Origin of the sequence: Dyella terrae (assembly GCF_004322705.1) — a bacterium.
Taxonomy (GTDB): domain Bacteria; phylum Pseudomonadota; class Gammaproteobacteria; order Xanthomonadales; family Rhodanobacteraceae; genus Dyella_D; species Dyella_D terrae.
Genome location: NZ_SIZZ01000004.1, coordinates 114,273 through 171,943, shown reverse-complemented (window position 1 = coordinate 171,943; position 57,671 = coordinate 114,273). Strand labels below are relative to the sequence as shown.

At 64.6% G+C, this 57,671-nt stretch carries 46 protein-coding genes (2 of these 46 cut by a window edge); 26 read left to right on the top strand and 20 right to left on the bottom strand.

Features of this window, described 5'->3' with window-relative positions:
* Positions 1-20, bottom strand: the beginning of a protein-coding gene (gene rsmG / locus EYV96_RS18155) for a 16S rRNA (guanine(527)-N(7))-methyltransferase RsmG (protein WP_131153009.1). It extends 610 nt beyond the left edge of the window; only the first 20 of its 630 coding nucleotides appear in the window; the start codon lies at positions 18-20; the stop codon falls past the left edge of the window.
* Between the two features lie 293 nt (positions 21-313).
* Complete coding sequence (locus EYV96_RS18150; protein WP_131153008.1) at positions 314-769, bottom strand: SPFH domain-containing protein; 456 nt, start codon at positions 767-769, stop codon at positions 314-316.
* 380 nt (positions 770-1,149) lie between these two features.
* On the opposite strand from EYV96_RS18150, the gene EYV96_RS18145 reads away from it, so the two are divergent.
* From EYV96_RS18145 to EYV96_RS18115, 7 genes are all read left to right on the top strand, one after another.
* Entirely contained in the window at positions 1,150-2,151 is a 1,002-nt protein-coding gene (locus tag EYV96_RS18145) for a LacI family DNA-binding transcriptional regulator (protein ID WP_131153007.1), read from the top strand.
* Between the two features lie 144 nt (positions 2,152-2,295).
* Positions 2,296-5,127: a TonB-dependent receptor gene (locus EYV96_RS18140; RefSeq protein ID WP_131153006.1), complete on the top strand. Its 2,832-nt coding sequence runs from the start codon at positions 2,296-2,298 to the stop codon at positions 5,125-5,127.
* 168 nt (positions 5,128-5,295) lie between these two features.
* On the top strand, positions 5,296-6,774 hold the full coding sequence (locus EYV96_RS18135; protein ID WP_131153005.1) for a glucoamylase family protein: 1,479 nt from the start codon (positions 5,296-5,298) through the stop codon (positions 6,772-6,774).
* Positions 6,775-6,848: 74 nt separating this feature from the next.
* Positions 6,849-8,084, top strand: coding sequence for a sugar ABC transporter substrate-binding protein (locus EYV96_RS18130; RefSeq protein WP_240732650.1), 1,236 nt, complete (start codon positions 6,849-6,851; stop codon positions 8,082-8,084).
* Positions 8,081-8,959 carry a carbohydrate ABC transporter permease gene (locus EYV96_RS18125; RefSeq protein ID WP_131153003.1) on the top strand — a complete coding sequence of 293 codons (879 nt, stop codon included), beginning with the start codon at positions 8,081-8,083 and terminating at the stop codon, positions 8,957-8,959. The genes EYV96_RS18130 and EYV96_RS18125 overlap by 4 nt, the downstream gene beginning before the upstream one ends.
* A gap of 8 nt (positions 8,960-8,967) precedes the next feature.
* On the top strand, positions 8,968-9,777 hold the full coding sequence (locus EYV96_RS18120; RefSeq protein ID WP_425478760.1) for a carbohydrate ABC transporter permease: 810 nt from the start codon (positions 8,968-8,970) through the stop codon (positions 9,775-9,777).
* Complete coding sequence (locus tag EYV96_RS18115; RefSeq protein ID WP_131153001.1) at positions 9,774-12,917, top strand: discoidin domain-containing protein; 3,144 nt, start codon at positions 9,774-9,776, stop codon at positions 12,915-12,917. The genes EYV96_RS18120 and EYV96_RS18115 overlap by 4 nt, the downstream gene beginning before the upstream one ends.
* Positions 12,918-12,965: 48 nt before the next feature.
* Here the strand turns inward: EYV96_RS18115 and EYV96_RS18110 are convergent, their stop codons facing one another.
* From EYV96_RS18110 to EYV96_RS18095, 4 genes are all read right to left on the bottom strand, one after another.
* Positions 12,966-13,799, bottom strand: coding sequence for a pirin family protein (locus EYV96_RS18110; protein ID WP_131153000.1), 834 nt, complete (start codon positions 13,797-13,799; stop codon positions 12,966-12,968).
* A gap of 244 nt (positions 13,800-14,043) precedes the next feature.
* Positions 14,044-14,727 carry a YecA/YgfB family protein gene (locus tag EYV96_RS18105; RefSeq protein ID WP_131152999.1) on the bottom strand — a complete coding sequence of 228 codons (684 nt, stop codon included), beginning with the start codon at positions 14,725-14,727 and terminating at the stop codon, positions 14,044-14,046.
* A complete protein-coding gene (gene xth / locus EYV96_RS18100) occupies positions 14,727-15,494 on the bottom strand; it encodes an exodeoxyribonuclease III (protein ID WP_131152998.1) in 768 nt (255 codons plus the stop codon). Before xth ends, EYV96_RS18105 begins: the two co-directional genes overlap by 1 nt.
* A 75-nt stretch (positions 15,495-15,569) precedes the next feature.
* Entirely contained in the window at positions 15,570-17,630 is a 2,061-nt protein-coding gene (locus EYV96_RS18095; RefSeq protein ID WP_131152997.1) for a M3 family metallopeptidase, read from the bottom strand.
* Between the two features lie 92 nt (positions 17,631-17,722).
* Between EYV96_RS18095 and EYV96_RS18090 the strand changes: the two genes are divergently transcribed.
* Positions 17,723-19,429 (top strand): patatin-like phospholipase family protein, encoded by a 1,707-nt coding sequence (locus EYV96_RS18090; protein ID WP_131152996.1) that lies wholly within the window; start codon positions 17,723-17,725, stop codon positions 19,427-19,429.
* A gap of 239 nt (positions 19,430-19,668) precedes the next feature.
* Here EYV96_RS18090 and EYV96_RS18085 read toward each other — a convergent pair whose 3' ends face one another.
* Positions 19,669-19,926: a hypothetical protein gene (locus EYV96_RS18085; RefSeq protein ID WP_131152995.1), complete on the bottom strand. Its 258-nt coding sequence runs from the start codon at positions 19,924-19,926 to the stop codon at positions 19,669-19,671.
* A gap of 206 nt (positions 19,927-20,132) precedes the next feature.
* On the opposite strand from EYV96_RS18085, the gene aroE reads away from it, so the two are divergent.
* The 4 genes from aroE (at position 20,133) to EYV96_RS18065 (ending at position 23,302) form a co-directional block, all read left to right on the top strand.
* Positions 20,133-20,963: a shikimate dehydrogenase gene (gene aroE, locus EYV96_RS18080; protein WP_131152994.1), complete on the top strand. Its 831-nt coding sequence runs from the start codon at positions 20,133-20,135 to the stop codon at positions 20,961-20,963.
* Positions 20,964-21,035: 72 nt separating this feature from the next.
* The gene (locus EYV96_RS18075; RefSeq protein ID WP_131152993.1) at positions 21,036-22,019 is read left to right on the top strand and encodes an energy transducer TonB; all 984 of its coding nucleotides are present in this window, start codon (positions 21,036-21,038) and stop codon (positions 22,017-22,019) included.
* Between the two features lie 296 nt (positions 22,020-22,315).
* Positions 22,316-22,609, top strand: a complete 294-nt coding sequence (locus EYV96_RS18070) for a hypothetical protein (protein ID WP_131152992.1) — start codon at positions 22,316-22,318, stop codon at positions 22,607-22,609.
* 138 nt (positions 22,610-22,747) lie between these two features.
* Entirely contained in the window at positions 22,748-23,302 is a 555-nt protein-coding gene (locus tag EYV96_RS18065; RefSeq protein WP_131152991.1) for a hypothetical protein, read from the top strand.
* A gap of 20 nt (positions 23,303-23,322) precedes the next feature.
* Here the strand turns inward: EYV96_RS18065 and EYV96_RS18060 are convergent, their stop codons facing one another.
* Complete coding sequence (locus EYV96_RS18060; protein ID WP_131152990.1) at positions 23,323-23,853, bottom strand: gamma carbonic anhydrase family protein; 531 nt, start codon at positions 23,851-23,853, stop codon at positions 23,323-23,325.
* A gap of 169 nt (positions 23,854-24,022) precedes the next feature.
* Entirely contained in the window at positions 24,023-25,507 is a 1,485-nt protein-coding gene (locus EYV96_RS18055) for a RimK family protein (protein ID WP_131152989.1), read from the bottom strand.
* Positions 25,508-25,759: 252 nt separating this feature from the next.
* Here EYV96_RS18055 and EYV96_RS18050 point away from each other — a divergent pair, with 252 nt between their 5' ends.
* On the top strand, positions 25,760-26,251 hold the full coding sequence (locus EYV96_RS18050; protein WP_131152988.1) for a GNAT family N-acetyltransferase: 492 nt from the start codon (positions 25,760-25,762) through the stop codon (positions 26,249-26,251).
* Between the two features lie 4 nt (positions 26,252-26,255).
* Here EYV96_RS18050 and EYV96_RS18045 read toward each other — a convergent pair whose 3' ends face one another.
* Entirely contained in the window at positions 26,256-26,945 is a 690-nt protein-coding gene (locus EYV96_RS18045; protein WP_131152987.1) for a hypothetical protein, read from the bottom strand.
* Positions 26,946-27,175: 230 nt separating this feature from the next.
* Here EYV96_RS18045 and lptM point away from each other — a divergent pair, with 230 nt between their 5' ends.
* From lptM to xerC, 4 genes are all read left to right on the top strand, one after another.
* Positions 27,176-27,337 (top strand): LPS translocon maturation chaperone LptM, encoded by a 162-nt coding sequence (gene lptM / locus EYV96_RS18040; protein ID WP_131152986.1) that lies wholly within the window; start codon positions 27,176-27,178, stop codon positions 27,335-27,337.
* A gap of 13 nt (positions 27,338-27,350) precedes the next feature.
* The gene (gene dapF / locus EYV96_RS18035; protein WP_131152985.1) at positions 27,351-28,196 is read left to right on the top strand and encodes a diaminopimelate epimerase; all 846 of its coding nucleotides are present in this window, start codon (positions 27,351-27,353) and stop codon (positions 28,194-28,196) included.
* A 228-nt stretch (positions 28,197-28,424) separates the two neighbouring features.
* Positions 28,425-29,108: a DUF484 family protein gene (locus EYV96_RS18030; RefSeq protein ID WP_131152984.1), complete on the top strand. Its 684-nt coding sequence runs from the start codon at positions 28,425-28,427 to the stop codon at positions 29,106-29,108.
* A gap of 1 nt (position 29,109) precedes the next feature.
* Positions 29,110-29,994: a tyrosine recombinase XerC gene (gene xerC, locus EYV96_RS18025; protein WP_131152983.1), complete on the top strand. Its 885-nt coding sequence runs from the start codon at positions 29,110-29,112 to the stop codon at positions 29,992-29,994.
* A gap of 220 nt (positions 29,995-30,214) precedes the next feature.
* Here xerC and EYV96_RS18020 read toward each other — a convergent pair whose 3' ends face one another.
* Positions 30,215-33,205 carry a TonB-dependent receptor gene (locus tag EYV96_RS18020; RefSeq protein ID WP_165488732.1) on the bottom strand — a complete coding sequence of 997 codons (2,991 nt, stop codon included), beginning with the start codon at positions 33,203-33,205 and terminating at the stop codon, positions 30,215-30,217.
* A gap of 602 nt (positions 33,206-33,807) precedes the next feature.
* Here EYV96_RS18020 and hslV point away from each other — a divergent pair.
* Genes hslV through EYV96_RS18005 form a run of 3 tightly spaced genes read left to right on the top strand, consistent with a single transcriptional unit; the run spans position 33,808 to position 36,385 of the window.
* A complete protein-coding gene (hslV, locus tag EYV96_RS18015; protein ID WP_131152981.1) occupies positions 33,808-34,341 on the top strand; it encodes an ATP-dependent protease subunit HslV in 534 nt (177 codons plus the stop codon).
* A 58-nt stretch (positions 34,342-34,399) separates the two neighbouring features.
* Positions 34,400-35,734, top strand: coding sequence for an ATP-dependent protease ATPase subunit HslU (gene hslU / locus EYV96_RS18010; protein ID WP_131152980.1), 1,335 nt, complete (start codon positions 34,400-34,402; stop codon positions 35,732-35,734).
* A 36-nt stretch (positions 35,735-35,770) separates the two neighbouring features.
* Complete coding sequence (locus tag EYV96_RS18005) at positions 35,771-36,385, top strand: hypothetical protein (RefSeq protein WP_131152979.1); 615 nt, start codon at positions 35,771-35,773, stop codon at positions 36,383-36,385.
* Positions 36,386-36,606: 221 nt separating this feature from the next.
* On the opposite strand, the gene EYV96_RS18000 is transcribed toward EYV96_RS18005, so the two are convergent.
* Together EYV96_RS18000 and EYV96_RS17995 are read right to left on the bottom strand one after the other, a co-directional pair.
* Entirely contained in the window at positions 36,607-38,883 is a 2,277-nt protein-coding gene (locus tag EYV96_RS18000) for a S9 family peptidase (protein WP_131152978.1), read from the bottom strand.
* 236 nt (positions 38,884-39,119) lie between these two features.
* Positions 39,120-39,809 carry a glutathione binding-like protein gene (locus EYV96_RS17995; RefSeq protein WP_131152977.1) on the bottom strand — a complete coding sequence of 230 codons (690 nt, stop codon included), beginning with the start codon at positions 39,807-39,809 and terminating at the stop codon, positions 39,120-39,122.
* Between the two features lie 118 nt (positions 39,810-39,927).
* Between EYV96_RS17995 and rbsK the strand changes: the two genes are divergently transcribed.
* Positions 39,928-40,821, top strand: coding sequence for a ribokinase (rbsK, locus tag EYV96_RS17990; protein WP_131152976.1), 894 nt, complete (start codon positions 39,928-39,930; stop codon positions 40,819-40,821).
* Between the two features lie 15 nt (positions 40,822-40,836).
* Here rbsK and rtcA read toward each other — a convergent pair whose 3' ends face one another.
* Complete coding sequence (gene rtcA, locus EYV96_RS17985; RefSeq protein ID WP_131152975.1) at positions 40,837-41,850, bottom strand: RNA 3'-terminal phosphate cyclase; 1,014 nt, start codon at positions 41,848-41,850, stop codon at positions 40,837-40,839.
* Between the two features lie 19 nt (positions 41,851-41,869).
* Entirely contained in the window at positions 41,870-43,090 is a 1,221-nt protein-coding gene (locus EYV96_RS17980) for an RtcB family protein (RefSeq protein ID WP_131152974.1), read from the bottom strand.
* A gap of 413 nt (positions 43,091-43,503) precedes the next feature.
* Between EYV96_RS17980 and rtcR the strand changes: the two genes are divergently transcribed.
* Positions 43,504-45,099, top strand: coding sequence for an RNA repair transcriptional activator RtcR (gene rtcR / locus EYV96_RS17975; protein ID WP_131152973.1), 1,596 nt, complete (start codon positions 43,504-43,506; stop codon positions 45,097-45,099).
* 268 nt (positions 45,100-45,367) lie between these two features.
* Here the strand turns inward: rtcR and EYV96_RS17970 are convergent, their stop codons facing one another.
* From EYV96_RS17970 to rpmH, 5 genes are all read right to left on the bottom strand, one after another.
* Positions 45,368-48,001: a DNA translocase FtsK gene (locus EYV96_RS17970; RefSeq protein ID WP_131152972.1), complete on the bottom strand. Its 2,634-nt coding sequence runs from the start codon at positions 47,999-48,001 to the stop codon at positions 45,368-45,370.
* A 150-nt stretch (positions 48,002-48,151) separates the two neighbouring features.
* Positions 48,152-49,498 (bottom strand): tRNA uridine-5-carboxymethylaminomethyl(34) synthesis GTPase MnmE, encoded by a 1,347-nt coding sequence (gene mnmE, locus EYV96_RS17965; RefSeq protein ID WP_131152971.1) that lies wholly within the window; start codon positions 49,496-49,498, stop codon positions 48,152-48,154.
* Between the two features lie 134 nt (positions 49,499-49,632).
* A complete protein-coding gene (gene yidC / locus EYV96_RS17960) occupies positions 49,633-51,351 on the bottom strand; it encodes a membrane protein insertase YidC (RefSeq protein WP_131152970.1) in 1,719 nt (572 codons plus the stop codon).
* A gap of 55 nt (positions 51,352-51,406) precedes the next feature.
* Complete coding sequence (gene rnpA, locus EYV96_RS17955; RefSeq protein WP_131152969.1) at positions 51,407-51,802, bottom strand: ribonuclease P protein component; 396 nt, start codon at positions 51,800-51,802, stop codon at positions 51,407-51,409.
* An 11-nt stretch (positions 51,803-51,813) separates the two neighbouring features.
* Complete coding sequence (gene rpmH, locus EYV96_RS17950) at positions 51,814-51,951, bottom strand: 50S ribosomal protein L34 (protein ID WP_019464789.1); 138 nt, start codon at positions 51,949-51,951, stop codon at positions 51,814-51,816.
* A gap of 215 nt (positions 51,952-52,166) precedes the next feature.
* Here rpmH and dnaA point away from each other — a divergent pair, with 215 nt between their 5' ends.
* The 4 genes from dnaA to gyrB all read left to right on the top strand — a co-directional run.
* A complete protein-coding gene (gene dnaA / locus EYV96_RS17945; RefSeq protein ID WP_131152968.1) occupies positions 52,167-53,525 on the top strand; it encodes a chromosomal replication initiator protein DnaA in 1,359 nt (452 codons plus the stop codon).
* Between the two features lie 258 nt (positions 53,526-53,783).
* On the top strand, positions 53,784-54,884 hold the full coding sequence (dnaN, locus tag EYV96_RS17940; RefSeq protein ID WP_131152967.1) for a DNA polymerase III subunit beta: 1,101 nt from the start codon (positions 53,784-53,786) through the stop codon (positions 54,882-54,884).
* A 95-nt stretch (positions 54,885-54,979) separates the two neighbouring features.
* Positions 54,980-56,059, top strand: coding sequence for a DNA replication/repair protein RecF (gene recF / locus EYV96_RS17935; RefSeq protein ID WP_131152966.1), 1,080 nt, complete (start codon positions 54,980-54,982; stop codon positions 56,057-56,059).
* A 77-nt stretch (positions 56,060-56,136) separates the two neighbouring features.
* Positions 56,137-57,671, top strand: the 5' portion of a protein-coding gene (gene gyrB, locus EYV96_RS17930) for a DNA topoisomerase (ATP-hydrolyzing) subunit B (protein ID WP_131152965.1). 880 nt of this gene lie beyond the right edge of the window; only the first 1,535 of its 2,415 coding nucleotides appear in the window; its start codon is at positions 56,137-56,139; its stop codon lies off the right edge, out of view.

Here is a 57,671-nt window from a genome sequence, read left to right as displayed (position 1 = left end):
AGAGGGGCGCGATCGGTCATGGGAGGCTGAGGATATCGATGGGCGCGGAATTATAGGGGTGAAGCCGGCGGCTGGCGCCGCCTGTGAACGGGGAACGGGGAACGGGGAACGGGGAACGGGGAACGGGGAACAGTAAAAGCAGCAGCACTACGGTTGGCCGCTTTGATCCGTTCACCGTTCACAGCCCGCACAGCGGGCGAATTCACCGCCTCGCGCAGCGAGGCGTCCCCCCACAAAAAACAAAGCCCGCCGAAGCGGGCCGAATACCCCTTGTTTCGCGGGCGCTCTGGGGCGGCCTCGCGCATACGAAGACTCAGGCGACTTCCAGCTCCACGCGCGTCACCATCATGCCGCGCTCGCGCAGCGCCTGGTTCATCGCCGCCTTCAAACGCACGCCAAGATCGCGACGATCGCTGTCGCTCACTTCAGGCTGTTCGCGCAGGGCGGCGACGGCGCCACCGCGGATCAGCTGGTCAGCCTGTTCGATCACCGGATCGGCGCGTTCGGGCTCCAGCACCTGCCAGTACACCGTGCCACGGACGTCGTGGCTGCCGGCCGGCTCCTGGAAGCGCAGCACGCGACCACCCAGGTCGATGCGATGACCGACGCGGTCGATCACCGGCAAGAGGAAATGGGTGCCGGGCTGAAGCAGGCCGCGGGGACGGCCGTGGCGGTAGACGCTGAACACCTGGCCGGCGGGCACGCGCTTGACTGCGGTCGCGACAAAGGCGAACAGACCAAAGGCTATGACGAGTATCAGGGCGTTCATATAAGTAAAAACAACGAATTATGTGATGTTTCTTGACTACGTCGGAGGATAAGGCTACATCCGCCGGGCACCGCTTGTATTAACCGACATTTAACGCCGAACTTATGCATTTTTCCAGTCCTTCGAACGGCCTATTTGCTTAAAAATTAACCAGCATTTCCCGTGCCATTGGTGCATCGCGTCATGCGATCCACGTCGCAAGCCCTGGCTGTCGCGCCCGTCAAGGGCTGTCGCACGGCCCGTCGAGCCTGATTCCTCCCTCGCGGCAAGTTTTTGCATCGCAGCAAACCCTTTGATTTCCAAAAGCTTTACAAACGCCAATGAAAACGTTTACGTTGAATTGAGGGCGGATCTCTCCGCACGCATCCGGAGCGGCAGGCGTGGGCGTAACGATCAAAGACGTGGCGCGCGAGGCAAAGGTGTCGGTGGCGTCGGTCTCCCGCGCCCTCAACGGCCATGGCGGTGTCACCGCCGAGACCCTCGAGCGCATCCGCGAAGTCGCCGCCCGTCTGCGCTACATCCCCCATGGCGCGGCCCGCAGCCTGATCACCCGCCGTACCCATACGATCGGCGCGCTGCTGCCCGACCTTTATGGCGAGTTCTTCTCCGAGCTGATTCGCGGCATCGACCTGGCAGCGCGCACGCATGGCCTGCAGCTGCTGGTGTCCAGTTCGCATGACGGTGCCGCCGAAGCGGCGACGGCGCTGCGCGCGATGCAGGGCCGTGTCGACGGCCTGCTGGTGATGTCGCCCCACGCCGACGCGGCCTTCCTGCGCCAGAACCTGCCAGCGGGCTTGCCCACCGTGCTGATGAACACCCTGATCGATGGCAACGATTACGCCGCGCTCTCGGTCGACAACTCCGGCGGCGCACGCCTGATGGTGGAGCACCTGGCGGACGCGGGTTATCAGCGCATCGCATTCATCCAGGGGCCGGCCAGTAATCGCGACGTCGCCGAACGCGAGCGTGCGTACCACGCCGTGCTCACCGAACGGGCCATGGTGCCCATCGTCTTGCCGGGCGATTTCAACGAAGAATCCGGCTATCGCTCAGGACAGGCGCTGGTCGCCATGTCGCCACGGCCCGACGCGGTGTTCGCCGCCAACGACATGATGGCGATCGGTTGCATGGCCGCCATTCGCGATGCGGGGCTGCGCATTCCCGAAGACATCGCCGTGGCAGGTTTCGATGACGTGCCGATGGCGCGCTACGTGAGTCCTGCGCTGACGACGGTGCGCGTGCGCATTGCCGACCTGGGCCGTGAAGCGCTCGAACAACTGACCGCCCAGATTGACGATCACGAAGACAACCCCGCGCCACGCACGCATGTGCGCGTGAGCGCTGAACTCATGGTGCGCGCCTCGACGGCGCCGCCGCGCTGAGCAAAAGCGGCCAAGGGACTGAGCCGGATACGGAGCGCGTCCAAGGGGGATGCGGCTCTCGATGGAACGCATGCAACCGATGCGCTCCGGGCAATAAGAACAGACCAAACCACCACTTTTGTTCGACCCTTGAGGGAGGGTGCCATGGCAAGCAAACACGCTTTGTCCCGTCATATCTCGCTGGCCCTGGCCGGCCTGCTCACTACCGCCGTCTTGTTGCCGACCGCCGGCTTCGCGCAGAACAGCACGGCGACGATACGCGGCCATGTCGGCGCACCTTCCGGCCAGACGGCCAGCGAAGTCGTCGCGACCAACCTGAAAAACGGCTTCACCATTCGCGCGCAGGTTGGCGCCAATGGCAACTACACGCTGCCCAGCCTGCCGCCCGGCAACTACCGCATCGAAGCCAAAGGCACGGGCCTGAGCCGCGATGTGACCGTCCAGGTTGGCCAGGCGCTCACGCTCAACCTCGAACCCACTGCCGCACCGTCGGCTGCCGAGGCGAATGCAGCGAACCTGCAGGGTGTCACGGTAAGCGCTGCGCTGATCGAGACGCGCACGTCCGAGGTGGGCACCAACATCAGCCAGACGCAGATCAATACGCTGCCGCAGAACGAGCGCAACTTCCTTGATTTCGCCAAGCTCGTGCCGGGCGTCACCGTGTCGCGCGACCCCAACTCGAAGACCTTCTCCGCAGGCGGTCAATCAGCTGAGAATGTAAACGTTTTCATTGATGGCGCCAGCCTGAAGAACAACGTGCTCAAGGGCGGCGTGGCCGGCCAGGATTCCACGCGCGGCAATCCGTTTTCACAGGAAGCCGTGCAGGAATTCCGCGTACTTACGCAGAACTACAAGGCCGAGTACGAACAAGCCGGCACGGCGATCATCACTGCCGTGACCAAGTCCGGTACCAACGAATTCCATGGTTCGGTGTACGACTACTTCCAGAACAAGTCGATGATCTCCCAGGACTCGTTCGACAAGAAGAACAACGTCGAGAAACCCGATTACCGTCGTGAGCAGCGCGGCTTCTCGCTCGGCGGCCCGGTGCTGAAAGATGCGCTGACCTTCTTCGTGAACTACGACGAGCGCAAGGACGTGGGCAACAACACCGTCCAGACCGGCGACCCGCGTTTCGCGCAATACAACGGTACCTTCCCGGCGCCGTTCCACGAGAAGACGTTCTTCGGCAAGTTGAGCTGGCAGGTGAACCAGGACAACAACGTCGACATGAGCCTGACCACCCGTCGCGACAACGAGGTGCTGGGCTTTGGCGGCGCAACGACCTACAGCGCGCGCACCGATCGAAAGAACCGCGTCGACGACCTGCTGGTGAAATGGCAGTCGCGCGGCGACGGCTGGACCAACGACCTGATGCTCGATGCGGGCCAGGCCAAGTGGAATCCCTCCGCCGCCGAACCGGACGTGCCGCAGCAGACCTACGAGAACAACATCGCCGTGATCGGCGGTGCCGTGAACATGCAGAACAAGGGCCAGAACCAGCGCACGCTGCGCGATGACCTCACCTTCACCGACCTCAACTGGCATGGCCAGCACACGGTGAAAATGGGCATCAAGTACGCCGCCTATGGCATCACGGTGGAGCAGAACAACAACGCCGTGCCGTCGTTCTACTACCAGGAAGGCGCGAACTATCCGGGCGGCTTCGACAGTCCGTATCGCGCGGTGTATTCACCGCTGGGCGCCAACGCCAACCTGCACACCAACCAGTTCGGTGCCTACGTGCAGGATGACTGGGATGTCACCCAGCGCCTGCAATTGAACCTGGGCCTGCGCTGGGATTACGAGACCAACGCACTCAACAAGGATTACGTGACGCCTGCGGCGCAGATCCCGACGCTGGAATACCTGGGACTGCAGAACAACATCTCCAACGGCAACAACCGGTCCGGGTACAAGGGCGCCATCCAGCCGCGCCTCGGTTTCTCGTTGGACGTCAGCGGCGACGGTGACCAGAGCACGACGATCTTCGGCGGTGCCGGTCGCTACTACGACCGCACGCCGTTCGACTGGATCGCACAGGAAGCCATCCACGCAGCGGTGCCCAACTACACGTTCTATTTCAGCCCGCCCGATGCCAACGGCAATCCGACCAAGGCCGGGACGATCGCGTGGAACCCGGCTTATCTGTCCAAGGCCGGCCTCGATGGCCTGATCGCGCAGGGCGTGGCCGGCTTTGGCACGGAAATCGATGCGGTCAACAACAAGACGCGTCCGCCGCACACCGATCAGTTCAGCCTGGGCGTGCGCCAGGTGTGGGGCGACTGGACCGGCTCGCTGACGCTGGCGCGCGTGCTGGGCTATGACCAGTTCACGTGGGCGTGGAACCGCGTTGTGGCGCCGGGTTTCGTCCTGAACAACCTGCCCGGCAGCCCGTATGGCGTGGTGCTGCACAACGTCTACAAGAAGACGCAGTCGAGCAGCGTGCTGATCGGCATCGACAAGCCCTACACCAAGGCCTCCGGCTGGGGTGTCGGCCTGGCTTACACCTATCAGGACGCGCGTCAGCAAGGTAACGACAACTACTCGCTCGACTACGTGTCGCCTGCTGGCTATCCGGGTGGCCACGTCGGCGAAAAGCACCACCTCGTGGCCAACGGTATCGTAACCGGCCCTTGGGATACGCGCCTGACCGGCATCTTCACCTATGGCTCGGGCCTGCCCTTCGACGTGTTCAAGAGCAGCGCGAATTGCGACTACAACTGCTCGTTCTATCACTGGGACAAGTACGGCAAGAAGTACGTGAACCTGGATCTGTCGATCGCCAAGGAATTCCGCTGGGGCGAGAACCAGGCGCTGGAGCTTCGCCTGGACGTGATGAATGTCTTCAACCGCGACGTACCCAACGACAACGGTTACGACCTGAACTACTACAGCCCGACGTTCGGCAAGCTGACGTCGGCCGATCCAAACCTCTCCCGCCGCTTCCAGATCGGCGCCCGCTACAGCTTCTGATGGCTCTCCCCAGGCCCTTCCGCCAGGACATCGGCGGAAGGGTCCCCTTTTCCTCGAGCCCGTCTCTGGCGGGCTTTTTCTGGCTCTGGTATGTAAACGTTTACGTTCACGCAGCGCTTGTTTCCTGTGCTCACCGGAGCACCATCCGCATCACGCAAAGGCCTCGCCATGACCGCACTCACGAGATCCGCACGCATCCTTCCCAAGACGGCCCTGATGGTGACCGCGCTGCTGGTCGGACTGGCCGGTGCCGCCGTGCAGGCCGCGCCGGCAAAAGCCGCCAGGCAGGCCGCGCCGATGACGCAGGGCAAGGTGCCGCCGATGATCGACGACCTGGAGAAGCGCACCTTCGACTGGTTTTGGGACAGCGCCAATACGCAGAACGGCCTGATTCCCGATCACTATCCGACGAAGTCGTTCGCCAGCATTGCCGCAGTGGGTTTCGGTCTGACCGCCTACGGCGTAGGCGTGGAGCGCGGCTACGTCACGCGCGACCAGGCCGTTGAACGCACGCTTGCGACGCTGCGCTTTTTCCACGATGCGCCGCAAAACGACAGCGAAGACGACGCCACCGGCTTCCACGGTTTCTTCTATCACTTCCTCAACATGGAAACGGGCAAGCGCGAAGCGCGCTGGGTGGAACTGTCGACCGTCGACACGACGCTGCTGCTTGGCGGCGTGCTGTTCGCGCAGTCGTACTACGACCGCGACACCGCGCAGGAGAAGGAAATCCGCCAGCTGGCCGACGACATCTACCGCCGCGTCGAATGGACCTGGGCGCAAGTGCGCAAGCCGCTGATCAGCATGGGCTGGACACCGGGCGGCAAGTTCATCGGTTACGACTGGCAGGGCTATGACGAAGCCATGCTGGTGTACATCCTGGCGCTCGGCTCGCCCACGCATCCGATCGGCGATGACGCGTGGAAGGCCTGGTCGGCCAAGTACGACAAGAAGTGGGGCGAGTTCTACGGCCAGACCTTCCTCAACTTCGCGCCGATGTTCGGCCACCAGTACAGCCATGTGTGGGTGGATTTCCGCGGCATCCGCGATGCGTGGAGTCGCGACAAGGATCTGGACTACTTCGAAAACAGTCGCCGCGCGACGCTGGCGCAGCGCGCCTACGCGATCGCCAATCCGGCTAAGTGGACCGGTTATGGCGAAAACGTCTGGGGCCTCACGGCCAGCAACGGCCCCGGCGGCCTCGTCGTGAAGGGCGCCGATGGCGAGCGCACCTTCCATGGCTACACCGCGCGCGGCGCGGGCCTGGATTACATCAGCGACGACGGCACCATCGTGCCGACCGCCGCCGCCGGTTCCATTGCCTTCGCGCCGGAAGTGGTCGTGCCGGCATTGGAGAACATGAAACAACGCTACGGCCAGTGGATCTACACGAAGTACGGCTTCGTCGATGCCTTCAACCTGAGCTTCCACACGCAGACCGACCTGCGCACCGGCAAGCTGGTGCCCAACGTGGGCTGGGTCGACACGGTGCACCTGGGCATCGACCAGGGTCCGATCGTGCTGATGATCGAGAACTGGCGCAGCGACTTCGTGTGGAACGTGATGAAGAAGAATCCCTACATCCGCAAGGGCCTCGAACGCGCCGGCTTCACCGGCGGCTGGCTGGAGGCGAAGCCCTCGCCATGACGTCGGCTTCCCGCGCACCACACTTGTTCCGTCGCGCCGGGCACGCCGCGGCCTGGCTGTGCGCGGGGATCTTGATGACGTTGGGGGCGGCGTGCAGCAGCAGGACGGACGATGCCCGCACCCTCACCTTCTGGACCATCGGTCGCGAAGGCGAAGCCGTGGCGAAGCTGATTCCCGACTTCGAGAAGGAGCACCCCGGCCTCCACGTCAAAGTGCAGCAACTGCCTTTGACGGCGGCGCACCAGAAGCTGCTTACCGCGATCGCCGGGAGCTCGACACCGGACCTGTCGCAGTTGGGTAACACCTGGATTCCCGAACTGGCGGCGCTGGACGCGCTGGAGCCCCTGCAGTCGCGCGTGGATGCCTCGAAAACCATCGACGCCAGCGACTACTTCGCCAACATCTGGACGACCAACCGCATCGGGGGCCAGTTGTATGGCGTGCCCTGGTACGTGGATACGCGCCTGCTGTTCTACCGCCGCGACCTGCTGGCGAAAGCCGGCTTTGACGCTCCCCCGCGAGACTGGGCGCAATGGCGCGCGATGCTGGCCGCGCTCAGCCAGCCCGAGCGTGGCGCCTGGGGCATCCTGCTGCCGACCAACGAGTTCGAGCAGCTGCTGGTGCTGGCGCTGCAACAGGACGAACCGCTGCTGCGCGATGACAACCGCTACGGCAACTTCCGCAGCGAGGGCTTCAGGCGAGCGCTGACTTTCTACGTCGACACCTTCAGGCAGCGGCAGGCCCCCGCCATCACCAACGTGGAAGCCGGCAATCCCTGGACCGAGTTCGGGCGCGGTGTGTACGCCTTTTATCTTTCCGGGCCGTGGAACATCGGCGAGTTCCGCAAGCGCCTGCCGGCTTCGCAGCAGGATGACTGGGACACGGCGCCACTGCCGGGCCCCCATGGTCCGGGTGCCTCCAATGCCGGCGGCTCCAGCCTGGTGATCTTCCGTACCTCGCCCCACAAGGACGAGGCCTGGCAGCTGATCGAGTTCCTTTCACGTCCGCAAGTGCAGCAACGGCTTTACGATCTGCTGGGCGACATGCCGCCGCGCCGGTCTTCCTGGGAGGGCGAGGCGCTGCGCAACGACCCCAAGGCCCGCGCTTTCCGCGAACAGCTCGAGCGCGTCAAACCGACTCCGCCGATTCCCGAATGGGAGCGTATCGTGACCGAAATGCAGCTGGTGGCCGCGCAGGCGGCGCACGGCGATCTCTCGATCGATGAGGCGGCGGCGGAAATCGACCGGCGCGCGGACCGGATCCTCGAGAAGCGTCGCTGGCTGATGGAGCACGGGAGGGTGGCGCCCTGAACACGCAACGCACCGCCTGGCTGTTTCTCACGCCCGCACTCCTCGTGCTGGCGCTGTTCTTCCTCATCCCGGTGCTGGCCGCCTTCGCGCTGAGCCTCACGGACTTCGACCTCTACGCGCTCGCCGACCTCCGCAATCTGCGTTTCGTTGCGCTGGGCAACTACTGGGAGCTGCTGCATCGTCCGCTGTTCTGGTCGGCACTCGGCCACACCTTGTACTTCGTGGTGATCGGCGTGCCCCTGTCGATGGTGGTGTCGCTGGGCGCCGCCATGCTGCTCAACTCGCCGCTGGCGCGAATGAAGCCGCTGTTCCGCACCGCGCTCTTCGCACCGGTGGTCACCACCGTGGTCGCCGTCGCGGTGATCTGGCGCTACCTGTTCAACACCAAGTACGGCCTCGCCAACTATTCGCTGGGCCTCATCGGCATCAGCCCCGTCGACTGGCTGGGCGATCCGCGCTGGGCGATGCCGACGATCATTCTGTTCGCCGTGTGGAAGAACTTCGGCTACAACATGATCATCTTCCTCGCGGGCTTGCAGGCCATCCCTGCCGACCTTTACGAGGCGGCACGCATCGACGGTGCGTCGCCGTGGCGGCAGTTCCGGCACATCACCTTGCCGATGCTCGCGCCCACCATGCTGATGGTCAGCATCCTCACCGTGTCGGGCTACTTCCAGCTGTTCGCCGAGCCTTTCGTCATGACCGAAGGTGGCCCGCTGCAAAGTACCGTGAGCGTGCTCTACCTGATGTACGAGGAAGGCTTCAAGTGGTGGAACCTCGGATCCGCATCCGCGGTGGCGTTCCTGTTGTTCCTCATCATGTTCGCGGTGACGGCGGTGATGTTGCGCGCGTCGCGCCAGCGGGGCGAGGCATGAGCGAGCGAATGTCAAAAGCGGTCATCAACGGTCTGCTGATTGGCGGCACCGCCGTCGCCGTGTTTCCGCTGCTGTGGATGTTGTCCGTGTCGTTCATGGTGCCGGGCGAAGCCAGTTCACTGCCGCCGCCGCTGTGGCCGTCCCGGCCGACGCTCGGCAATTACCACGAGCTGTTCGCGCGGGCGGGCATGGGTCGTTATCTTCTCAATAGCCTGCTGGTGTCCTCGGTGATCACCGTGCTCTCGCTCGCCTTCAATCTCATGGCCGGCTACGCCTTCGCCAAGCTGCGCTTTGCCGGTCGTGAGCGCGTGTTCCAGGCGCTGCTCGGCGGCCTGGTGATTCCGGCGCAGGTGGCGATGCTTCCGTTGTTCCTGTTGCTGAAGTACCTGGGGCTGGTCAACAGCTACGCCGGCGTGGTCGCGCCTGCGATGGCGACGATCTTTGGCATTTTCCTGGTGCGCCAGTACGCGCGCGGTATTCCCGACGACCTGATCGAGGCTGCACGCATCGATGGCGCGGGCGAATGGCGCATCTTCGTGCAGATCATCATGCCGCTGCTCACGCCCATCATGGTCACGCTGGCGATCTTCACCTTTCTCACCGCATGGAACGACTTCATGTGGCCGCTGATCGTGCTGACCGGGCAGGAGCACTACACCTTGCCGATCGCGCTGGCATCGCTCTCGCGTGAGCATGTGCAGGATTCGGAACTGATGATGGCCGGCTCCGTGGTGACGGTACTGCCGGTGCTGGTGTTGTTCCTGGCCCTGCAGAGGTACTACCTGCAAGGGTTACTGCTGGGGAGCGTGAAGGGATGACGGGATGGCGCGCCGCCGCGTATGCCTTGTTGCTGGTGGCGGGCAACGCATCCGCGTCGGGGCGCGTGCTGGATGATTTCAGCCAGGCGTCGGCCTGGCGCGCCGAGGGCACGGACGATATCGAAACGCACCTGCGTGCCGTCGATGGTCCCCAGGGCAAAGGCATCTGCCTGGACTTCGATTTCCACGGTGTCTCCGGCGCGGCGATGCTCAAGCGCGAGCTGCCAATCAGCTGGCCGTCGAATTTCACGATGTCTTTTGACGTACGCGGCACGATGTCGCCGAACGATCTGCAGGTGAAGTTTGCCGACGACAGCGGCGACAACGTCTGGTGGTATCGCCATGACGCCCTGGCGCCCACGGACGCATGGACCGGGCTCAGTTTTCGTCGAAGCCAGGTCGATTTTGCCTGGGGCCCCACGCAAGACCGCTCGCTTCGTCGCACGCAGAACCTGGAGTTCACCATCTACGCCGGCCAGGGTGGCAAGGGCGAGGTCTGCTTCGCCAACCTGCGCATGGAATCCCTGCCCGCCGAGCCCGCCAGCTGGCCGGTACCCCGCGCGAAAGCCACGTCCGAACTGAAAGGCCACACGGCGCAACGCCTGCTCGACGGCAAAGGCGACTGGCGCAGCGTACCGAGCGCCGACACCACGCAGGACCTCACCCTGGACCTGCGCAACGAACGTGATTTCGGCGGCTTGCAGCTGCGGTGGCTTGCCGGCCAGCAAGCCTCGCACTACCAGGTGGCCCTGTCCGACGATGGCGAGCAGTGGCGCGACATCAGCGAGACCCGCGCCGGCAACGGCGGCGATGACGCGGTGTTTCTCCCGGAGGCCCGCGCGCGCTATCTGCGGCTGCGCATGCTGGCAGGGCCATCGCGATCCTACGGCCTGACGCAGTTGCAGGTGATGGATCGGGCCTGGGGCGCCTCGCCCAATGTGTTCTTCCAGGCCCAGGCCAAACGCGCGCCGCGCGGCATGTATCCACGGGGGTTCTCCGGCGAGCAGAGCTACTGGACGCTGGTCGGCGTCGACGGTGGCGCGGCGCAGTCGGCGCTGCTGTCCGAAGACGGTGCGGTTGAAGTCGGCAAGGGTGGCTGGTCGATCGAGCCGATGATCCTTGCCGATCGCAACCTGCTCACCTGGGCCAGCGTGCGCAGCGCGCAATCGCTGATGGACGGCTATCTGCCCATCCCGTCGGTGCAATGGCAGGCCAACGGCCTGAGCCTCGACACCACGGTGGCGGCAACGGGCGAGCCCGGGCGCACCGAGTTGTTGCTTCGCTACACCATCAACAACACGTCGGGACACTCGCGCCGACTGACCCTGGCCTTGCTGGCGCGGCCCTTCCAGGTCAACCCGCCGACGCAGTTCCTCAATACGCCCGGCGGCATCCATCGCATCCACGACCTGGCGTGGCGCAACGGCAGCCTGATCGTCAACGGCAAGGATCGCGTGGTGCCACTGCAGGCTACCGACGATTTCGTTGCCAGCGATTTCAGCGAGGGCGACCTGCCGGAGCGACTGGCCCATGGCCAACGCCCGAGCGTCGATGCCCTGCACAGCGACGAGGGCTTTGCACAGGGCGCGTTGCTCTATCGCATGGATGTCCCGGCGCACGGCAGCCGCACGATCGGGATGGTGGTGCCCATGCACGATGGCGATATCGCCTTGCCGCGTGACCCGATGGCCTGGCTGGAACAGCAGATCGACGAGGTGGCACAGTCGTGGCGCGGCAAACTCAATCGCGTCGAACTGCAGGTGCCGGCGAACCAGCAGTCGATCGTCGACACGGCGCGCAGCGCGCTCGCGCAGATGCTGATGTCACGCGACGGACCCGCGCTTCAGCCGGGTACGCGCTCATATGCGCGTACCTGGATTCGCGACGGCGCGATGATGACCGAAGGCCTGGTGCGCAGCGGTCACGCCGACGTCGCGTCGCAGTTTGTCGAATGGTACGCACCACATCAGTTCACCAACGGCAAGGTGCCCTGCTGCGTGGATGCCCGTGGTTCGGATCCGGTGCCGGAGAACGACAGCCATGGCGAGCTGATCTTCGCCATCGCCGAGCTCTGGCGTTACACGCATGATCGCGCTCAGCTTGAACGGCTGTGGCCCCATGTGCAGCGCGCCATCGTCTACATGGACCAGCTTCGCGCCAGCGAAAGTACGGCGGCCAACCAGACGACGGAGCGCCGCTCGCTTTACGGCCTGATGCCGGCATCCATCAGCCATGAAGGCTATTCGGCCAAGCCGATGCACTCCTACTGGGATGATTTCTGGGCCCTGAAGGGTTACGACGATGCGGTCGATCTGGCGGGCGTGCTCGGCCATGCCGACGAGATGTCGCGCATCGCACGCGAGCGCGACAGGTTCCGCGCGAATCTCATGGCATCGATCAGCGCATCGGTCAGCAGCCACGGTATCGACTACCTGCCCGGCGCCGCGGAGTTGGGTGATTTCGACGCCACCTCGACCACCATTGCGCTGTCGCCGGGAAATGGTGACTGGCTGCCGCGCCCGTTGGTCGACGCCACGTTCGAGCGTTACTGGAAGGATTTCGTCGCCCGCCGCGACGGCCAGCGCACCTGGGATGACTACACCCCTTACGAATTGCGCACGGTCGCCACCTTCGTGCGGCTGGGCTGGCGCGAGCGCGTGCAACCGCTGGTCGACTTCTTCTTCGCCGATCGTCGGCCCGCCGCGTGGAACCAGTGGGCGGAGGTGGTAGGGCGCGAACCGCGCAAGCCGCGTTTCGTCGGCGACATGCCCCATGCATGGATCGCCTCGGATTACCTGCGCTCGGCGTATGACCTGTTCGCGTACGAGCGAGCGCGCGACAAGGCACTCGTGCTGGCCGCGGGCATTCCCGCGACGTGGCTGGCCGGCGGGGGCATCGGCGTGGAGCATTTGCGCACGCCGTATGGCGAACTCACCTATCGGCTGCGCGAGGAACGCGGGCGGCTGGTGTTGCAGATCGGTCCGGGATTGAAGCTTCCACCTGGCGGCGTGGTGTTGCCCTGGCCCTATGCCGGGACGCCGCCGACGGTGGCGCCGCCGGGCGCGCGTTGGGAGGGAGGCGACCTCGTCATCCGCAAAGTCCCGGTGACTATGTCCATCGAGCTTTCGAAGCGGCATTGAGCAGAACGATACGAAACCGGGGCCCATGGGCCCCGGTGTGTCATCGCATCAGAACTTGCCCGCGCGGAAATCCTGGATCGCTTCGTGGATCTGCTCGGGCGTGTTCATAACGAACGGTCCGTAGCGCGCGACGCTTTCATTCAGCGGCTTGCCGGCGACCAGCAACACGCGCGCCGCGCCATCGCGACCGGCAATGCGCACGCTGTCGCCTTTCGACAACACGGCCAGGTCGGAGCGCTTGAGCGCTTCGCCCGCCACCTGCGCATCGGTGCCTTCGAACACGTAAGCGAACGCGCTATGGCCTTCCGGCAACGGCACTTCGACCTGCGCGCCTGCTTCGACGCTGATGTCCAGGTACACGGGCGCGGTGACGATGCCCGACACCGGGCCGCTCACGCCAAATACGTCACCGGCAATCACCTTCACGCTGACGCCGTCGGTGGGCTGCGCGGTCGGGATGCGCTCGGGGCCGATGTCCTGGTAACGCGGCTCGGTCATCTTGTCCTTCGCGGGAAGATTGACCCACAACTGGAAGCCCCACATCAGGCCGTTTTCCTGCTGCGGCATTTCCGAGTGCAGGATGCCGCGGCCAGCGGTCATCCACTGCACGCTGCCCGGCGTGAGGTCGCCGCGATTGCCATGGTTGTCGCCGTGCTGCATGTGGCCGGCAAGCATGTAGGTGACGGTTTCGAAGCCGCGGTGCGGGTGCTCCGGGAAGCCGGCGATGTAGTCGCCCGCCTGATCGGAGCGGAACTCGTCCAGCAGCAGGAACGGATCGACCATGTCCAGCCCGGGCTGGCCGATGATGCGCTTGAGCTTCACGCCCGCGCCATCGGAGGTATCCATGCCGCGGATGCGGCGAATGATGCTGCGTTCGGTCATGTTCGACTCCCTCAAGGGTTTACTGCCGCTCATGATGGTTGTCGTGGTGCCGCGTTCCAAGCCGCGTCCGGGGAACGCATTGTTTCCGTGGCGTGTGAAGCCGGGCGCTCCGCGCCCGGGGCGCTCGCTGCGCCTCGCTGTGAACGGTGAACAGTAAACGGTAAAAGCAGAGCGAACGGCTTTCGGGCTCGCTCTTACTGTTTACTGTTCACCGTTTACAGCGCCAAAGGCGCGACCCCACACCTCAATGAAGCCAGTGCCCGCTGCGAAAACGCGGCGGATGCACCGCTTCAGTCTCAGGGGCCTTGCCGCCGTCTTCGGCCAGGGCCTTGAGTTCTTCCTCGGTAACCGGGTGTTCGTGCCAGTAGTTGCTGACGGTGGCGAGCACGGCGGGCACCTGGGCCAGGCACTCGTCGTATTCCTCATCGGTGAGTTTTTCGAATTCGGTTTCGGCGTTGAGGATGCCTTCGTCCACGGCCAGGGCCATGACGGGACCGAGCATTTCCATCAGCTGGGTGTCGTCGGCGAGACGCTTTTCCCACAGCATGGCGCGCAGGTCGATGGCGCGGCTGAAGCCTTCGCACCAGCCAGCGGCGGACAGCATCGGGCCGGTCTCGGTGTCGATTTCACCGAGGATCGGTTCGTACGCGTCGACTTCGAGTTCCGCAACAATCGAATCATTGAGCTTGGCCAGGAGCGCCAGCACGCGGTTGCCTTCGTCCTCGTCAGTGAAAGGCTCGTGCAGCACTTCGGGCAGCCACTCGTCCGGCAGCACCTGCAACGGGCCGACGGCCAGCGCGGACAGCATGCCGTGCACGCCGTCGAGCAGCAGGTCGCCGTCATTGGCGCGCGCGCGCAGGTACTTGTCCAGTTCGTCGAGTTCGGCGTCGCTGAGGGAGCTGGGCCAGTCGGGGTGGGTCGTATTCATCAGATATCCAGGTCCAGCAAGACCGGGGTGTGGTCCGAAGGCCGTTCCCAGGTTCGCGGTGTGCGGTCGATCGTGGCTGCCGTTGCCGCGCTTTTGATGGCATCGCCGACCAGGATCAGGTCGATGCGCAAGCCCATGTTGCGCCGGAACGCCGCCTGACGATAGTCCCACCAGCTGAAGTGTTTTCCCTCGTCTTCGAACAGGCGGAAGCTGTCGTGCAGGCCGAGGTCAGTGATGGCCTTGAGTGCGGCGCGCTCGGGCGGGGAGCAGAGGATGTCCTCGCCCCAGGCAACGGGATCGTAGACGTCGCGGTCGTCCGGCGCGATGTTGAAATCGCCCAGCACCACGAGGTTGGGATGACGTTCGATTTCGCGCGCGATGAACTCGCGCATCTTGGCGAGCCAGTCGAGCTTGTAGGCGTATTTCTCGTCGCCAATGGCCTTGCCGTTGACCACGTAGAGATCCAGCACGCGCACGCCACCGACGGTGGCGCCGATGATGCGGCGCTGCGGATCGTCGAGGCCGGGGATGTCGGTGAAGACATCGGTCGGTTCGTCCTTGGCCAGGATCGCCACGCCGTTGTAGGTCTTCTGCCCGGAGAACACCGCGCGGTAACCGGCAGCGGCCAGTTCGTCCACGGGGAACTTGCTGTCCTCGAGCTTGGTTTCCTGCAGCGCCACCACGTCCGGCTGCGCGTCGGCCAGCCATTGGGTGAGGTGCGGGATACGCACTTTGAGCGAATTGACGTTCCAGGAGGCGATTTTCATGGGCGTCATTGTAGGCGATGCGGCAAGGATCCTGCCGTGCACATCGTGCGCATCACACGATGTGCACGCGGTTTCTTACGCGATCAGTCCATGGCTGCGCAGCAGGGCGTCCGGTTCGGGCTTGCGGCCGCGGAAGGCCACGAAGCTGTCCAGCGCCGGACGCGTGGCGCCCACCGCAAGGATTTCCTCGCGGAATCGCTGGCCCGTGGCCCGGTCGATCACGCTGCCGCCGTCGGCCGCTCGCTCCTCGAATTCGCCAAAGGCATCGGCGCTCAGCAGCTCCGCCCACAGGTAGCTGTAGTAACCAGCCGCGTAGCCGCCCGCAAAAATATGCGTGAAGCCATTGGGGAAGCGCTGCCAGATGGGCGGATGCAGCACGGCCACCTGGCGGCGCACCTCTTCGAGCACCTCCATGGTGCGCGCGCCGATCTCCGGGTCGTATTCCAGATGCAGGCGGAAATCGAACATGGCGAATTCGAGCTGGCGCACCAGGAACATGCCGGCGTGGAAATGACGCGCGGCCAGCATGCGTTCGTACAGTTCATCGGGCAGGCGCTCGCCGGTCTGCCAGTGGCGGGCGAACAGATCCAGCGCCTCGCGGTTCCAGCCGAAGTTCTCCATGAACTGGCTGGGCAATTCGACCGCATCCCATTCCACGCCATCGATTCCGCCTACCGAGGGCAGCGCCACTTCGGTCAGCAGATGGTGGAAACCGTGGCCGAACTCGTGGAACAGGGTCAGCACGTCGTCGTGGGTGAGCAGGGCCGGGCGACCTTCGGTCGGCGGCGCGAAATTGCAGGTGAGGAAGGCCACCGGCAACTGCTCGTTGGCGCCATCGCGGAAGCGGGCGCGGCAAACGTCCATCCACGCACCGCCGCGTTTGCCGGCGCGCGCGTAGAGATCGACGTAGGTGCCGGCAAACACCCGGCCATCGGCGTTGAGCACGTCGTAGTAGTGCACGTCCGGATGCCACACATCGACGCCTTCGCGACGACGCAGGGCAATGCCGTACAGACGATGCACCAGGCCGAACAGGCCATCGAGCACGGCCTGTGCCGGGAAATAGGGCTTGAGCTGTTCTTCGTCCAGGTCGTATTCGCGCTGGCGTAGCTTTTCCGACGCGTAGGCGACATCCCAGGCTTCGAGGTTGTCGAGCTTCAGTTCACGCTGAGCGAATTCGCGCAGCGTGGCGAGTTCTTCGCGCGCGACCGGGCGGGCGCGTTCGGCCAGGTCGTGGAGGAACTCCATCACCTCGGTCGGCGACGAGGCCATCTTGGTGGCCAGGGATTCCTCGGCGGCGTTGGCGAAACCCAGCAACTGCGCGGCTTCATGGCGCAGCTTCATGATCTGCTCGATGCGCGGGCTGTTGTCGAACTTGCCGGCATCGGGGCCCTGGTCGGACGCGCGTGTCTGGTAGGCCCAGTACACGCGTTCACGCAGGCCACGGTTGTCGGCGTAGGTCATCACCGCCTGCACGCTTGGCTGCTTGAGCGTCACGAGGTAACCGTCGAGTTCGCGTTCCAGCGCGTACTGGCGCAACACCGCCAGGCCCGACTCGGGGACCCCTGCGAGGTCACGTTCGTCGGTGATGTGTTCGTGCCAGGCATCCGTGGCGTCGAGCACGGCGTTCGAGAATTCGGTCGACAGCTTGCTCAGTTCCACGCCGATTTCGCGGAAACGCGAGCGTTCCGGTTCTTCCAGGGCCACGCCGGACAGGCGGAAGTCGCGCAGCGCGTGTTCCACCATGGCGTGCTCGGCGCGTGACAGCCCGGCGAACCCGGGCGCCTGGGCCACGGCCTGCACGGCCTGGAACAGTTCGCGGTTCTGGCCCACTTCGATGGCGTGATCGGTCAGGAGTTCTTCGGCCGGCCCGTAAACGGCGCGCAGCGCTTCGCTGTCGGCGACGGAGTGCAGGTGGCTCACCGGCGACCAGGCGCGGGCAACGCGCTGTTCGAGGCGCTCCTGCGCCAGCATCACATGGTCGAAATCGCGCGGCGTGGCCGGATCGGTGATGGCCTCGACGCCTTTGCGGTAGTCGGCGAGCAGGCTGTCGATCGCGGGGGTGACATGCTCGGGGCGGATGCCCGAAAACGCCGGCAAGGTGTCATCGGCGAGCAGGGGATTGTCGTTGGACATCAAAAGTCTCCTTTGGATCGCCAGCGTGGCGACCGTCCGGGGCGAAATCAAGTCGCATCGGGCTGTCACACAACGGGCCGTACCATGACGCCATGACTGCCGATTTCACCGAATGGCTACGTCAAAGCGACGTATTCGGACACCTGGAACCCGACGCCCTCGCCGCCCTCCACGCGCAGCTGGTCTGGTTCAGCCTCCCCGGGGGACGTCCGCTGTTCAAGCGGGGCGAGCCCGGGAACGCCATGTATCTGCTGGTCAGCGGTGCCCTGGGAACGTTCGATGGCCCTACCGAGCTGACAAGGCTGGTATCGGCGGGCGAAAGCGTGGGCGAGGTGGGCCTGATCAGCGGCGAGGTGCGCCAGGGCACGGTGCGGGCACTGCGGGACTCGGAATTGCTGCGGCTGGATCGGGCCGCGTTCGAGCAGCTGGTGAGCGATTTTCCGCATGCCATGCTCGGCGCCGCCCGCGTTGCCATCGCCCGGCTGCAGCAACGTCTGCGCGGCGACGAGGATCCCGGCGCACCGCGGACATTCGCGATGCTGCCGGTCGACCCCGGGGTGCCGGCGCGCACGCTGGCCATGCAGTTGGCGATGGCGCTCGAACCCTACGGTAGCTGCCTGGTGATCGATGGCGAGCATGGCACCGGCAAAGGCAGCGACTGGTTTGCCGAACGGGAGGCCCAGGCGCAGTTCGTGATCTATCTCGATACGCAGGGCGACCGCCTGTGGCGCCAGCGCTGCCTGCGCCAGGCCGATGTCCTGCTCCTGCCCGCCCTGGCCGCGCAGACGGCACGACCCTGGCCCGAAGTGACGCCGTTGCATCCCTCCCATGCCGGGCACCGGCCACGACACCTGATCTTGCTGCATCCCGGGCGCCAGCCCAGCCTGGGCAGCGCGCATCGCTGGCGGGCGCAGTTCAGTGGCGAGCTCCAGCATCACCACGTCGGGCATCAGGCCGATATCGAACGACTGGCGCGACGGGTCAGCGGCAACGGTCGCGGACTCGTGCTGGCGGGCGGCGGGGCGCGGGGACTGGCACACCTGGGTGCCCTGAAGGCGTTTGCCGAAGCCGGGATGAGCTTCGATGCCGTCGGAGGCACCAGCATCGGCGCCATCATCGGCGCGGGCGTGGCGGCGGGCTGGGACGTCGACACGATGACCGAAACCTTTCGGCGGGCCTTTGTCGAAGGACGCCCGCTATCGGACTGGACCTTGCCGCTGGTGGCGCTGACCCGCGGCCGCCGCGCCGCGCTGACGCTGCGCCAGGCCTTCGGTGCGCTGGATATCGAGGACCTCAATCTGCCGTTCTTCTGCATTACCACCTGCCTGTCCGGCGACGGCATGGTGGCGCAGCGGCATGGTCCGCTCTGGCTCTGGTTGCGTGCCTCCAGCGCCATTCCCGGCGTGCTGCCGCCCGTGTTGCACCACGGTCGCGTCTATATCGACGGTGCGCTGATGGACAACCTTCCCACCGACGTGATGGCAGCCGATGGCATGGCCCATGTCACCGCCGTGGACATCCGCGCGGAAATCTCGCTGCTTACCAATGCCGAGGAGTACGCGACGCCGCCGTGGTGGCGGCTGTTGTCCCGCCGCGGCGGGATCCAGCGGCCGGGCCTGGTGTCGACACTGGTGCGCGCGGCGATGGTCAACAGCGAGGAATCCAGCGAGCGCCGTCGCGAGCGCGCGGACCTGCTGGTCACGCCGCCGCTGGAACACATCGGCATGCTGGACTGGAAGGATTGGCAGCGCGCGGTGGAGGCAGGTTACGAAGCGACGGTGAAGCAGCTGGAGCGGTGAGGCCGCTCGCTGCGCTCGCTGTGAATCCGCGCCTTCGGCGCTGTAAACGGTAAACGGAGAAAAGCAGAGCCAACGATCGACTGAACCTGCTCTTACCTTTTCACCGTTTACAGCCCGCGCAGCGGGCGAATTCACAGCGAGCACAGCGAGCGGCTCTCCCAGCCATCCATGGCTGCCGCCGGCTGCCCTGGGCCTGCATCCCGCAAGCCCCGGCTCCACTGCCAGATGGATACGTTGATTCAGTGCCAGATCGCTTGCGTGGCGCGACGGGTGCGCGGACGAAGCACGCGGGCGAGAAGTTGGCGGGGTAGTGCGGGTTCGAGTACCAGCAACAAGGTGATGGGCGCCAGCACGGCCCAGAAGGTGCCGGTCCAGCCCAGGCTTGCCGAGTGCACCGGCACCACGGTGGTGAACAGGGCGACGATGCCGGCCAGCAGCCAGACGAGGGCGGCGGCAACGAGGCGATCATGGCGGTGGGCGTCGGTGGGCTTGCGCATGGCGGCGGTCCGTTCGTGGGTTGAAGCCAGCTTGCCGGGCGCGCTTCTCAGGGCCTGCGACTGGCGCAGCGGCGCGGGTTTGCGGGCCTCGTCGCGCCCTCGCCGCAGGCATGGCAGTACACTTGCGGGCTGTTGCAGGGCCGTCAGTGCCCGCGTCGATCACCGGCGGGCACCGCGCGTGGCGGTCCCGCGCCAAGGAGTGCGTCATGAGTGCAGGCAAGTACGCCGTCTTCGGACATCCCATCGCCCATTCGCTGTCGCCGCAGATCCATCAGGCGTTTGCGAAGCAGTTCGGCCTGGAGGTGGACTACCGCACCATCGACGCTGCGCCCGAGGCGTTTGAAGCGGCTGTGCGCGCATTCTTTGCGGACGGCGGCCACGGCGCCAACGTCACGCTGCCGCACAAGACGGCCGCCTTCGCCCTGGCCGACGAACGCAGCGAAGCGGCGCAACGCGCCGGCAGCGCGAACGTGCTGACCCGCCTGCCGGACGGCCGCATCGCCGCCCACAACACGGACGGTGACGGCATGGTGCGCGACCTCACCGATCGCCATCAGCTGGATCTGCGCGGCCACGATGCCCTGCTGCTCGGCGCCGGTGGCGCGGCCCATGGCGTGGCGTGGTCGCTGCTGGATGCGGGCGTCAACACGCTCACCATCGTCAATCGCACGCCCGAAGCGGCGGATGCGCTGGCCGATGCCATCGGCGATCCCGCGCGCGCGCATACGCGCTACTGGGAAGACCTCGACGACCTCGGCAGTTTCGACCTGATCGTCAACGCCACGTCCGCCGGCGTGCTGGGCAAGTCGCTCAACCTGCCGTTCGGCTTCGTCGGCGTGCGCGCGACGTGCTACGACCTGTCCTATGGCAAGTCGGCCGCCGATTTCCTGGGCTGGGCCCGTGCGGCCAACGCACGCTACGTCGTCGATGGTCTGGGCATGCTGGTCGAAACGGCGGCGGATGCGTTCGAGTTGTGGCATGGCAAGCGGCCGGACACCGAGCCGGTTTACCAAACCCTGCGCCGGCAGTACGGATAACCGTTGCAGGGCAACATATCCGCAATATCGCGTCACTAAGCTGGCGCGCCTCGCGTCACCGCTGCGATTCCCATGCCTTGCCCATTCGTTGCTGCACCTTCGCGCCGGCACGTCGCCGGCGCCACGCGCTATGCCGTCCTGATCCTCGTTGCGCTGCTGGCGGCGGCGGGCGGCGTCATCTGGAAAATCCAGCACGACGGCCAGGAAGACAGCGTGCCTGACATCGCCGTCGTCGAAACGGGCGACATCCACCGCGATACCGCGCCCACCACAACGCAGGGCTTGCTGCAGCGAGCCAGCGCGGCCATGTCCCGTCAGCACCTGGTGGCACCGGCGGGGGACAACGCGATGGAGTGGTATCTGCGCGTGCTGCAGCAGGAACCCCGCAACCGCGCCGCCCAGGATGCCCTGCGCGAGATTTTTCCCTTCGCCGCGACGCAAACGGAGCAGGCGATGGGCCAGGCCGATGCGGCCGAAGTCACGCGCCAGATCGACCTGCTCGCACGCGCCGATCCGTCCAACTACACACCGACGTTGTTGCGCGCAAAGCTGCAGGCGCAGCAGCAGGTCGCTGACGACCAGCAGCGTCGCGACCAGCAGCTGGCCATGGCGGCGAGCCGCCCCGCGCACGCTGCCACGCCAGCGACAGCACCCGTCGAGAAGCCGCTGGTGGTGAGTCCTGCCACACCGGTCGCGCCCCCGGCCATCAGTAATGCGCCCACGCCGCCACCGGCACCGGCACCGGCGGTGGCGACCCACGCCGCACCCGTTCCGGCTGAACCGGTCGGAGAAACCGCGCCGGTGCTGGTGCGCCGGATCGAGCCGTATTACCCGGCCGACGCACGCCGCAGCCGCCGCACCGGCTGGGTTGACGTGCGTTTCGTGGTGAACGCGGACGGTAGCGTGTCCCGCGCCTCGGTGATCGACGCCGACCCGAAGAACGTCTTTGATCGCGCCGCCCTCAGTGCGGTCGAACGCTGGCAATTTACCCCGGGCACCCGCAACGGGACGCCCACCGCGAGCGAGCTGCGCCAGCGGATCGAATTCCATCTGTAGTGGCGCCGGGCGCTGACGCGCCCTGCGGGGTCGCCCGCTGCGCGGGCTGTAAACGGTGAACAGTAAGAGCAGATCCAGGTGATCGTGAGCTCTGCACTTCTCCGTTTACCGTTTACAGCGCCGAAGGCGCGACTTCACCGCGAGCAACGCGAGCGCCCCCCAGTTTCGGAGGACTCCGAAACTGGGGGGCCAAGTCAGACAAAGCTCAATCAACGTTAAGACGGCACTGCGCCTTTCGGGACTCCTCCGGAAAGGTCGACCCGTGCATGATGCCCGCGCCGTCCTGGAGAACACCCATGCGCAAGTTCGTCATCGCTCCTTTTGTCATCGCCATCGCCCTTGCCCTGGGGGCCTGCAATCAGGCCGCGCCGCAAACCAGCAATCCGGTCGCCGGTTTCGTCACCGACATGCATTCCTTCGATGCTTTCATCGCCACGCACCCGACGCCTGACCAGTTCCACCAGCGTTATCCGGACGTGCAGCTGGTGCTGCCCGGCACGATGACGACGATGGAAGTGCGCGCCAACAACAGCCGCTATTTCGCCGAGCTGGACAAGGAAGGCCGCATCACCGGTGGCCGCTTCGGCTGACGCACAGGCAGGAAGTCATGCATGGACGTCGCGCGAGCGCCGTCACATCGCTGACACATGCCGTGGCTACCGTGGCGCCCCGCCGAAGGGGCATGCGTTGTGCATGTCAGAAGCGCGGCCTCCACCGATGCCACCACCATGTCCACTGAGCTTGCCGCCGCGTCGCGCCGACGCGTGCTGATCGTTGCCCTGCCGATCCTCGTCGTCCTGGGTGGTGCTGCGTTCTGGCTGACGCGCCCGTCGTCCGACGGGTTTCGCGCGGCCATGAAAGCCGCCGCGCCGGCCATCGCATCCAGTGCCGGGGGCGCCGACGACAACAGCGGCTCGGGCATCCTCCTGGGCCTGGCCAAGGGCGCCGTCGATGAAAGGCGCCTGGTGGCGCCGGCGGGCGCCAATGCCTATGAGTTCTACCTCAGCGTGTTGCAGCTGGAACCGGAGAATGCAACCGCCATGGCTGGCCTGCGCGACCTCTTCGAACCGGCCGCCGACGACATCGAGCGTTCGATCAACGACAACAATCTCGATGAAGCCCAGCGCGAACTGAGCCTTCTGCGCGAGTTCGATGGCACCAACTACAAACTCGCCCTGCTCGGCGGCAAGCTCGATGCGCAGCGACAGATCCAGATTCGCGAAGACGAAGCCAAGGCCGCGATCATCCAGGCGCAGGCTGCCGCGGCCGCCGGTCAGCAGTAATCGCGGCCGTGCGGTCGGCGTCAGCCGGCCAGGTAGTTATCCTTGATCCGCACGTAATGGTCGGCGGAGTAGTGCAGCTGCTCGACCTGCTGGTCGGTCAACACCCGCACGCATTTGGCGGGATTGCCCACCCAAAGTTCACGCTCACCCACCACCTTGCCCGGCGGGATCAGACTGCCGGCGCCGACGAAGCCGTACTTCTTTACCGTCGCGCCATCGAGGATCGTGGCGTGCATGCCGATCAGGCAGTAATCCTCGATTGTGCAAGCATGGATCACCGCACCGTGCCCTACCGTCACGCCCTCACCGATGATGGTCGGGAACCCGCCCGGCGAATACGGACCGTCATGCGTGACATGCACGATCGCGCCATCCTGGATATTGCTGCGTGCACCTACCTTGATGTGGTGGACGTCGCCGCGGAGGACAGCTCCGGGCCAGATCGACACGTCGTCGGCCAGTTCGACGGCACCGATGATCGTGGCCGCTTCGTCGACGTAGACGCGCTGGCCGAGGGTGGGGGTGATGCCTTGGTAGGTGCGGATGGTCATGCGGGGGATTGTAGGGGGTTGGGGGATGGAGGCGGTGATATGGCGATTCGCCAATCAACGCTGTTGAATGCGCGCCCGCATACGCCACTCCCTCGAAGGCCGTCATTCCGGCGAAAGCCGGAATGACGACATAGTGCGATGGTGTGTTTCTACCTGAGCGATGGGTAGCCTAATCCGCCAACCCCAACCGCTTCATTTCCAGCCGTCGCACGAACTCCTGCATGATCCGGCGATAAAGATCCTCGCCCAGATACGCATCTTCCACGCCGGCATCGATCGATGGATTGTCGTTCACTTCGATGACCACCGCCTTGTCGCCGACCTGCTTGAGATCCACGCCATACAAGCCATCGCCGATCGGCGCCGTGGCCTTCAGCGCCAGCTTCACGATTTCCGTCGGTGCATCGCGCACGGGGATCGTTTCGAAGCCACCGGACTTTGCGGTGCCCTTCGCGCCGTGGTTGTAGATCTGCCAGTGGCCGCGCGACATGTAGTACTTGCAGGCGTAAAGCGCCTCGTGATTCAGCACGCCGATGCGCCAGTCGAATTCGGTGTAGACGAATTCCTGCGCCAGCAGCAAGGCGGAATGCTGGAACAGTTCGCTGGTGGCCTTTTCCAGTGCCGCTTCGTTTTCCACCTTGACCACGCCACGAGAAAACGAACCGTCCGGAATCTTCAGTACCAGCGGGAAGCCCAGCTTCGCCGCCACGTCCTTCAGTCCCTTCGCGTTGTCGCGATAGAGGATCTCGGTGCGCGGCACGGCCAGCTTGCGCGAGATCATCAGGTCGTTGAGGTAGATCTTGTTGGTGCAGCGAAGGATGGAACTGGGATCGTCGATGACCACCATGCCTTCCTTCTCCGCGCGATGTGCGAAGCGGTAGGTGTGGTTGTCGCTGGCGGTGGTTTCGCGGATGAACAGGCCGTCGTATTCGGCCAGGCGCTGGTAGTCGATCTTGCCGATGGGATCGACTTCGATGCCCAGTTCCTTGCCGGCCTGGATGAAGGACTTCAGCGCCTTCTTGTTCGACGGCGGCATGCTTTCGTTCGGATCGACCAGCATGGCGATGTCATAGCGATAGCGCTTGCGCACACGCGGCTTGCGCCACAGCTTGCGCGAGAAGCGATCGAGCGATTCGGCGAAGGCGTCTTCCTGCGCGTCGTCGAGCGTATGCAGACCCACTGGCTTGATTGAACTGACCTGCCATACGCGGTCGCGCTCGAACTCGATGCGCAGCAGCGGGCACGGGAACAGTTCGAAGACCTGGCGCGCGAGATCCTGCAGGGCGGGATACGCGGTCTCGCCGAAGTACACGAGGATGCCGAAGTCGGTTGTGTCGCGTCCGCCGGCTGGCAGGAAGTGGGTGAGCTTCTGGTTGAGGTCTTCGATGTCCAGGCCGTACAGCGAGCGCCGGCGCAGGTCATTCACCGTGCGCACGGAGGGCAGCACCTTGTGGCTGCGCGCCTCGGCGAGCAGTGACACGTAGTAGCCGGTGCCGAGGTATTTGTAGCTGCGGCAGAGGTTGATGACCTGCGTGCGCTCGTCGTCCGCGCCGATGGGTTCGCGCAGGTAATCCATGGCAGTCATGACGTCGACGGACGGGTAGTACGACTCCCAGTCGGAAGCTTTCTCAACGACAACGACGAGACGGGTCATGACACCTCAATTCAACGCTAGGCCGCGGGGTGTCGTCTCGTGCAGGTACGGGGCGGCACAGGCGGCGAAGTGTGGCACATGGCCGTCGGCGCACAAGGGCGGGAAGTGCGCCGGCGTTCAGAAAACTGACCGCGCGCGCGTCCGTCAGCCCGCAGTAACTTTCAGGCATTGCCGACGCGACGTCAGGGGTCTAGAGTGCCGCGCTCGCCTTAGCCCTGACGGCTGACCGCCCCCGCCCGACTGGATCCCTGGATGACCCCGATGCCTGCGACGGCCGCCGTGCGCGTGCGCCGCGCCGAACTTTCCGATCTCGATGACCTGGTGGCACTGGAGCTGGCAAGCTTCGCCTCGGATCGTCTCAGTCGGGCGCAGTATCGCCGCCACCTGGACAGCGACAGCGCCCTGGTGCTCGTGGCCAGCGCCAACCACCGGCGATTCCTCGGCACGGCGGTGGTTTTCTTTCGCAAAGGCAGCAAGGTTGCACGCCTGTACTCGATCGCCACGCACGCCGAGGCACGGGGCAAGGGCGTGGGTTCGGCCCTGCTCCAGGCTGCCGAATCGCATGCGCGCCGGCGTGGCTGCAAGGAACTGAGGCTGGAGGTGCGGACCGACAACGCGGCGGCGATCTCGATCTACGAACGCTTCGGCTACCACCGTATCGCCGAACTGCCGTCGTACTACGAAGACGGCGCGGACGGATGGCGTTACGCCAAGCCGCTGCGCACGCACCGCGAGAAGGCGTAGGGCTTCAGCCGCCGAACGGCTGTTGCAGGCGCTGTTCGGTCACCTCATCCGGACGCGCCACCAGCGCGCCGGTGTTCATCAGCGACACGCTGTAGTGGCCCTGGTCGACCAGCGGCAGGAACACGCCACTGCCGAAAACCGTATCCACGCCCGGGATCCAGCCCGGATGCAAGCGCTTGAGATCGACCACGTCGAGGCTGCCGTGCGAATCCAGTGCGACGACCGTGCGGGGCGCCTGGGCTTCCTGCGCAGCGTCGTCATAGCGGCCCGACAGTCGGTCGAGCCGATAGAACGGAGGCACGTGCGCGAACATCACAGGCGCCGTCCACTTGAGGACGACTGCTTCGACGCGCCAGGCGTCTCCCGAAAGACGCACCTGCCGCGTGGCGCCGTCGGGCCAGTGCAGGGTGAGCAACCACTGTTGCGGCGAGAGGATGCGCGCGTCGATATCGAGCACCGGCTGCTCTTCGGTCAGCATGCGATAGCCACGCAACCCCCAACCGGCACCGGCCAATACCAGAGTCACGGAGAAGGCGACCAGCACGAGCACGCCGCGTCCGGTTGCGGCCAGCGGCTGTCCCTGATCCAGCCGTGATCGCACCGCCACCAGTTGCACCAGGGTGAACAGGAGGGCAATGGCAGCGAGCACCAGCAACATCGTGCTGGGCAGGCGCAGGAGCGTGGTCCAATCCATACTTCGACTTCCACCGCGTCAGCTGCGGCTCTGGCGCGCATGATAACGGCGAAACCCGTGAATTCGGCGCGCCGACGCCTTTGCCGCCGCTACGTTCCGACGATGCCGGCGGAATGGCCGGGAGTCGCCGCTGGCGAGGCGCGCTGCTGCGCGTCGCCCCGACCCTCCCGGCAAAATCCATTACCATCCAGCGGCAAGCCACCCGGCATGCCGTCATCCAGGAACTGTCCATGCGCCCGCTGCTTCTTACCCTCATGTGCGTCGCCACCCTCATGCTTGCCGGTTGTGGCAACAAGGGCCCGCTGTTCATGCCTGAGGCCAAGCCGACTCCGCCGGCAGCGGCCGCCGCGCCTGCTCACGCGAGCACGGCGGCGACACCGGCACAGCACTGAGCCGACGGCCGTCATGAATTTGCGTTTCTCCAAGATGCAGGGCATCGGCAACGATTTCGTGATGATCGATGCCCGGCACGAGGGGTTGGTCCTTGGCGCCGATGAGATTCGCGCCATCGCCGATCGCCACAATGGCGTCGGCTTCGATCAGCTGATCACCATCGAGCGTCCGCGCGATCCGTCGTGCGCGTTCTATTACGGCATCTGGAACGCCGACGGTTCGTCCTCGGGCCAGTGTGGTAACGGCGTGCGTTGCGTCGCCGCCTGGCTGCACCGTGCCGGCGCGCTGGCGCTGGGCGAGACGGTGCGACTGGAGAGTCCGTCGGGTCCGGTCACGGTGCGGCTCATCTCGCCGCACCAGGTGACGGTCGACATGGGCGAACCGGATTTCGCGCCGGCACGCATTCCGTTCCAGGCTGATGGCGCGGGCGCGCATTACGACATCGACGTGGGTGGCGAGGATCTCCTGATCGGCGCCGTGTCCATGGGCAATCCGCACGCGGTAGTCGTGGTGCCCGACCTCGGTGCCGCGAGCATGTTCCGTCACGGCCCGCTGCTGTCCACGCATGCCCGTTTCCCGGAAGGCGCCAACACCGGCTTCGTGCAGGTGATCGACCGCACGCACCTGCGCCTGCGCGTCCACGAACGCGGCAGCGGCTGGACGCTCGCCTGCGGCACGGGCGCTTGCGCCGCCATGGCCGTCATGCACCAGCGCGGCGAGGTCGATGACAGCGTGCGCGTCGATCTCCCTGGCGGCAGCCTTCAGATTGACTGGCAAGGGCCGGGGCACACCTTGTGGATGACCGGTCCGGCCGCCTTCGTGTTCGAGGGCGAGTGGCTGGGTGAGGCCGGGCGCTGACGCGCCCTGTGAATTCGCCCGCTGCGCGGGCTGTAAACGGTGAACAGGTAAGAGCGGGTCCAGGCAACCGTTAGCTCTGCTTTTCTCCGTTCACCGTTCACCGTTTACAGCGCCGCAGGCGCGACCTCACAGCGAGCAAAGCGAGCGGCCCCACCCGCAAGGTGGCGCACATGCAGTACCCTCGCCCCCAGCACCCGTGTGATACCGCCCCACCGAGGTACGAAGCGCATGACCGACACTGCACTCGATGACACGCTCCAGGCCAAGGACGTCGCGGCGTATCTGCGTCGCCACCCGGAATTCCTCAACGACTTCCCGGACCTTGCCGCCCAGCTGACCTTGCCGCGCGAACAAGGCCCGGTTGCATCGTTGGCGGTGTATCAGTTGCAGAACCTGCGCGACAAGAACGGTGAGCTGGAACGGCGCCTGGCGGAGCTGACCGTCATTGCGGCCGAGAACGAAAAGCTGATGCAGCGCGTACATGACCTCAACGTCACCGTACTGCGCGCGAGCACGCCGGCACTGGCCGCGCGCAGCGTGATCGCCAAGTTGTCCGAAGACTTCAAGACCGACCAGGTGCGCCTGCTGATGTTCGGCCCGGCAACGTTGCCGCCAGCGGACTGGCTCGTGCAGGTGCCGGGCGGCCGCGCCGAGTTGCCGGAGTTCGCGGATTTCCTGGCGCACCACGAGCCCATCGCGGGACGCCTGTCGGCCGAACGTCTGTACCGGCTGTTCGGCGACCATGCGCCGGAAGTCCAGTCATCAGCGCTGATGCCATTGGGTGAACTGGGCATCCTGGCCATCGGCAGCGGCGACGTCGACCATTTCCAGCCGGGCATGGGCACGCTGTTCCTGAAGATGATTGCCGCGACCGTGACGGCTGCCCTGTTGCGGTCGCAGGACGGCGCCTGAGGTGGATGCGCGCGCTCAGGTGCAAGCCTGGCTGACGCGCCTGGCGAGCGAACGCAAAGCCTCGCCGCACACCATCGATGGCTACCGACGCGACCTGGACAAGCTGCTGCGCTGGATGGAATCGCAGCAGGTTGCTGCGCTCACCGATCTGGACGCGCACCGCATGCGCCACTTTGTCGCCGCCGAACATCGTGGCGGCCTGTCACCCAAGAGTCTGCAGCGCCTGTTGTCCTCCTGTCGCAGCCTGTTTCGCCAGCTGCGGCGCGAAGGCGTGATGGAGCACGATCCGGTGGCCGGCGTGCGCGGTCCCAAAGTGCATCGCAAGCTGCCCGAAGTCCTCGATGTCGACGAAGCCACGACGCTGGTGGAAAGCGACAGCGGTGGCGCGCTCACCCTGCGTGATCGCGCGATGCTTGAGCTTTTCTATTCGTCCGGCCTGCGCCTGTCCGAACTGATCGGCCTGCGCTGGATGGACCTGGACCTGGACAACGGCGAAGTGCGCGTCCTCGGCAAGGGCAACAAGACGCGCATCGTGCCCGTGGGTCGCCATGCGATCACCGCCCTGCGCACGCATGGCGCGGCCGAGGGCATGGCGCCGGACTCGCCGGTCTTCCGTGGTCGCGGTGGCGCGCCGATCAGTCCCCGCACCGTACAGGCACGCTTGAAGACGCTCGCTCTGCAGCAGGGTTTTGCCAAGCGGGTGCACCCGCATCTGCTGCGGCATACGTTCGCCAGTCACATGCTTGAATCGTCGGGTGATCTGCGCGCGGTGCAGGAGTTGCTCGGCCACGCCGACATCGCCACCACGCAGATCTACACGCACCTCGACTTCCAGCATCTGGCGAAGGTGTACGACGCCGCCCATCCTCGCGCCCGGAAGAAGTGAGGGCGCGGTGCGCCCAGGGAGGGTCGCGCCTGCGGCGCTGTGAACGGTAAACGGGTAAGAGCGACCTGACGGATACCTCCGACCCCGCTTTTTCTGTTCACTGTTCACCGTTCACAGCGCCGCAGGCGCGACCCCTCCGCTAAAAAAAAGCCGCCGGAGGGGGAGCCACCGGCGGCAACGGGGAGATGAAGCGGCGACTCCCGCCGCGTGGTCCTTCGTTTTACATCTGGAAGTCGTAGCGGACGCCGAACTGGAAGTAGCGCGGGGTCTGGTACGACAGCGGCTGCGAGTAGCTCAGGTTGGGTGCGCCGCTACCGGTTTCACCCAGCTCGTTCATGCTCAACACGGTCTGCTTGTTGAACACGTTCACGACCGTCATGGTGAAGGCCAGGTTGTGGTTGGCGAACGCCGGGCGGTACTGCACGCCAAGGTCCAGGCGGTACTGCCACGGCAGGCGACCCTGGCTGCCGCGCGCGGTCAGCTGGCCCTTGCAGTAGAAGTACGAGTTGCCGTAGTTGATTTCCGACGGGATGTCGCCCGGATACACGCCGATGCAGTTCTTCGGACGGCCGGACTGGATCAGGATGTTCGCGCTGGCCAGCCACTCGTCGGTGATCTGGTAGTAGCCGTAGGCGCGGATCTGATGCGTGCGGTCGTTCGCTTCCGGACCGTTGGAACCGATCATCAGCTCCTTGTGATCCCAGTCCTGCGTCACCGACGGATCGAGCTGGCCGATGTCGGATTTCAGCAGGCCTTCGGAGTTGCCGTAGCTGCGCGAGAAGGTGTAGTCGAGGCGGCCGTACCACTTGTTGTCGAAGCGGTGCTCGAGGTACGCATCCAGAGCGTAGTACTTGCGCTTGGCTTCGGGCAGGCCGATGTCGTTCGCGCTCAGACGGATGTCTTCGAGCTTGCCGTCACCGTCGAGATCCACGGCGAAGCGGTTGGACGCACCCGGATTGATGATGTAGCAGGTCGGCGACGGATCGGCGTAGTCGACGCCGTGATCGGCCGCCCATTTCACGAACGGACGATCATCGCACCAGTCGTCGATGATGCTGCGCAGCTTGCGGTAGCGGACTTTCGCGCCGAGCGTCCAGCTGGTGCTCAGCTGCTTGTCGAAACCGAGGATGAACTCGTCCTGGTAGTACGCCTTGAGGTTGCGCGCGGAAATCGAGCGCGGATCAGGCGGCGTGCCGTCGGCACCATTGGCGTAGACGGTGTTTTCGATCGGCGTCCAGTTCGGCGGCGTGCCGTTGGTGTTCGGCGCACCATCGAAGGTGCCCCACTGCGTTTCGTACAGCGAACCGGAGGCGCCGCGCACGGCGACGTTGTTCGGAATCGCCAGATGGTAGCGGCCGGCGTTGGCGTAAACCTTCAGGCTCGAATCGCCGAGCACATCCCAGGACACGCCCAGTCGCGGCGCCAGCTGGTGACGCTGCTTGGCGAAGACTTCGTCATCGGCGTTGAGGTTGGAGAACTGCTCGTTGCGCAGGCCGATGCGCGCCAGCCAGCGATCGGAGATCTGCCAGTTGTCTTCGAGGTACTGGGCTTCCTGTTCCACCTTGGCCTGGCCGATGGCGCGGAACACGTAGCGCTCGACGATGCCCGTATGGCCGGCCGGCACCGGGAGATTTCCGCGCGATTCGATCACGCCGCTGGGCGGGTTGTCGAAGTAGAACCAACCCACGCCGCCGGAGGTATCCGAACCGTTGAGCGATTCCACGCGGTAGTGGTCGACGCCGGCGCGCAAGTCGTGGTTGCCCAGGCGATAGCTGAGGTTGAGGTGCCAGCCGTTGGTTTCGTCGTACGCGCCCGGCGCCGCGATGCCGCTGGAAATGTTGCAGCCCTGCAGGCGCTGCGACGGTGCCACGCTGTCGCGGTTGTCCTGGAAGTAGATGCAGTCCGAGCCCGAGGTGATGTCGACGTGGTCGGTGTGTTCCTTGCCGTACAGGGCGTCGATCGTCAGATCGCCGACGTAGCCGGTGTACTGCGCGATATAAACCTGGCCGCCCGGCGAGGAGCCGGCCGTGCCCTGGTTCTTCTGACTGCGCCAGCCTTTCTTGTTGTACTGGATGTCGTGCACGCCGTCGTAGACATACTGGTCGGCGTACGTCGAGGCGGTGTCGCTCATCCCGGTGAATTCCAGGATGTGGCTGTCGGTGATGTTCCAGTCGATCTTGCCCAGCCAGCGGTGCGTTTCGTTGGTGTTGTACGAGCGCGTGACGTTGGTGCCGAGGGTGTAGGTGTTGTTTTCGGATTTGATCTGTTCGGCCGAACCGAAGAAGAACAGCTTGTCCTTGATCAGCGGGCCGCCGATGTAAGCGCTGTATGTCGTCTCCCACAGCTTCGCCGAGTGCTTGTCGCGACCGGTGATCTGCGCGCCGTCGCCCGGGCGATAGGTGGCCTGTTCGGTTTCACGCAGGCCCGCCGGCGTGTAGAGCACCTGTGCGCCGCCTTGCCACTGGTTGGTGCCGCGCTTGGTGACGAGGGCGACCACGCCGCCGGTGGAGCGGCCGTATTCCGCGCCATAGCCGCCGGTGAAAACCTGTTCCTGGTCGATGGCGTTGAACGGCAGCTGGGTCGCGCCCAGGCCCGTCAGCGGGTTGGTCACCGGAAAGCCGTTGACGTAGTACTGGTTCTCCGCAGCCGACGAGCCGCCCAGCGACACGGCGTTGCCGTAACGCGCATCGGCATTGACCGCGCCTGGCGCCAGCAGCACGGCGGCATTCACGCTCTGCGGCAGCGGCAGGCGTTGCAGCTGATCGGAGTTGAGCACGGTGCGCGTATCGACCGACGACACGTCGATCGACGGGATCGCGCTGGCCACCACGTTGACGCCTTCAAGCGACTTGGCCGAGCTCGCTGCCGCGGCCGAGAAGGACACCTCGGTGCTGGTACCGATATTGACCTGCACCGTATCGCGCGTATCAACCACCTGGCCGTCACGCATCACCGTGACTTTGTAGACGCCCACCGGCAGCGACGGCGCGCGATAGCGGCCGTCGTCGGCCACGCTCACGTCGCGGCTGACGCCGGTCTGCGGATTTTCGATATGCACCACGGTGCCCTGGGCCGCGTCGACGCGACCGAAGATGGCACCGGAGGCATTGGACTGTGCGAGCGCGTTGCCCGCGAGGCAGGAACCGAGCGCCACGGCCAGGGCGCTCATGCGCCACGGGTGGGCCAACCAACGACTGCTCTTGCTCGACATGCTTGTGATCTCCCCGATAAGGCCTTTGAAGGCCGAAACCGGACGCCGGCACGACTGGCATCCGCATACGAGGGGCGTCACGGGCGGGAACGCATCGCGCTGGCTTGTCGCCTTTGGTCGCGTGTCACTGATTTGGATCGATCCAAATTCAGAAGCCAGCTCGACCGACCGGTTCACACCGGCTATGTCGTCGTCTAAATCGATCCACATTCAGACATGTGAACAATGGATCGATCTAAATCTACGTCACAAAAAAAAGGCACAGCAGCCAGATTGATGCGGCGATGGATCGGCCTACGTAGCACCCTCGCGCTACGTCCCCAGGGCCCATCCCTTCCTTCTCGCCTGCCGTCAGAGAACTCTGACGGAACTACCCCTCAGCGCCCGAGTAAAGAACCTGTCGCGGGGCTGTGTCAATCGAAAGAAGACACCGTTTTATGGCGCGACGCAGCAACTTCCTGCGAAACAGCGTCTTATCGCATTGGTTACGTCTGAAACGGTCGCCTGCAGGGGTGTCCCGATGGGCCGGTTGAGGGTTCTTCCCTTGGCTTTTGCCCCTTTCTCCCCACATTCAGAGGCTCCGAACACGCAGGCTTCCCTCCATGGAATCGTTCCACGCCACCACCATCGTTTCCGTTCGTCGCAACGGCCGTGTCGTCATCGGCGGCGACGGTCAGGTCACCCTGGGCAACACGGTGATGAAGGCGAACGCGCGCAAGATCCGCCGCCTGGGCAAGGGCGACGTGCTGGCCGGTTTCGCCGGCGCCACGGCCGATGCCTTCACCTTGTTCGAGCTGTTCGAGGAAAAGCTCATCAAGCACAGCGGCAACCTCACCCGCGCCGCGGTGGAGATGGCCAAGGAATGGCGTACCGATCGCCGCCTGGGCCGCCTTGAAGCGATGCTCGCCGTCGCCGACAAGGATGCATCGCTGCTTATCTCCGGCAATGGCGACGTCCTTGAACCCGAACACGGCCTGATTGCCATCGGTTCCGGCGGCCCCTACGCGCAATCGGCCGCGCTCGCGCTGATGGAAAACACCGAGATGGATGCCCGTACCATCGTCGAGAAGGCGTTGAAGATCGCCGGCGACATCTGCATCTACACCAATCACAACACGACGATCGAAGAGCTGTGAGTCGCGCCTTTGCTGGCCCCTCTCACTTCCTGCGTCCCCACTTCTCACGGCTGCTCCCATGTCTGAACTGACTCCCCGCGAAATCGTCAACGAACTCGACCGCTTCATCATCGGCCAGCACGACGCCAAGCGCGCCGTCGCGATCGCGCTGCGTAACCGCTGGCGCCGCATGCAGCTGGATCAGGGCCTGCGCGATGAAGTGACGCCCAAGAACATTCTCATGATCGGTCCCACCGGCGTGGGTAAGACGGAGATCGCCCGTCGCCTCGCGTCGCTGGCGAACGCGCCGTTCGTCAAGGTCGAAGCGACCAAGTTCACCGAGGTCGGTTACGTCGGCAAGGACGTGGAATCCATCGTGCGCGACCTGGCCGACGTGTCCTACAAGCTCACGCGCGAGCAGGCCATGAAGCGCGTGCGCACGCAGGCGGAAGACCGTGCCGAAGATCGCATCCTTGATGCGCTGCTGCCGCGTCGCCAGTCGCCGACCGACTGGACCCAGGATCCGGCACCGGCCATCGACAACGACACGCGCCAGAAGCTGCGTCGCCAGCTGCGCGATGGTGAGCTGGACGATCGCGAGATCGAGCTGGATTTCGCCATGAATGTCGGCGTGGAAATCATGTCGCCGCCGGGCATGGAAGAAATGGGCCAGCAGTTGCGCCAGATGTTCCAGAACCTGGGTGGTGCGAAGCAGCAGAAGCGCAAGCTGGCGATCAAGCTGGCGCGCCCGCTGCTGGTCGACGAAGAAGCCGCCAAGCTTCTCAATGATGACGACATCCGCTCGCAGTCGGTGTTCGCCGCCGAGCAGAACGGCATCGTGTTCATCGACGAAATCGACAAGATTGCCCAGCGCTCGGAATGGGGCGGTGCGGGGGTGAGTCGCGAAGGCGTGCAGCGCGACCTGCTGCCCCTGGTGGAAGGCTCTACCGTGTCCACCAAGTACGGCCCGATCAAGACCGACCACATGCTGTTCATCGCCTCGGGCGCGTTCTCGCTGGCCAAGCCCTCGGACCTGATTCCGGAGTTGCAGGGTCGCCTGCCGATCCGCGTCGAGCTGTCGGCACTGTCGGTCGGGGACTTCGGCCGCATCCTGCGCGAGCCGCACAATGCGCTTACAAAACAGTATGTTGCCTTGCTCGGCACCGAGGGCGTGGGTATCGAATTCACGGAAACGGGCATCGATCGCCTGGCTGAAGTGGCGTTCCAGGTAAACGAGCGCACGGAAAACATCGGTGCACGCCGTCTTCACACGGTGATGGAGCGCCTGCTGGAGAAGATCTCCTTCGAAGCGGCTGACAAATCCGGCGAAAAATATGTGATCGACGCCGAATATGTCGATAAAAACCTCGGCAGCCTGGTCAAGGACGAGGATTTGAGCCGTTACATCCTGTAAACATGGGGCACGACCCCGACTGGTAAAATTTGCGGTATGGGAAACATCATTGAGCTAAAGACCACTGGCCAGCGTGCCCAGCTGCGTGAAGCGCAGCAGCAGCAACAGCTGATCCGCCTGTGGCGAAGTGAACTCGAACACGGCAGCTTCTGCGGCTATGTCGGCGGCGTCGGTCGCGAGTTTTTCTTGTTGTGGGTCGTGGGCGATTCGATTACCTACGACGGTATGTACATCATGCGGCACCGCGACATTTCCGAACTGGAAGCGCCGGACAAGCACGCGCCCTTCATGGAGAAGGCGCTGGCCCTCAAGCACATCCTCCCGCGCCCGCCGCGTGGCTTCCCGCTGGATGACATCCGCGAAGTCGTGCAGGCCGCCGCTCGCCAATCGCCGGTGATCGGCGTGCACGTGGACAGCGAGGACGAAGCGGAAGTCTGCTACATCGGCAAGTTGATCGCGGTGGAAGACGACGGTTTCCACATGCAGGAAATCAGCCCTGACGCCGAGTGGCTGCGCGAGGCGTCGTTCTTCTCCTGGGACGAAGTCTCGACGATCAGCATTGAGGACGGTTACGCGACGTCGCTGCTTGCCGTCGCCGGCACACCGCCGCCGCTGGAACAGGGCGATACGGGCGTGGGTACCGCGCCGTAAGCGGTTCGCTTCAAGCGTTACCGAAGATCAAACCCGCCAGTTCGCGCTGGCGGGTTTTCTTTTGCGTGGCGCGGGGGCGGGCGCTGCGCGCCCTGTCATGCCGGCGGCGGATGCCGCCTGTGAATAGTGAATAGGAAAAGCCGGACTGAGGAGCTCCTGAGCCTGCTCTTCCTATTCACCATTCACAGCGACGCGCAGCGAGAGCGACCTGACAGGCGGCGTCAGCCGCCGGATTTACCCGCGGAGGCTGCCGGTGCGGGCGCTGCCTTCGGCGACGGCATCGGCGCATTCTTGATCTCGCGATCGAAGAAGTTCTGGATCAGGTGATACACGTGCGTACGCTGGCCCGGCAGGTTGAGGCCGTGCTTGGCGCCGGGATACGCCATGAACTGGAACTGCGTGCCGCGCCTCTGCAGCTCCGCCATCAGCTTCGTCGAATTGACGAACAGCACGTTGTCGTCGGCCATGCCGTGCACGAGGTAGAGCTTGCTGGTCAGGCCATCGAGCCAGGCAAACGGCGAGCTGCGCGTATAGCCAGCATCGTTGTCCTGCGGTCGACCAAGATAACGCTCGGTGTAGAAGGTGTCGTAGAGGTGCCAGTCGGTCACCGGCGCCACGGCCACGCCGCCGGCGATCTGGTCGGACGCCTTGGACAGCATCATGGTGGTCATGTAGCCGCCGTAGCTCCAGCCGAAAACGCCGATGCGGCGGCCATCGACCCAGGGTTGCGCCTTCAGCCATTGAATGCCGACGAGCTGGTCGTCGACTTCGGCCGCACCGGTCTGCTGGTAGATCGCGTCCTCGAACTTACGGCCGCGACGGGCCATGCCGCGGTTGTCGAGCGTGAACACCACATAGCCCTGGCTAGCCATGTACTCATTGAAATAATCACCCCAGGTGTTTGCCACCACCTGCGCATGCGGGCCGCCGTAGTAGGTGTCGAAGACCGGGTACTTCTTCGTCGGGTCGAAACCCACCGGCTTGTAGATGCGGTAGTAGAGGGTCTGCCCATCCGCCGAACGCAGCGTGCCGAATTCCGGCTTGCTGACGCTGGTGCGATAGGGCCAGAACGGATGGTTTTCATCGAGCTTGTTCTGTTCGATCCAGCTGACGAACGTGCCGTCGGGCTTGTGCACGCTGACCTGCGGCGGGATGTCGATGCTCGAGTAGGTGTCGAGATAGAACGACGCATTGGGCGCGAATTCCACCATGTGCGTGCCCGGCCCCTGCGTCACGCGCAGCGGTGCGGCCGCGTTGGCGCCATCGAGCTTGGCCGCGTAAACCTGGCGATCGGGAACGAACTCGCGGTTGGAGCTGAAGAAGGCGGTGCCGGTGTGCTCGTCCAGCGCCAGCAGGCCGTCGATCTGCCAGTCGCCCTGGGTGATCGGATGACGCAGCTTGCCGTCGATGCCGTACAGATACAGATGGTGGTATCCGCTGCGCTCGCTACCCCAGACAAAGCTCTTGCCGTCCTTGAGGAATTGCAGGTCGTCGTTGAGGTTGATCCAGGTGTTGCTGGTTTCGGTCAGCAAGGTGCGCTGCGTCAGCGTCTTCGCATCGACCAGCCGGAGGTCGAGCTTCTGCTGGCTGCGCGGCATGCGCTGGTAGGTCAGCTGCTTGCTGTCCGGCAGCCACTTCACGCGTACCAGGTAGATGTCCTGGTCCTTGCCCAGGTCGACCCAGCGCGCCTGGCCACCTGCCGGCGACACCAGGCCAAGCTTCACGGCGACGTTGTTTTCGCCCGCGCCAGGATAGCGCTGGTCGATCACCTCGGTGCGATCGGCATACACCTCGGTGCGCTTGATCACCGGCACCCTGGCCTCGTCGAAGCGCTCGAAGGCGATGGCGCTGTCATCCGGCGCCCACCAGTAACCTTCGCTGCGATCCATTTCTTCCTGGGCCACGAATTCGGCTTCGGCGTTGTGCACCGTGCCGCCGCCATCGTGGGTCAGCTGGCGGTTTTCGCCCGTCGCCAGGTCCAGCACCCACAGGTTCTGGTCACGCAGGTACGAAACGAAATGACCCTTGGGCGAGATCTTCGGATCCACCACGTCGCCGCCGGTATCCAGCACGCGCGCCGTCGGATGCGCGGCGGCTACGTCATAGAGGTACAGCTTGCCGCCGAGGGGAATCAGCAACTGCTTGCCATCCGGCGACCACTGGTAGCTGACGATGCCGCGAAGGCCCGCGGTGCGGGCGCGCTCACGACGCGCCTTCTCGGCGTCGGACAACTCCTCGCCCTGCGGATCGAGCTTGCGCGAATCCACCAGCAGATGCGTGCTGTTGTCCCTGGGCCGGTACTCCCAAAGATCCAGCTGGAACTGATCGTCAGCGCGCGCGCGCAGGAAGGTGATGCGCGATCCATCCGGCGAAATCTGCAGTCCACGCGGGGCGGGACCGGCGAGATTGCCGCCGTCGTAGATGCGTTCGATGGTGAGCTTGTCGGCCATGGCAGGAGCGGCCACCGTGATCAGGGCGGCAAAAAGAAGAGTACGCATGCGGCTTCCTTGGACTGCGTCGTGCGGAAAACGCTGCGATTTAACCGCGATGGGGGCGCGCATGGAAGGGTACGCGAGGACATACGATGTGAGCGCGCGCCCCGGGGGTGGGCGCTGATGCGCCCGGTTAAAGCGCCCGCTGCGCGGGCTGTAAACGGTGAACGGTAAGAGCAAAGGCCGTATGTGCTGCGCTTTGGCTCTTACCGTTCACCGTTTACAGCGCCACAGGCGCGACCTCACCGTTGCCCGAACAACACCTTCCGCGCCGCCTCGTCCTGGGTCAGGTCGAATTTATCCTTGATCGTGTCGCCAATGGCGTAGGCACGCTGCGTCGCCGGGCGCGCGGCAATCGCCTCGAACCAGCGCTTGAGATGCGGGAAGTCCGCCAGCGACATGCCCTGGGCTTCATGCGGGACGATCCACGGATACGCGGCCATGTCGGCGATGGTGTAGTTGTTTCCGGTGATGAATTCACGACCATCGAGCTGCTTGTTCAGTACGCCATACAGACGCCGGGTTTCGTTGACGTAGCGGTCAATGGCGTAAGGGATTTTTTCCGGGGCATACCGGTTGAAATGATGGTTCTGGCCGAGCATGGGCCCCAGGCCGCCGACCTGCCAATACAGCCACTCCAGCACCCGGAAGCGTTCACGCACGTCGGCCGGGAGGTACTGGCCGGTCTTTTCGGCCAGGTACTGCAGGATGGCACCGGACTCGAACACGCTGACGGGTGCGCCGCCGTCGACCGGCGCGGTGTCGACGATGGCTGGCATGCGATTGTTCGGGGAAATGGCGAGGAAGGCCGGCTGGAACTGATCGCCCTTGCCGATGTTCACCGGCTTGATGGTGTAGGGCGTGCCGGTCTCTTCGAGGAACAAAGTGATCTTGTGGCCGTTGGGCGTCGGCCAGTAATGCAGCTCGATCATGGGGAATCCTTGCGGGCGGTAACCCGTGAGATTTCAGGGCGACCGGGCTGCTTTCAAGCACCGGGCGTTCGGCTTTCACGTATGCTCGCGCTCCTCAGCAACACGTGAAGGCATCGGCATGGCACGCATTGTCGTGGTCGGCAGCATCAACATGGATCTGGTCACCCTGACCCCACGCTTCGCCGCACCGGGCGAGACCCTCCTGGGCGATCGTTTCGTCACGGTGCCGGGCGGCAAGGGCGCCAACCAGGCGGTCGCGGCCGCGCGGCTCGGTGCGCAGGTCGCGCTGGTCGGCGCACTGGGCCAGGACGCATTCGGCGATCAGCTGCTCGATGGCCTGCAGCGCGAACACGTCGATACGTCGCATGTGGTGCGCGTCGATGACGTTGGCAGTGGCACGGCCTCGATCACGGTGGCCGAGGGTGAAAACCACATCATCGTGGTGCCGGGCGCCAACGCGCGCGTCACGCCCGCGCAGGTGGAAAAGGCGCAGGGCCTGATGGCGCGCGCCGATGCCGTGCTGGTGCAGATGGAGATTCCGATGGAAAGCGTCGAGGCGACGCTGCGCCTGGGGCATCACCTGGGCGTGCCGGTGATCCTCAACCCGGCGCCCGCGCAAAAGCTGCCGGCAAGCCTGCTCAAGCAGGCGCGTTACCTGACGCCGAACCAGCACGAGCTCGCTATCCTGCTCGGTGCGAAGCACGACACCGACTTCCGTGAGTTGATGATCAAAGCGCCCGCGCCCGTGGTGCTCACGCGCGGCGCCGAAGGCGCCTGGTATCGCGATGGTGGCGAGCCGGCGCATCAGGAGGGTTTCGCGGTGGAAGCCGTCGATACCACGGGTGCGGGCGACACGTTCAATGCCGCCCTTGCCGTATTCCTCAACGAAGGCCTGCCTCAAGCCGTGCGCAAGGCCTGCGCCGCGGCCGCCTTGTCGGTGACGCGCCTCGGCGCGCAGGGCGGCATGCCCACCCGCGCGGAACTCGACGCGTTCCTCGGCGGACGCTCGTAATGCAACGCCAGCGCGTCAGCTCGAGACGCTGACGCGCCAGAAGTCCTTGCCGATTTCGTCAAAGTCGAACTGCACCGGCAGGAATTTCTCGATCAGCACTGCATTGCTCTTCGCATGATCGCTCGGCTGTTGCGTGGTGAAGCTGCCTGCACCGGCCAGCGCCATCGGCAAGAGCAGCTGGTCGGCCAGGTACGGGCCCACCGCTGCCCCACTGCCCAGATAGGCCAGCGCTTCCCTGCTGACGATCTCACCCACGCGCTCGGCGGTCACGCCGCGTTCGCCATAGGCGGTGAACACCTCACAGACATGCTCCGCCTGCACGCGCACGCTCAGGGCGTTGCCCGGACCGGGTGATGTCGTTGCCTGACGGATGTGGCAATGCTCCGGCGCAATCGGCAAACGACGCACGACCGCATCGATCTCGCGTTCGCCCACGCGGCCCGGAATGCGCGACACCAGTGATGTGACGGACAGCTGCTGTATGTCGCCACGGTCAGCCAGATGCATGATCTTTGGCTGTTCACTTTCGCCCACATCCAGACGGATCTGCCCGCCGCCCGCTGGATAGAAACCATGCCTTTCGAGCACCAGCTCCGCGCTCAAGCCCATGCGATGCATCAACGGCAGAAAGCTCTCGGCAAGAAAGTCAGCGCTCGGCGCCAACGGATTGTGCGTGCCACCTTCGAGCACAAGTTGCGCCGACACACCGGCGTGCCACAGCGCCGGCAAGACGGTCTGCAACACCAAGGTGGTTGAGCCCGCCGTTCCAATCGGCCAGTGAAACGCGCCGCCACGCACCTGGCCCGGCACGAAGACCAGCGTCGTCGAGCCCGGCTCGGCACCTTCAACGTGAGCCGAACCGACATCACGCGCGGCCTGCACGGCGGTGAGGTGCTGACGCATCAATCCCGGGCGCGAACGCTTCGCACGGATACGCTCCATGCGAAACGATTCGCCCGTGCAAAGGCTCAGGGCCAGGGCGGTGCGCAGCAACTGCCCACCGCCGGCCTGTCCATCGATCTCCAACATGTGTTTCCCCTGTTCCCTGTCAGCCCTTCACGCAAACAACCTGGCGCAGGGTGTGCATGATTTCGACGAGATCCTTCTGCGCTTCCATCACTGCCTCGATCGGCTTGTACGCAGCCGGCGATTCGTCAATCACCGAATAGTCCTTGCGGCATTCGACGTGCTTGGTCGCCTCGCGATGCTGTTCAAGGGTGATCTGCTTGCGCGCCTCGGTACGGCTCATCACACGCCCCGCGCCGTGGCTGCAACTGTGGAAGCTTTCCTCGTTGCCCAGGCCACGCACGATGTAGCTGCGCGTACCCATGCTGCCCGGAATGATGCCCCACTCGCCACGACGCGCGCTCACCGCACCCTTGCGCGTCACCAGCACATCCTTGCCCAGGTGGTGCTCGCGGTTGACGTAGTTGTGGTGGCAGTTCACCGCTTCGGCCTGCACCTCGAACGGCTTGGTGATCACCTTGCGAACCGCGTCCACGACATGCTGCATCATGATCGCGCGATTGGTGCGGGCGAAGCGCTGCGCCCAGTCCACGGCGAACACGTAGTCACCGTAATGCTCGCTGCCTTCGGGCAAGTACGCGAGGTCCTTGTCCGGCAGGTTGATCATCCAGCGGCGCATGTCTTCCTTCGCCAGCTCGATGAAGTGGTTGCCGATAGCATTGCCCACGCCGCGCGAGCCCGAGTGCAGCATGAACCACACGCGCTGGTCTTCGTCCAGGCAAACCTCAACAAAGTGGTTGCCCGTGCCGAGCGTACCCAGATGATTGAGGTTGTTGGTGCGCGCCAGTTTCGGATACTTGTCGGTGATCAGCGCGAAGTCGTCGACCAACTCGGACCAGCCGTCCAGCGACGCCTTCGGTGCCATGCTCCAAGCGCCCTTGTCGCGTGCACCCAGCGTGCGACCGTGCGGCACGGCGCGCTCGATCGCCGCACGGATCGGCGCCAGGTTATCCGGCAGGTCGCTGGCCACCAGCGTGGTGCGCGCGGCGATCATGCCGCAGCCGATATCCACGCCGACCGCGGCCGGCACGATCGCGCCGATGGTCGGGACCACCGAACCCACCGTCGCGCCCTTGCCCAAGTGCACGTCGGGCATCACCGCCAGCCAGCCGTGAATAAACGGCAGCTTGGCGATATTGATCAACTGCTGTCGCGCTTCGTCTTCCAGCGGCACGCCACGGGTCCACAGCTTGATCGGTGCGGCGCCCGGTTCGTTGATGACGTTGTAGTTGCGCGTTTCCATCGTGGTGTCCTTTGTGCGCGTCCTGTCGTTGGCGCGCCATCCAAGTGTTCATTGTCCACCTCGCTGGGCGAGGCGATAAGGCGACCGATGAGGTGGCATCGTTCGCCGGTGTGCTTCCTGCTCCCCACCCCGGCAGGCCTATTCCTGCCGGGGTAGCGCGCCGCGGTCCGTCGCGGCTGGAGTCTCACGGGGTCGTTTCATCCTCGGGCTCCGTGTGGTGGGCCTGGGCTTCGTCGCCAGGCGGTCTGTGCTCTTCGTTTGTCCTGGATAGAGCAGGACGCGTGCCAAGTTCCCAGTACCGATCACAACACACTGTTTTTATGGAGTTATTGTGAACTTCAAGCCGAGTGGGTCGCACGCCTCGTGGTGTTTCTTCTATCCTTGGATATCGTTTCTTATCCGATGAGATCAGCATGAAGCGCCAAGTCGTGATTGGCTTCCTCGGCACCCAGCTGGACGCCGGCGACGGCCCCGGCCGTTGGGACAAGTGGCGCCCCACGGTGGCGCTGGGCATGCATGAGGACTTCCTCGTCCATCGTGTCGACCTGCTCGCCGATGAACGGCGCTATGGAAAATTGCTACGCACGGTGCAGAAGGATCTGGCGCAGGTTTCGCCCGAAACCGAGCTGCGCGTGCACGACACGTATATCGAGGATCCCTGGGATTTCGAAACGGTGTACGAAGTGCTGCTCGGTTTCGCGCGCGCGTATCCGTTCGATCTCGAGCACGAGGACTACTTCGTGCAGATCACCACGGGCACGCACGTGGCGCAGATCTGCCTGTTCCTGATGGCGGAGAGCCGCCGTATGCCGGCGCGTCTGTTGCAGTTGGCACCACCGCGGAAGCAGGGGAGCGGCGAGAGTGCCGGCAGCCTTAGCGTCATCGATCTCGACTTGTCGCGTTATGACCGACTCGCGCAGCGCTTCGAGCGCGAACAGGCGGAGGATCGCAGTCATCTGAAAAGCGGCATCGCCACGCGCAACGCCGCGTTCAACCGGATGATCGAGCAGATCGAAACCGTGGGCAGCCGGTCCGTCGCACCGATTCTCTTGATGGGTCCTACCGGCGCGGGCAAGAGCCAGCTTGCGCGACGCCTGTTCGAGCTTAAGAAGGCGCGCCACGAGCTGAGCGGGCGCTTCGTGGAAGTGAACTGCGCCACGTTGCGCGGCGATGGCGCGATGAGTGCCTTGTTCGGCCATGTCCGAGGGGCCTACACCGGTGCCGTCGGCGACCGTCCCGGCTTGCTGCGCAGCGCGCACAAGGGCCTGCTGTTCCTCGACGAAATCGGTGAACTCGGTGCCGACGAACAGGCGATGCTGCTACGCGCGCTTGAAGACAAGCGCTTTCTTCCTGTCGGTGGCGACAAGGAAGTCGAGAGCGACTTCCAGCTTATTGCCGGCACCAATCGCGATCTGGCCCGGCGTGTGGCGGAGGGTCGCTTTCGCGACGACCTTTTCGCGCGACTCAATATCTGGACCTTCGACCTGCCCGGCCTGGTCGACCGCCATGAGGACATTGAACCGAATATCGATTTCGAGCTCGAGCGCCAGGCCGACAACGTGCAGCGTCGCGTGACATTCAATCGCGAGGCGCGCGAACGCTATCTCCGCTTCGCGACATCGCCGGAAGCCACGTGGAGGGGCAATTTCCGCGACCTGGGCGCCTCCATGACGCGCATGGTGACCCTGGCGCCCGCAGGACGCATCACGGTGGAGACCGTCGACGAGGAAGTAGGGCGGCTACGCCGGCTCTGGCGTCAGGAAGCGCCGGACGATCCGCTGGTGGCGCTGTTGGGCGAACGACTGCAGGACGTCGACCTGTTTGATCAGGCACAGCTGCGCGAAGTGGTGCGCGTGTGTCGCCGATGCCGGAGCCTTTCCGAAGCGGGACGGCTCTTGTTCGCCGCGTCGCGCGAACGGAAAGCGAGCAGTAACGATGCGGATCGCCTTCGCAAATACCTTGCCCGCTTCGAGCTGGAGTGGACGCAGCTCGGGCGAGACGGACAGTGAACACCGTTTCACAATGTCAGGGATGTTCGATGTCTCGGTAAGGATTTTTCCTAGCCACAAGTTGCGACCCCGTTAGGAAGCCGTGCTGATAGCCTGTTTTCGTCATCCGGGGAAACCCGCTTCGGCGGGGCGCGATGGCAAAGCGGCCGATCTGACCTCAAGGGACGGTCGCTGGGATGTGGAATGATCATTTAGCCATGATCAAGCAAGTTGTTGAGTTGGTTAGCGGGGCCTTGCGATGTGCGCACATCCCTGGCCCCGCGCTTTTTCATTCCTGCGGGCCGGGCGCGATCACGTCACGCTGGCCGTTGATCCCCATCGACGACACGATGCCCGCTGCCTCCATCGCCTCGACCAGACGCGCCGCGCGGTTGTAGCCGATGCGGAACTGGCGCTGCACGAACGAGATGGATGCGCGACGCGTGCGCAGCACGAAGGCCGCCGCTTCGTCATAAAGCGGATCGAGCTCGGCATCGCCGCCTTCTTCGCCACCGGCTTCGCCGGTCGCTTCGCTGGGTGGACCGGCGAGGATTTCTTCGCGGTAATCCGGTTCGCCGTACTGCTTGAGATGCGCGACGACGCGATGCACTTCTTCGTCGGCGACAAAAGCGCCGTGGATGCGCTGTGGATAACCCGTGCCCGGCGGCAGGAACAGCATGTCGCCCTGGCCGAGCAGACTCTCCGCGCCCATCTGGTCGAGAATGGTGCGCGAATCGATCTTCGACGACACCTGGAAGGCGACGCGCGTGGGTATGTTGGCCTTGATCAGGCCGGTGATTACGTCGACCGAAGGGCGCTGGGTTGCCAGGATCAAATGAATGCCAGCGGCGCGCGCCTTCTGCGCCAGGCGCGCAATCAGCTCTTCGATCTTCTTGCCCGCGACCATCATCAGGTCGGCCAGCTCATCGATCACCACCACGATCATCGGCATGGTGTCGAGCGTTTCGGGCACTTCCGGATGCGCGGGGAAGGGGTTGAGCAACGGACGTCCGGACGCCTGCGCCTCGCGCACTTTCTGGTTGTAGCCGGCGAGATTGCGCACGCGCAGATCAGACATCAGGCGATAGCGGTTTTCCATTTCCGCCACGCACCAGGCCAGCGCATTAGCCGCGAGCTTCATGTCGGTGACCACGGGCGCGAGCAGGTGCGGGATGCCTTCGTAGACCGAAAGCTCCAGCATCTTCGGGTCGATCATGATCATGCGCACGTCGTCGGGCGTGGCCTTGTAGAGCATCGACAGGATCATGGCGTTGACCGCCACCGATTTGCCCGAGCCGGTGGTGCCGGCCACCAGCATGTGCGGTGCGCGCGCGAGGTCCGCGACCACCGGTTCGCCGGTGATGCCCTTGCCCATCGCCAGCGTGAGCAGCGAATCGGCGTCACGGTATTCGGCCGAATCGAGGATTTCGGAGAGGGCGATCATCTGGCGCTGTTCGTTCGGCAGCTCCAGGCCCATGCAGGTTTTGCCGGGAATGGTTTCGACCACGCGAATCGACGTGCGACCGAGGCCGCGCGCGAGGTCCTTCATCAGCGCGACGATCTGATTGCCACGCACGCCGACCGCCGGTTCGACTTCGAAACGCGTGATGACCGGGCCCGCCGATGCACCGACCACTGTCACCGGCACTTTGAACTCACGCAGGCGCTGCTCGATGAGCTCGCCGGTTTCAGCCAGCTGGGCATCATCGATATGCGTATCGCTTGGGCCAGCATGAGCGAGCAGTTCGAGGGGCGGAAGCTGGACGTTGCTGCGCTGGCGGGGGGCGACGGGCGTCGCGAGCGGCAGCGGGGCGGTTTGCGGCAGTTCTTCGTTGGCTGCCGTGCGTCGAACGGCATGGACCGTAAGCGGACGGACCAGGTCGGCCTGCGTGCTCGCAGTGATCTGTTCTTCTCCGTGTGCTTCTTCGAGGAAAGCTTCGTCGACGTGTTCATCAACCGCTTCGTCGACGTCGGCCGTGTCATGCGTCGCTGGCGGGATCACGGCGTCGTCGAGCGAGTGGTCGACGGGAGCGTCGAGTCGATCGGCAACGACGGATGGCTGGGTGAGGCGCACGGGCTCCTCGACAACGAGAGGCGCCGGCGGGAGCGGTGCGGCGACGGTCGGGATCACGCTGGCCACTGCCATGTCATCGTGGCGAGCCAACGCAGGTACGCGTTCGGCAGCAATCGAAGGCCCGGGGGCGGTGCGTGTCATCGTCGGCGCGCGCGGCTCCCCCGATGTTCCTTCCGTCATCGCCATCGCGCGCTGAACGATGCGCGCCGTCGAGGTGGCCGGCGAGCCGTGCCGGGGTTGCAGCCACGGTTCGCGGATCACCTTCTCGCGTTCGGCGGCGCGACGCACCTGTCCGGCGTGCACGACCGGACGGGGCGCCTCGGACGGCGTCGGCGCGGCAGGCTCGGTGACGGTCGATGTCGGCGCAGAGCGCCGCGCACGCACGGGCCGGTCGGCGCGGCGCACCGCGCCACGGCCGCGAGGGTGGCGTGAGGCACGCCGTGTTCCGCCCAAGCGAAGCAACAGGCTTTCGACGACGTCGACCAGGCCAGCCGCTGCGCCGAACAACTCACCTGGCGGCTTGCCGGCATACCAGGGCAGGCTCGCGGCGATCAGGATCAGCATGAGCAGCGTGGTCAGTGCGCCGCCCATGAATCCGCTGAATCCGGAGGCCAGGGCACGGCACACCGCGCCGCCCGCGCTGGCGTCATCGGTGAAGGCAGAGACGACCAGGCCTTCCAGCGTGGCACTGCCGATCAGCACGCCCAGTCCGCCCAGCCAGAAGCGAATTGTGCCTTCGCCGCCGCGCGCACGTTTGCCGCGCGCGATCGCTATGCGCACGGCACGCCACAGGAGAGGAATCAGCCAGAGTGTGGAAAGCCCGAAGGCACCGAAGAAAAGAGAAAGCATGCCTTCTGCCGCGAAATCCCGCTAAATCAGCCGGATATGGTATCGCGTTGACGCGGCTCGGTGAGCGATGGCGTGACATGGAAACGTCGCCGCATGCGATAGCGTCAGTGAACGCTCATCGGGATGCGCTGGCGCGCGATCGCGGCGAACTCATTTACCGATGCAGAACGAACCGAAGATCGCCCCGAGCAGGTCGTCACTGGTGTAAGTACCGGTGATTTCGCCAAGCGCGTGCTGCGCGTGGCGCAACTCTTCGGCAGCCAGCTCACCGGCGCGGGTCGCGGCCAGCACGTGGGCAGTGCGCTCCAGATGTCCGGCGACCTGTTCGAGTGCGACGACGTGGCGACGGCGGGCGCTGAAGGCGCCTTCGCCGGCGCCTGCCGTCGCCAGTTGCTTGAGGTGTTGGCGCAGCGTGTCGAGGCCGTCGCCGTTGCGCACCGACAGCCACAACCAGAAATGGCCGTCGCGCATTTGTGCGTGAGACGTGGCCCCCACGAGATCGATCTTGTTCACCACCACCATGCGCTCGACGCTCGCCTCGACGTTGGCGAACAAGGCCAGATCGGTATCGGCGTGGTCGGTGTCCGTCACCAGCAGGGCGACGTCGGCACGGGTCAGTTCGTGGTGTGCGCGTCGCACGCCTTCGCGCTCGACCGGATCGTCAGTGTCACGCAATCCCGCGGTATCGGCCAGTTCGAGGGCGATGCCATCCAGGCTGACGTGTTCGCGCAGGACATCGCGCGTGGTACCGGCGATGTCGGTGACGATGGCGCGGTCATGCCCCGCCAAAGCGTTCAGCAGGCTCGACTTGCCGGCGTTCGGACGCCCGATGATGGCGACGCGCAAACCATCGTTCAGTCGCACACCGCGTTGCGCTTCGAGCAACAGCTCGCGCAGGCCTTCGCGCAGGGCATCCAGCTGCAACGTGATGGCGGGGTCGGCGAGAAAGTCGATCTCTTCTTCGGGGAAATCGATCGCCGCTTCGATATGCACGCGCAGGATGATCAAGGCTTGCAGCAGTTCGTCGACCTTGCGCGAGAACACGCCTTCCATGGAGCGCAACGCGGCACGTGCCGAGGCCTGCGAGCGAGCGGCGATCAGGTCTGCCACCGCTTCGGCCTGCGCCAGATCCATCTTGCCGTTGAGAAAGGCGCGCTCGGTGAATTCGCCCGGTCGCGCCAGGCGCGCACCCAGCTCGCAAACGCGGCGCAACAACCCATCGAGCAACACCGGACTGCCGTGGCCTTGCAGTTCCAGGACATGCTCACCGGTATAGGAGGCCGGCGCAGGGAAATAGAGCAGAAGACCCTGATCGATCACCTCGCCATGCGCATCCTTGAAGTTCGCGAAATGTGCAGAGCGAGGCTTTGGGGTGCGGCCGAGCAAAGTGCGGGCGATGGCGCGCGCGTCGGGCCCCGACACACGAATCACGCCGACTCCCGCCGCTCCGGGTGCGGAGGCGATGGCGGCAATGGTGGCGGTGGCTGGGTTCGACATGCGCAAAGTATGTAACGGTCGGTGTGGATAAGTCTGTGAGTGGGTCAGTGCGTCGCCTCGGAAGCGGGGCAAGTCACTCACGACGCCCCAATGAAAAAGGGCCGCGTGAGCGGCCCTTTTTTCCAGCGAAGCGATTAAGCCGTCTTCGCCTTCAGATCCGCCTTGTCCACCTGGCGGGTGATGAACCACTGCTGCGCCAGGCTGGTCGCACCGTTGATCACCCAGTACAGCACCAGACCAGCCGGGAAGAAGGCGAACATCACCGCGAACATCAGCGGCATCACCTTCATCATCTTGGCCTGGGTCGGGTCCATGCCCGGGGTCGGCGTCAGCCACTGCGTCGCCATCATCACCAGCACGTAGATAGCCGGCAGGATGAAGTACGGATCGGCAGCCGACAGATCGTGGATCCAGCCGACGAACGGCGCCTGGCGCAGCTCCACGCTTTCCATCAGCACGCGGTACAGGCCCAGGAACACCGGGAAGGTGATGAGGATCGGCAGGCAGCCGCTCATCGGATTCACCTTCTCTTTCTTGTACAGCTCCATCATGGCCTGCTGCATCTTCATCTTGTCATCGCCGTAACGCTCCTTGAGCGAGGCGATGCGCGGCTGCAGCTTGCGCATCTTGGCGCCCGAGCGGAACTGCGCGGCCGTCAGCTTCCACATCGCGGCCTTCAGCAGCAGCACGAGCAGGATGATGGCGACGCCCCAGTTGCCGGCGATGGAGTGAAGCTTGGACAGCGTCCAGTGCAGCGGCTGGGCGATGACGGTCAGCCAACCGTAGTTGGTGGTCAGCTCAAGGCCCGGGGCCACCAGGTCCAGCGTGCCCTGCAACTTCGGGCCGGCGTAAAGACGCGTCTGCGTCGTGGCGCTCTGGCCCGGGGCCACGTTCATCGACGGGCCGACGGCGCGGATCAGGTACAGCGGTTGCGCCGTTTCCGGATTGGTCACGCTGGTGGAGTAGGTGACGCCTTCCTGCGCGGACGGAATCCACGCCACGAAGAAGTAGTGCTGCAGCATGGCAGCCCAGCCGCCGGTGATGCTGCGGTTGAGGGGCTTCTTCTGGAAATCGGTGAACAGCAGGGTTTCGAACTTGTCCTGCGGGCTGTACCAGGCGGCACCGAGGAAGCTGTGCGCCGCCGGATCGGTGAAGTTCTGGAACCAGTTGCGGTTGTTGGCCGGGGCGGCGCGCTGCAGCTGCTCGTAGGCGTTGCCCTGCCAGGCGACCGAGCCACCGTTGTCGATCTTCTGTTCCAGCGCGACGTCGTAGCTGCCGCGCTTGAGCACGAAGGTCTTGGTGACCGCCAGACCGTTCGCATCCTGCCAGTGGAAGTCGGCGCGCAGCTCATCCTTGCCTTCGGGCAGGGTGAACGAGGGCTGGGCGCTTTCGAACACGGTCAGGTGGGTGGGCGCGACGGGGACGCCAGCACCGGCCACCGTGGCAAGGCCGCTCTGCGCGGCGAAGAAATGCTCGCGCTGATCATCGAGGAGGCGCACCGGCGCCGGATCGGGGTTCTTCTTGGTGCGCGGTTCGGCCGGGTAGTGCAGCAGTTCGGAACGGACGATGGTGCCGCCCTTCGTGTCGACCGTCAGGCGCAGCACGTCGGTGGTGATCGTCACCAGCTGGGCCGGGACGTTGGTCGACTTGCCGTCGGCCGGCGGAACCACCGTGCCGGTGGACGTGGCACCCGGGACGCTGGCGTCGGCGGCCGGAACGGCTGCGCTCGAAGACGCGCTCGCCACGGTGGCCGCGGCTGGCGGTTGCGGACCGTAGTCCTTCTCCCAGGCCATCCACAGGAAATACGCCACGGCTAACAGGGCGAAGATGAGGAACGTGCGCGTTTGATTCATCGCGAAGCAGATCCGGTAGGCACCGCGGCATGTCGCGGCGTGGGCAAGAGAAAGGTCAACGCGCGATTGTGCCGGTCGCGTCAGCTGGCTTCAACGTGAGGGCGACCTTGGAAGACAACAACTTCTTCCACATCAGGTCGATATCAGCCAGCAATTCAGGGCCGGACAGGCCGGCGGCGTGGTCGCGCGCCATCACCAGCAGGTCCACGGGAGGGAGCTGGTGTCGCACACGTCGGAAGGATTCGCGCAGGAGCCGCTTGAGTCGGTTGCGATCGACCGCGCGCTTGGAAACGCGCTTGGAAATGGCCAGGCCCAGCCTGGCGTGGTCGAGCCCGTTCTGGCGATAGCGCACAGAAAAACAGCGACCGCCGAGGCGGCCGCTGTCATTTCGCATCGCAGCGAAGTCACCGGCGCGACGGATCCGCGCCTCGCGCGGCAGTCCGGCACGCATATCGGTGCCCCTTACGGGATCAGGCGCTTGCGGCCCTTGGCGCGACGTGCGTTCAGGATCTTACGACCGTCGGCCGTGGCCATACGAGCACGAAAGCCGTGCGTGCGGGCGCGCTTGAGCTTGCTGGGCTGGAAGGTCCGCTTCGACATGGCTTCCTCCTATGTGTATGTGGATAAAAAGGTTGGAAATTATGGCGGGCATTTGAAGCCGTTGTCAAACCCTTGCTGCAAATGGGGTTTCAGACGGGTTCCCGTGGCCTGTGGATAAATGTGTGGATATGCTCTGGTGGAGACACGGTAAGGTGCTGTTAGACTTTCCGGTCCACCCCGCGCGCAAGCGCCCCTGCTGTGGTCGAAGAATACCCATGAGTGATCTGTGGCGGCGCTGTCTCGAGCGCCTCGAAGGCGAGTTGAGCGCCGAGGACGTCCATACCTGGCTGATGCCGTTGCAAGCTCGCGACGACACCTTCGGGTTGCAGCTGTTCGCGCCCAATCCCTACACCCTGGACACCGTGCGCGACCGTTACCTGAAGCGGATTGAGGCCATGCTGCAGCAGCTGACCGGCCACGACCTGCAGGTTCGCCTGGAAGTGGGGTCGAGTGCCGTGCGCATGCCGCCGCGCCCGGCCTCCGCCGTGCTGCCGCCCGTCCCGGCGCCGGCTCAGCCCTTGCCGGCCCCCGCGCCGGCCGCCCCGGTCGCGTTCAACCACAATCTGGACCCGCATTACACCTTCGAAACCTTCGTCGAGGGTAAATCGAATCAGCTGGGCAAGGCCGCCGCCATGCAGGTGGCCATGAATCCGGGCCGCGCCTACAACCCGTTGCTGCTGTACGGCGGCACGGGCCTGGGTAAGACCCACTTGATGCACGCCGCCGGCAACCTGATGCGCGAGCGCAATCCGGACTTCAAGGTCCTGTATCTGCGTTCGGAGCAGTTCGTCGGCGCGATGATCGAAGCGCTGCGCACCAAGAGCATGGACGAGTTCAAGCGGCGCTTCCGTTCGGTGGATGCACTGCTGATCGACGATATCCAGTTCTTCGCCGGCAAGGACACGACGCAGGAAGAGTTCTTCCACACGTTCAACGCGCTGTTCGAATCCAAGCAGCAGATCATCCTCACCTGCGATCGTTATCCCAAGGAAGTGGACAAGCTCGAGCCGCGCCTGAAATCGCGCCTGGGCTGGGGTTTGTCCGTGGCGATCGAACCGCCGGATTTCGAAACGCGCGCGGCCATCCTGCTTTCCAAGGCGCACGACAAGGGCGTGGCGGTAAGCGAGAACGTGGCGATGCTGCTCGCCAAGCGCATCCGCTCCAACGTGCGCGATCTGGAAGGTGCGCTCAACACGCTGGCCGCACGCGCCAACTTCTACGGGCGTCCGATCACCACGGAATTCGCCGAGGAAACGTTGCGCGACCTGCTCGCCACGCATGCGCAGGCAGTGACCGTTCCGAATATTCAAAAGATGGTGGCGGATTACTACCAGGTCCGCTTGCAGGATCTTCTGTCCAAGCGCCGCGTCCGTTCCCTGGCTCGTCCGCGTCAGATCGCCATGGCGCTGTCCAAGGAGCTCACCGAGCACAGCCTTCCGGAGATTGGCGAGGCGTTCGGCGGTCGCGATCACACCACGGTCCTGCACGCCTGCCGCACGATCAAGAAGCTGTGCGAAACCGATACCCGCATGCGCCAGGACTGGGAACAGTTGATCCGGATTCTCACCGGCTGATCGCGGAAAGTGCCGCGTGGTTGAATAAGCGCTTGAAAACAGGGTGTGGAAGCTGTGGATAATAGGTGGACGAAGCAGGGGTCCCCAGTTATCCACAACTGACCCACAGTAAGCGGGGCCATTCGAACACATAGTAAAAATCGCTCAAGTATTTGATTTTGAAGTGTTTTTGGCGATTTTAAAGTTATCCACGCCGCCTACCACCACCACATAACTTCTTTTAAAAAACAGAACAGCAGGTTTAGGGGAAGCGCCTACATGCAATTCAGCATCCAACGAGAAGCTCTGCTCAAGCCGCTACAGCAAGTGGTTGGCGTCGTTGAACGTCGCCAGACCTTGCCGGTTCTCGCGAATCTGCTGGTCAAGGTCGCCGACGGTCGTCTCTCGCTGACAGGCACGGACCTGGAAGTGGAAATGATCGCGACGACGGAAGCGGACAAGCTGGCTGACGGTGAAACCACCATTCCCGCTCGCAAGCTGTTCGACATCGTTCGTGCGCTGCCGGATGGCGCTCGCATCGATCTGAAGCTCAATGGCGATCGCGTTGCCATGAACGCCGGTCGTAGTCGCTTTACGCTCGCCACGCTGCCTGCCACCGAGTTTCCGACGATCGATGAGATCGAACTCGTTGAGCGCGTGACGCTTCCCGAAGAAGTTTTGCGTGATCTGATGGAGCGCACCGCGTTCGCCATGGCGAACCAGGACGTCCGTTACTACCTCAACGGCATGTTGCTGGATCTGCAGGAACACACGCTGCGCTGCGTTGCCACCGACGGCCATCGTCTGGCGTTGAAAGAAACCCAGCTGGACAGCAAGGTTTCCGCACGTCGTCAGATCATCATTCCGCGCAAGGGCGTGAACGAGCTGATTGGTTTGTTCGAAACGGGCGAAGGCCAGGTTGAGCTGGAGTTCGGCCGCAATCACCTGCGCGTTCGTCGTGGTGACGTGGTGTTTACCTCGAAGCTCATCGACGGCCGCTTCCCCGATTACGAGGCGGTGATTCCGCTCGGTGCCGACAAGTCGGCCACGCTGGACCGTGAAGTGCTGCGTAGCGCCCTGCAGCGCGCCGCGATTTTGTCGAATGAGAAGTACCGCGGTGTGAAGCTGGAACTGTCGCCCGGCAAGCTGCGCATCGTGGCGCATAACCCGGAGCAGGAAGAGGCCGTGGAAGAGCTGGAAGCCGAGACCGTGGTGTCGGATCTGGCTGTCGGTTTCAACGTGGGCTATCTGCTCGATGCGCTTTCGGCCTTGAAGGGCGAGAAGGCGCGCCTGAATCTTCGCGATGCGCAGTCCAGCTGCCTGGTGCAGGAAGACGGCACGGAGCAGGCTCGCCACGTGATCATGCCGCTGCGTCTGTGACAACCCATGACTGATCGCCGTCAGGCGCTTGGGTCAACGAGCAACGCCGGAGCCGTCAGTCGACGCTCCGGCGTTCTTGCTTTGTGGGGCCTGGCATGAGGTTCGAACAGTTGCGCATTCAGGGTCTCCGCTGCCTGGATGACGTGAGCCTGTCCCTCGGGGCTGGCGTGCACGTGTTCGCCGGGCCAAACGGGGCGGGGAAGACGAGCATCCTGGAAGCCGCGTTTTTGCTCTCCCATGGCCGTTCGTTCCGCTCCGGTGCGAAGGACGCCTTACTCCAGCGCGGTGCAAGTCGTATTTCGGTGTTTGGCGAAGTTCGCCACGATGACGGCGGGATGAGCCGGGTTGGATTGGGGCGGTCAGGTCAGCGTTGGGAGGCTCGACTCGATGGAGAGGCAGCGACGCTGGGTCAGATCGTGGGCGAGTGCGCGGTGGTGTGCTTTGAACCGGGCTCCCATGCGTTGATTGCAGGAGGGGCGGAAGAGCGGCGTCGGTATCTGGATTGGGGCGTGTTCCACGTGGAACATGAGTTCCTGATGCTGTGGCGGCGCTACCAGCGCGCGCTGAAGCAACGGAACAGTCTCCTTCGCGCCGCTCAGACGCCACCCGAGGCCATGTTTCTTCCTTGGGAAGCGGAGCTGGGACAAACCGCCGAGCGGATTCACCAGATGCGGTTGGCTTATCTTGAGCGTTTGCGCCCTTGTCTGGCGGCAAGCGTCGGAGGGCTTCTTCCCGAACTCGGCGCGGTTGAGCTACGTTTCAAGGCTGGTTGGTCCGATGACCGGGCGCTGCACGAGCAACTCGCCGAGCATCGGGGCAGGGATCTGGCGCGAGGTCACACCACCATGGGCGCGCATCGCGCGGACTGGGCGATCGCTTTTGAGCACGCCCCATTGCGTGAGCACCTGTCCCGAGGACAGGAGAAGCTGACGGCGCTTGCCTGCATGCTCGCCCAGGCTGAACTGTATGCCGCGATCCGTGGCGAATGGCCGATCGTGTGCCTTGATGATTTGGCTTCGGAACTCGATATAGCTCATCAGAGCGCCGTGGTGGCGCAACTGACCCAGGCCAGTGCACAGGTGCTGGTCACGGGAACCGAGCTCCCAGCCCCCTTACAGGGCCTCACAGCGCAAGTGTTCCACGTGGAACAAGGTCAGCTGGCGCCCCTGCTATAATCGACCCTTAGTGTCTCCACCCGGCTCTTTTGGCGCCATGCCGGGTGGTGTCGTTGGCGCCGGGAAACGGTCAAGGCATGAACGCATCCTACGATTCGAGCAACATCAAGGTTCTTAAAGGTCTTGAAGCGGTGCGCAAGCGCCCCGGCATGTACATCGGCGATACCGATGACGGCACCGGCCTGCACCACATGGTGTTCGAAGTCGTCGATAACTCGATCGACGAAGCCCTGGCTGGCTATTGCGACCATGTGATCGTCACGATTCACGATGACGGCTCGGTCAGCGTGTCCGACAACGGACGCGGCATCCCGGTCGGCATGCACCCGGAAGAGGGGCGTTCCACGGCCGAAGTGGTCATGACCGTGCTCCATGCCGGCGGCAAGTTCGACGACAACTCCTACAAGGTTTCCGGCGGCCTGCACGGTGTGGGCGTGTCCGTGGTGAACGCGCTCAGCTCGCACCTGTGGCTGACGATCTTCCGCGAAGGCAGCGAACACCAGCAGGAATACCGCCTGGGTGAGCCGCAGTACCCGGTGAAGGTCGTTGGGCCGTCAAGCAAGAACGGCACGACGGTACGTTTCCTTCCCAGCAAGGAAACCTTCTCGGATACCGAGTTCCATTACGAAATCCTGGCCAAGCGCCTGCGCGAGCTCGCCTTCCTCAACTCGGGCGTCACCATCGACCTGAAGGATGAGCGTGGGGAAGGGCGTCAGGACACGTTTGCGTACGAAGGCGGCATCAAGTCGTTCGTGCAGCACCTGGCCCAGCTCAAGACCGCGCTGCACCCCAATGTCATCAGCCTCAAGGCTGAGCAGGACGGCATCAGCGTGGAACTGGCGATGCAGTGGACCGACTCCTACCAGGAGACGATGTTCTGCTTCACCAACAACATTCCCCAGCGCGACGGCGGCACCCACCTGACCGGTTTCCGCGCGGCGCTGACGCGCTCGCTGCAGGGCTACATCGAGAAGGAAGGCCTGGCCAAGAACGCCAAGGTCGCCCTCTCGGGCGACGACATGCGCGAAGGCCTGATCGCGGTGCTGTCGGTAAAGGTGCCGGATCCGAAGTTCTCCTCGCAGACCAAGGACAAGCTCGTTTCCTCCGAGGTGAAAACCGCGGTGGAGCAGGCCGTCAACGAGAAGCTGGGCGAATTCCTGCTTGAGCATCCGGGTGAAGCCAAGTCGATCGCCTCCAAGGTGGTCGATGCGGCCCGTGCGCGCGAAGCCGCGCGCAAAGCCCGCGAAATGACCCGCCGCAAGGGCGCGCTGGATATCGCTGGCCTCCCGGGCAAGCTCGCCGACTGCCAGGAGAAGGATCCCGCGCTCTGCGAACTGTTCCTGGTCGAGGGTGACTCCGCAGGTGGCTCGGCCAAGCAGGGCCGTAACCGCAAGACCCAGGCCGTGCTGCCGTTGAAGGGTAAAATCCTCAACGTCGAAAAGGCCCGCTTCGACAAGATGCTTTCCTCCGCCGAAGTCGGCACGCTGATCACCGCGCTCGGCACGGGCATCGGCAAGGAGGAGTACAACCCGGACAAGCTGCGTTACCACCGCATCGTCATCATGACCGACGCGGACGTCGACGGCTCGCACATCCGCACGCTGCTGCTGAC

Excerpts from the sequence above, each read along its gene's own strand:
- EYV96_RS18150 (WP_131153008.1), bottom strand. The coding sequence starts at position 769 with ATGAACGCCCTGATACTCGTCATAGCCTTTGGTCTGTTCGCCTTTGTC.
- EYV96_RS18140 (WP_131153006.1), top strand. The coding sequence starts at position 2,296 with ATGGCAAGCAAACACGCTTTGTCCCGTCATATCTCGCTGGCCCTGGCC.
- EYV96_RS18135 (WP_131153005.1), top strand. The coding sequence starts at position 5,296 with ATGACCGCACTCACGAGATCCGCACGCATCCTTCCCAAGACGGCCCTG.
- EYV96_RS18130 (WP_240732650.1), top strand. The coding sequence starts at position 6,849 with ATGACGTTGGGGGCGGCGTGCAGCAGCAGGACGGACGATGCCCGCACC.
- EYV96_RS18120 (WP_425478760.1), top strand. The coding sequence starts at position 8,968 with ATGTCAAAAGCGGTCATCAACGGTCTGCTGATTGGCGGCACCGCCGTC.
- EYV96_RS18115 (WP_131153001.1), top strand. The coding sequence starts at position 9,774 with ATGACGGGATGGCGCGCCGCCGCGTATGCCTTGTTGCTGGTGGCGGGC.
- EYV96_RS18110 (WP_131153000.1), bottom strand. The coding sequence starts at position 13,799 with ATGACCGAACGCAGCATCATTCGCCGCATCCGCGGCATGGATACCTCC.
- EYV96_RS18105 (WP_131152999.1), bottom strand. The coding sequence starts at position 14,727 with ATGAATACGACCCACCCCGACTGGCCCAGCTCCCTCAGCGACGCCGAA.
- xth (WP_131152998.1), bottom strand. The coding sequence starts at position 15,494 with ATGAAAATCGCCTCCTGGAACGTCAATTCGCTCAAAGTGCGTATCCCG.
- EYV96_RS18095 (WP_131152997.1), bottom strand. The coding sequence starts at position 17,630 with ATGTCCAACGACAATCCCCTGCTCGCCGATGACACCTTGCCGGCGTTT.
- EYV96_RS18090 (WP_131152996.1), top strand. The coding sequence starts at position 17,723 with ATGACTGCCGATTTCACCGAATGGCTACGTCAAAGCGACGTATTCGGA.
- EYV96_RS18085 (WP_131152995.1), bottom strand. The coding sequence starts at position 19,926 with ATGCGCAAGCCCACCGACGCCCACCGCCATGATCGCCTCGTTGCCGCC.
- aroE (WP_131152994.1), top strand. The coding sequence starts at position 20,133 with ATGAGTGCAGGCAAGTACGCCGTCTTCGGACATCCCATCGCCCATTCG.
- EYV96_RS18075 (WP_131152993.1), top strand. The coding sequence starts at position 21,036 with ATGCCTTGCCCATTCGTTGCTGCACCTTCGCGCCGGCACGTCGCCGGC.
- EYV96_RS18070 (WP_131152992.1), top strand. The coding sequence starts at position 22,316 with ATGCGCAAGTTCGTCATCGCTCCTTTTGTCATCGCCATCGCCCTTGCC.
- EYV96_RS18065 (WP_131152991.1), top strand. The coding sequence starts at position 22,748 with ATGTCCACTGAGCTTGCCGCCGCGTCGCGCCGACGCGTGCTGATCGTT.
- EYV96_RS18060 (WP_131152990.1), bottom strand. The coding sequence starts at position 23,853 with ATGACCATCCGCACCTACCAAGGCATCACCCCCACCCTCGGCCAGCGC.
- EYV96_RS18055 (WP_131152989.1), bottom strand. The coding sequence starts at position 25,507 with ATGACCCGTCTCGTCGTTGTCGTTGAGAAAGCTTCCGACTGGGAGTCG.
- EYV96_RS18050 (WP_131152988.1), top strand. The coding sequence starts at position 25,760 with ATGACCCCGATGCCTGCGACGGCCGCCGTGCGCGTGCGCCGCGCCGAA.
- EYV96_RS18045 (WP_131152987.1), bottom strand. The coding sequence starts at position 26,945 with ATGGATTGGACCACGCTCCTGCGCCTGCCCAGCACGATGTTGCTGGTG.
- lptM (WP_131152986.1), top strand. The coding sequence starts at position 27,176 with ATGCGCCCGCTGCTTCTTACCCTCATGTGCGTCGCCACCCTCATGCTT.
- dapF (WP_131152985.1), top strand. The coding sequence starts at position 27,351 with ATGAATTTGCGTTTCTCCAAGATGCAGGGCATCGGCAACGATTTCGTG.
- EYV96_RS18030 (WP_131152984.1), top strand. The coding sequence starts at position 28,425 with ATGACCGACACTGCACTCGATGACACGCTCCAGGCCAAGGACGTCGCG.
- EYV96_RS18020 (WP_165488732.1), bottom strand. The coding sequence starts at position 33,205 with ATGTCGAGCAAGAGCAGTCGTTGGTTGGCCCACCCGTGGCGCATGAGC.
- hslV (WP_131152981.1), top strand. The coding sequence starts at position 33,808 with ATGGAATCGTTCCACGCCACCACCATCGTTTCCGTTCGTCGCAACGGC.
- hslU (WP_131152980.1), top strand. The coding sequence starts at position 34,400 with ATGTCTGAACTGACTCCCCGCGAAATCGTCAACGAACTCGACCGCTTC.
- EYV96_RS18005 (WP_131152979.1), top strand. The coding sequence starts at position 35,771 with ATGGGAAACATCATTGAGCTAAAGACCACTGGCCAGCGTGCCCAGCTG.
- EYV96_RS18000 (WP_131152978.1), bottom strand. The coding sequence starts at position 38,883 with ATGCGTACTCTTCTTTTTGCCGCCCTGATCACGGTGGCCGCTCCTGCC.
- EYV96_RS17995 (WP_131152977.1), bottom strand. The coding sequence starts at position 39,809 with ATGATCGAGCTGCATTACTGGCCGACGCCCAACGGCCACAAGATCACT.
- rbsK (WP_131152976.1), top strand. The coding sequence starts at position 39,928 with ATGGCACGCATTGTCGTGGTCGGCAGCATCAACATGGATCTGGTCACC.
- rtcA (WP_131152975.1), bottom strand. The coding sequence starts at position 41,850 with ATGTTGGAGATCGATGGACAGGCCGGCGGTGGGCAGTTGCTGCGCACC.
- EYV96_RS17980 (WP_131152974.1), bottom strand. The coding sequence starts at position 43,090 with ATGGAAACGCGCAACTACAACGTCATCAACGAACCGGGCGCCGCACCG.
- rtcR (WP_131152973.1), top strand. The coding sequence starts at position 43,504 with ATGAAGCGCCAAGTCGTGATTGGCTTCCTCGGCACCCAGCTGGACGCC.
- EYV96_RS17970 (WP_131152972.1), bottom strand. The coding sequence starts at position 48,001 with ATGCTTTCTCTTTTCTTCGGTGCCTTCGGGCTTTCCACACTCTGGCTG.
- mnmE (WP_131152971.1), bottom strand. The coding sequence starts at position 49,498 with ATGTCGAACCCAGCCACCGCCACCATTGCCGCCATCGCCTCCGCACCC.
- yidC (WP_131152970.1), bottom strand. The coding sequence starts at position 51,351 with ATGAATCAAACGCGCACGTTCCTCATCTTCGCCCTGTTAGCCGTGGCG.
- rnpA (WP_131152969.1), bottom strand. The coding sequence starts at position 51,802 with ATGCGTGCCGGACTGCCGCGCGAGGCGCGGATCCGTCGCGCCGGTGAC.
- rpmH (WP_019464789.1), bottom strand. The coding sequence starts at position 51,951 with ATGTCGAAGCGGACCTTCCAGCCCAGCAAGCTCAAGCGCGCCCGCACG.
- dnaA (WP_131152968.1), top strand. The coding sequence starts at position 52,167 with ATGAGTGATCTGTGGCGGCGCTGTCTCGAGCGCCTCGAAGGCGAGTTG.
- dnaN (WP_131152967.1), top strand. The coding sequence starts at position 53,784 with ATGCAATTCAGCATCCAACGAGAAGCTCTGCTCAAGCCGCTACAGCAA.
- recF (WP_131152966.1), top strand. The coding sequence starts at position 54,980 with ATGAGGTTCGAACAGTTGCGCATTCAGGGTCTCCGCTGCCTGGATGAC.